This is a genomic window from Lacimonas salitolerans (assembly GCF_042677865.1).
GTDB lineage: Bacteria > Pseudomonadota > Alphaproteobacteria > Rhodobacterales > Rhodobacteraceae > Lutimaribacter > Lutimaribacter salitolerans.
Window position 1 is genome coordinate 217,615 of record NZ_JBHUDD010000027.1, and the last position, 54,964, is coordinate 272,578.

Consider the following 54,964-nt stretch of genomic DNA (forward strand, 5'->3'; position numbering starts at 1 on the left):
AAGTCCGCCGAAATCGAACGCCACCTGCGTGCCCGACGGGTCGGCCACGTCGATCCCTTCATAGCGCACGGCGATGTTGTTCTGGTTCACGCCCCGGATCGTCAACGTAGTCTGCGTGCCCACGGGGCCGTTGCGCGCGACGCTGATGCCTGGCAGGCCGTTCAGTTCGTCGGTAACCGCTGTTTCGCCGTTGCGCTGGAGATCCTCGGCATCCAGCACGGACACGGCGGTGCCCGTGCGGTCGGCCTCGATCCCGCCGATATTCGAGAAAACGGTGATCTCCTCCAGATCAAAGGCCTGTTGCGCCAGCGCAGGGGCGGTTGCAAGGGCGGTAAAGGCCGCAGAGGCCAGCAGGTGTCGTATCATCATTCGTCCTTCGCGGGGCGCTTTTGCGCCCGTCGTTTGCCAGATTTCGTGCGGAAGGACGCATGCCCCCCGTCACGGTGAAAAGTGCCACCACAACGGAAAGGACCGTTATCCACGGCGCGCCCCGCGCCCGGATAGGGTGATCACTCTGGCAGGTCTCCTGACTTGCGGGTCGCAGCTTTGCCGGGCCTTCCCGTCGCGCATCTGGCGCAACAGTGGCATATGCCGGCATCGCTCACCGCTTACAGTTGCGGGGGCAGTCACGGATTTGGGGATCTCCCCGCACCGTGTTCCCTTTTAACCGAACGACGAGTCGCCCGGACCAAAGCCATTTCTGGATACCGAAAGTTTCAGGACGTGGGAAGGGCAAAGGCGACATCGCCATCCTCGGTTGCGTCATTGCAACGATGGCCGCGCCTTTGCCGGGGGATGCGGCGGGGCGTTCGCGCCCCGCCAGAGCAGGATCAGCGCGCGGCCAACTTGCCGAACTCGCTGTCCAGCAGCGCGCGGATCTTCTTGCCGGCCCCGCGCAGGGCGGCGGCAACATCGGCATCCGCATGGGTGACGGTCTGCGGCTGCATGCCCTCGGGCCGCGCCTCGACCTTGCACTGGATATCGTCGGGGCCACCCTTGGCGCCGTTCACGTCCACCAGATGCACCTCGATCCGGGTCAGGCGGCTGGTCAGATGCCCCAGGGCCCCGGTGATCGTGTCCTCCGCGATCTCGGCCAGACGGTCGTCGCCCTCGATATTGGAGTCGGTGTTCAGTTGAAACTGCATCTTTGTGCCTCCTGCAATTGGGTGGGCCGGTCTGGCCCCTGATCCATGTTTACAGGTAGGGACGAGCGGCGCGGATTTACAGGGTGATGCGCGACGATACGCCGGTCCATCTCAGACATCTCAGTCGGGGCGCACCCGCGCGGCGGTCTTGTTGGCAAACGCCTCAAGCCGCCCGCGCGAGTCCGGCTGGGTGTTGACGATGCCCGCCACCACGGATTCGGCATAGGCCGCATCCAGCGCCGACATGTTCTGCATGTGGCTGATGGCCGAGCAGATGGCAAAGTTCGACAGCGGCGGATTGGTCGCGGCGGCGCGCGCGATCTCCAGCGCCTTGGCCTCGGAATCCTCGACCAGATACTGCGCCAGCCCGACGCTGATCGCCTCGTCACCTTTGTACACACGGCCCGTCAGCATCATGTCGATCATCCGCGCCTTGCCCACCAGATCGGCCACCCGGATCGTGGCACCGCCGCCGGTGAACAGGCCGCGCTGCCCCTCGGGCAGGGCGAAATAAGTGCTGTGATCGGCCACGCGGATATGCGCGGAACTGGCCAGTTCCAGCCCGCCGCCCACAACGGCCCCTTTCAGCGCGGCGATGATCGGCACGCCGCCGTATTCCATCTTGTTGAACGCCTCGTGCCAGCGCAGGCACAGGTGCATGAATTCCTCGGGGCGGCGATCTTCGGTGTGGTGCTCGACCAGGTCCAGCCCGGCGCAGAAATGCGTGCCCTCGCCGCGCAGGATCACGGCGCGCGCGCCCATGCGCGGCAGGCGGCTGAACACCTCGACCAGTTCGTCCACCGTGGCGGCGTTCAGCGCGTTGCGCTTGGCGGCACGGTTCAGCGACACGGTCACGATGCCCTCGTCGTCCACTGCCAGGGCGAGGTTTTCAAGCTGGAAACTGTCAAAATTCATGGTCTGTCCTTGTTGGTCTCGTGTCGGTCAGCCCTTGCCAAGCTCGGCAAGGATCGCGTCTGTGTCCTGCCCGCGCGTGGGCGCGGCGCGTGCGCGGGGTGGTGCCTGCCCGTCAAACCGGGGGGCCGGTGCGGCTTGCATCATGCCGCCATCCTGCTGCCAGATCCCGCGCGCGGCGATATGGGCATCCTGCGCGGCACGGTCGGGCGGGTTCACCGGGGCCACGCAGGCATCGCTGCCGTCAAACAGCGCCACCCAATGCGCCTGTGGCTGGCTGGCAAAGATCGCGGCCAGCCGCTCGGTCTGCGCGGGCCATCTGGCCGGCTCGAACTGCGCGGCAAAGTCGGGGTCATCCGACAGGCCCAGCTTTTGCAGGAAGATCGCATAGAACTTGGCCTCAAGGCTTTGGACCGAGATGAACTGCCCGTCGGCGCACGGGTAGCAGCGGCTCCAGTGCGGACCATCCAGCAGGCTTTGGCCCCGCGTCATCGACAGCCCCCCGGCAGCGCCCAGCGACATCAGCAGGTTCATCATATGGGCCGAACCATCGACGATGGCCGCATCCACCACGGTGCCCTGCCCGGTGCGCCCGGCGCGGATGATCCCGGCCAGCATCCCCGCCACCAGATACAGCGCCCCGCCGCCGATATCGCCTGCCATCGTGGGCGGCGTGAACGGCGGCTGCCCGGGCGGTGAGGCATACCAAAGCGCGCCAGACAGCGCGACATAGTTCAGGTCATGCCCCGCCTGCTGGCTGCGCGGCCCGTCCTGCCCCCAGCCGGTCATCCGGCCATAGACCAGCGCGGGGTTCAGCGCATGGGCGGCCTCGGGTCCAAGGCCCAGACGCTCCATCACGCCGGGGCGGAACCCCTCGATCAGGCCATCGGCCCGCGCGATCAGGCGTTTGACCACGTCCAGATCGCCGGGGTCTTTCAGATCCAGCGCGATCGCGCGTTTGCCGCGATCCAGCAGGTTGCGCGCGGGTGCCCCCGGCGCGCTACCGCCGCCCTTGCGGTGCACCACGATCACATCGGCCCCCAGATCGGCCAGCATCATGGCGGCAAAGGGGCCGGGGCCCAGTCCTTCGATCTCGATGATGCGGATACCGTCCAGCATGGCCCCTCCCCCTGCGCAGCTTGCCGCATTAACGGCATCTGCGCGGGGGGTTGCAAGCCGGGCGGCAAAAAATGACGCAAGGTAGGCGCGGCGCACCCGCCCGCTACTTGATCCCTGCGCGCATGAAGCTTTGCACGAACTGGCGCTGGAACAGCAGGAACGCGATCAGCAGCGGCGCCGATGTCATCAGCGTGGCGGCATTGATCACCGCCCATTCGATGCCGGAATCGCTGGTCGAGAAAATGCTCAGTCCCACGGTCACGGGCCGGGTCTCGACCGAGTTGGTGACGATCAGCGGCCACAGGAAATTGTTCCAGTGATGGCTGACCGACACCAACCCGTAGGCCAGGTAGATCGGCTTGGCCAGCGGCACATAGACCCGCCACAGGATCGTCAGAGGCCCTGCGCCCTCGATCCGGGCGGCTTCGTCCAGCTCTTTCGGCACGGTCATGAAGGTCTGTCGGATCAGGAACACGCCAAACCCCGACGCGACATAGGGCAAGGCGATGGCCGCGATGGTATCGACCAGCCCCAGCGCGCCGATGGTGCGGTAATTCTCGACGATCAGGATGTCGGGCATCACCAGCAGTTGCAGCAGCACCAGCGAAAACAGGATGTCGCGCCCCGGAAAGCGATAGCGCGCAAAGCCGTAAGCCGCCAGCGTGCACAGCACGAACTGGCACACCACGATGCCGGTCACAAGGATGAAGGTGTTCAGGAAATACCGCGCAAACGGGGCCGCGTTCCACGCCTTTGCAAAATTCTCGACCGTCAGCGGCGCGGTCAGCACGAACCGCGCCTCGAACTCGGACGGATGCACCGCCGTCCAGATCGCATAGACCAGCGGCAGCACCCAGACGATGGCCAGAACCACCGCGCCGGTGGTCATCAGGATACGGTCGAACCCGGTCATTTGTAATGCACCCTGCGGTCGAACAGGAAAAACTGCCCGATCGCCAGCACCCCCAGCAGTGCCAGCATCGCCACGGTCAGCGTCGCGCCATAGGCGGTGTCCCAGAACCGGAACGAGGTTTCATAGATGTAATACAGCAGCAGCGACGACGCATTGTCCGGCCCGCCCCCCGTCAGGATGAAGATGTGATCGACCAGCCGAAAGGCGTTGATCACCGCGTTGATCGACACGAACAGCGTGGTCGGCATCATCAGCGGAAAGGTGATGCGGCGAAAGATCGTCCAGCCGCCCGCGCCTTCGATCCTTGCGGCCTCGGCCAGTTGCGGCGGGATGGCCTGCAACGCGGCAAGGTAGAAGATCATGAAGAACCCCGCCTCTTTCCAGATCGACACCACGATGATGGCCGCCAATGCGGTATCCGGACTGCCCAGCAGGTTTGTCTGGCCATAGCCAAAGGCCCCCAGCACCTGATCGATCAGGCCGAAACCGGGGGTGTAGAAAAACAGCCAGATGTTCGCCACCGCGATTAGCGGCAGAACCGTCGGCGTGAAATAGGCCATGCGCACCAGCGACCGCCCCGCAAAGGCGCGGTTGACGAACAGCGCCATGGCGATGGACAGCGCGATGGAAACCGGGATGGTGCCCAGTGCGAACCACAGATTGTTGACCAGCACCTGCCAGAACACCGGGTCGCCGATCATCCGCTCGTAATTGTCCAGCCCCACGAACTCGGATGGGCGCCGCCCGCGCGGGGTGGAAAAGAAACTGTTCCAGACCGTCGTGACCGCAGGCACATGGGTGAACAGAAAGATGAACGCCAGCGCCGGGGTCAGCAACAGCCAGCCATGTATCCATTGGCGCGACAGCATCGGGGCGTCCTTTCAAGGTAGGGAAACGGGCGGGCCAGCGCGGCCCGCCCGCAAGGTCATTCAGCGATAGGCGGCCAGGATCGCGTCTGCCTGCGCCTGCGCCTCGGCCAGAGCCTCGGCCGCCGGTTTGGTGCCTGTGATGGCCGCGGCCAGCGCATCGTTGAAGATCTGCGTGATGCGCTGGTTTTCATAGGTCGACAGCTCGGCCACCGCATGCTCCAGCTGATCGCGCGCCACCAGAACGGCGGGGAAGTCGGCGGCATAGTCTTTCATCGTGTCGGTTTCCCACGTTGCAGGGCGCGGCGCGACATAGCCGGTTGCCATGGTCCACTTGGCCGACTGCTCGGGCAGGGTGATCCACTTGATGAAATCAACGGCGGCGGCCAGTTGCTCGTCGCTGGAACCTTCGAACAGGTAGAAGTTGCCGCCACCCGTGGGCGCGCCGCGACGCTTGTTGGCAGGCAGCATGGCCACGCCGAAGTCGAACGGCGCGTTGTCGCGCACGTTGGTCAGGTTGCCCGTGGTGGTCCACATCATCGCGGTCTGGCCCTCAAAGAACGCCTTGGGGGTGGCGCCCCATTCCACGATGCCGGGCTCCATCACGCCATGCTCGGTCGACAGCGACACCAGGTATTCCAGCGCCTCGACCACGGCGGGGTCGTCGAAATTGGTCTCGTTGCCGTCCGAATTGGCCAGGATCACGTCGTTCTGCGTGGTCAGACCCTGAAACAGCCAATAGGGAAAGCCCGAGGTCGGAATGCGCACGCCCCACTGGCTGACATTGCCGTTGTCGTCCTTCCTGGTCAGGGTCTTGCCCATCTCGACCATCTCTTCCCAGGTCGCGGGGGGCGTTTCGGGGTCAAGACCGGCCTCGGCAAACGCTTCCTTGTTCCAGTACAGAACCGGGGTCGAGCGCTGGAACGGGATGCCATAGGTCTTGCCGCCGGTCTGGCTGTTTTCCATGAAGGCGGGGTAAAAGCCGTCCAGCCATGCGCGGTCTTCATCGGTGGTGATGAAATCGTCGAACGGCAGGATCAGCCCTTCGTCCAGCAGGGTGAACATATCCGCCGACAGCGCCACCGAAAGCTGCGGGGCATTGCCGCCGCGCGCCGCGGTGATCACCTTGGTGATCGTGTCCTGATAGCTGCCGGCATAGACCGCATCGATGCTGATGTCGGGGTTGGCGGCCAGGTATTCATCGGTCAGCGACTGGATGACTTCGGCCGCGCCGCCGCCGACGGCGACGGGGAAATAGAATTGCAGGTCGGTGGCACGCGCCGGTGCCGCCGCAGTGATGGCAAGTGCGGCCGCAGCAGCCGCGCCTTTGAGGATATTGGCAAGCATGGTCATGGAGTCCTTTGGTTGAGAACGGGCGCATCCGCGCCGGGAGTGGCCACCGGCAGTCCGGTCCGGGCCAGCAACGACACCGGGTCGGGCACGGTAACGCGCGCCCCCGTCCCGGCATCGAAGAGGTGAAAATCATCCGCCGCGACCGCAATCGCAGCCGTGCCGCCGGGCGCGGGCATGGCATGGCCCGGCACCCGCATCAGCACCGGCGCATCGCCGATGCGCCCCTGCACCAGCGCATCCGCGCCCAGGTATTCCGCGCCGGTCACGGTCATCGTCAGCGCGGCAGGGCCATTGGTCGGACCGGCGGCCGGGTGCATCGCCTCGGGGCGGATGCCCACCAGCACCGAGGCGCCCAGCGCCTGTTCCAGCACCGCACCCGCCTGCCCCAATGCGGCGGCGGGGATCAGGTTCATCGGCGGCGTGCCGATAAAGCGCGCGGCAAAGGTCGTGGCGGGCCGTTCATACAGCGCCTCGGGCGAGGCCGCCTGCTCCACCCGACCGGCATTCATCAGCACCACCTGATCGGCCATGGTGATCGCCTCGACCTGATCATGGGTGACGTAGATCATCGTGAATCCCAATTCGCGCTGCAACGCGCGCAGCTCGGTCCGCATGGTCTGGCGCAGCTTGGCATCCAGGTTCGACAGCGGCTCATCCATCAGGCAGATCGAGCGTTTGGCAATCACCGCCCGCCCCAGCGCCACGCGCTGCTGCTGCCCGCCCGACAGCGCGGCGGGCTTGCGGTCCAGCAGATCGCTCAGCCCCAGCAGGGACGCCACACGCTCCAGCCGGTCCTGCCGTTCGGCGCGTTTCACCCCGCGTGTGCGCAGGCCGAAGATGATGTTCTCCGCCACGCTCAGATGTGGAAACAGCGCGTAGGACTGGAACACCATCGACAGGTCGCGCTTGTCCGCCGGTCTTTTGGTCACATCCGCGCCGCCGATCAGCACCCGGCCCGCGCTGGCCGCCTCCAGCCCCGCAACGATGCGCAGCAAGGTGGATTTGCCACAGCCCGACGGGCCCAGAAGCGCGGTAAAGCTGCCCGGCGCGACATCCACGCTGACACCGTCCAGCGCCGTTGTGTCGCCCCAGCGTTTCACGATCCCGTCCAGCCGCACCGCGCGGCCCGCCGCTCCCTGCGTCATTGCCTGTGTCATGCAACCTCCTGCGCGATGTGCAGGGCGGTGCCCCGCGCCGCCAGCGCCCGCGCCAGCGCGTCGGGCGGGGTCACGTCGCAGATCACCTGATCGACATCGGTGATATGGCCGCCGCGCACATGCGCCGCCCGCCCGAACTTGGTGCCATCCAGCAACAGCACCGACCGGCGGCAGTTGCGCAGGATCGCCAGCCGCGCCGCCACCTCTTCCTCGGTGAAATCCAGCAGCGTGCCATCCTCGGCCACCCCCGCCACGCCGAAGAGGCCGATATCCACCTGATAGCGCGCAAAGAATGCCTGCGTCTGCGGGCCAAGAATGTCGCGATCACCGGGCCGCACCGTGCCGCCGGGCACATGCACGGTCCAGCCTTCACGGTCGCAGGCAAAGATCGCGATGTTCAGGTTGTTGGTCACAACCGTCAGGTCAGTCTGATCCTGCAGGGCCTGCACGGCAAATTCCGGCGTCGTGCCGATCGACACGGCAATCGACGCACCCGACGCAACCTCGCGCGAGAACATCTGCGCGATCCGGGCCTTGGCCCCTTCGTTCAGGCTGCGCCGCGCACCATAGCCCAGATTGCCCGCGCGCGGGGCCTCGACCCCGCCATGCACGCGCCGCAGCATCCCGCCCTCGCACAGCAGATTGACATCGCGCCGGATCGTCTGGGTCGACACGCCATAGATCTGCGCAAAGCGCTCGATGGTCACATGACGCTCGTCATGCACACGGCGCAGCATGTCGCTCTGCCGATCCGAAAACCGCTTGGCCTGCCAGTCCATCCCGCTCCCCCGCAATCACACAGGAAGGAGTTTCATGCTCAGATGAACCTCAAGGCACATTCATATGAAAGGTTTGTGAAGTTTTGACCGGGTGCGACTTGTTCGCCTTCCAGACAGCCAGAGCCACCTTATCGCCTTCAAAACACCCGCTCTCCGCCTTTCTTGAAATTCGAAAATCATGTAACGTTTTAAAGAATTTCGTCTCGATACACCGCCTGAAAGTTCTTCCCTTATTTCTAACGGGAACCTTGCAAATGATGCGTCTACTTTGTCTTCTTGGCCTCATCCTTGCTCTCGCCTTGCCGCCAACACGGGGGGCAGCACAGGACTACGCTCAGCTTTTCCGGAGCTTTGAGGCACGGTTGCTGACACAGCAGGACAAGAGATTCCTGCAAACCGCGCTCGCGTTCGAAGGTCACTATAGCGGTCTACTGGACGGCGATTGGGGCCGCATCAGCCAGCGCGCGCTGCAAGACTACACCTTGCAGACCTTTGGGACTCCGGCCGAAGACTGGCACATGGCGTTTCTGGCTTGGTCCTTTTTTGACAGGTACCAACAGGATGGATGGGATATGCGGTATTTCGCACCCATGGGCATGTCGGTGCTGTTACCGGACAAAACATTGATCAACGATCCGCCCTCGAACAACTTCGTAAATCTACGACATGCGCGGAGCAGCCTGTCCATATCGCTGGGAATTCTGACCGAGCGTACAGCACAAAGCGTGCATGACTTCACCCTGCGCCAGCATCTATCGAGAACCGAGCCTTACAGAGTGCGAAAACGCAATATCGCCGTCACATCAGTGACCGAATCCGACGGTTCCAGCCTGTACACGCGCTCCAATTTTATCAACGGGGCCTGGTCGACCATCATGCTGTCAGCCGATCAGGGTGACCATGCCGTGTTGATGGCCGTAGCCGCCAGCATCTCGATCGGTAGAGCCGCTCCAATCTCGACAACACCGAATGGGCGCCTTGAACAGGCGATCATGCGCACTACCGCCCTTTTGGAGAACGAAGACTTCGACAACACCCCGGCACCACCCGCCCAAGACACAGCCCGCCCCGAAGGCACGCGATCGGGCAGTGGTTTCATCGTGTCGCCCCAAGGCCACGTCCTGACCAATGCGCATGTGGTGGACGGATGCCAGACCATCACAATTGACGGCACTTCGGCCAAACTGATCGAAAGCTCGGACGACTTTGACCTCGCCCTGTTGCAGTCGACTGGACTGCAGGGCAGGACATCGGCGGTATTCTCAGCCAGTCCGGCCGTGCTGAATTCCGATGTAACGGCGGTGGGTTATCCTTATGCAGGGTTGCTGGGCGGGCTCAATGTCACGCGCGGTGCGGTGTCCTCGCTAAAGGGGTTGGGCGGCGACTCGACCACGATGCAGATAACTGCACCGGTGCAGACCGGAAACTCGGGCGGACCATTGCTCGGGGCGCAGGGTCAGGTGGTCGGAGTTGTCGTCTCCAAGCTCGATGTGTTGAAGATGGTGGAAGTTACGGGCGACATACCGCAGAACGTTAACTTCGCAGTCAGAGGTGAGATTGCAAAACTGTTTCTGGCCCAGAACGGCGTAACCCCGAAACTCGACCTGTCAAATGATCCGATGTCCCCCGAGGCTCTGGCAGCAGCAGCGCAGGATTTCACTGCATTCATTGCCTGTGACTGACAGGCAGGATCTTTCGGCCAACGCGTTCAACTGCCCGAACCGCATCAATCAATAGTCAGCTAAGACCTGACAAACGCACCAGTCCACATTTCGGCCTTGCGCCTGCGCACTGATCTCCCCTCGACAGCGCGGCACCCCTGCCCCACGATGCGCGTCATGAGCCGCATCAATCTTGACCAGTTGAAGACCTTTCTGTGCGTGGTCCGTCAGGGCGGGGTGCGCCGTGCCGCGACCGCCATGCACCTGACCCAGCCTGCCGTCACCGCCCGCATCCGCAATCTCGAAGACAGCCTTGGCTGTGCGCTGTTCGACCGCAGCGGCGGCACCATGCGGCTGACCAAGCGGGGCGAACGCCTGCTGCGCTATGCCGAGGAGTTCGAGCATCTGACCGAACTGGTCGCGCGCGACGTGATCGACCCGGCGGGGCTGGATGGTCACCTGCGCCTTGGCGTGTCCGAGACCATCGCCCAATGCTGGCTGCCGGACCTGATCACGCGGCTGCACCGGCACTACCCCAAGCTCGAGATTGAATTCAACGTCGACATCTCGTCCAACCTGCGCGCAGGCTTGATGGATCAGGAGATTGATCTGGCCATCCTTCTGGGTCCGATCTCGGAACACACGGTCGAGAACATCGACCTGCCGGGGTTCGCGCTGGCCTGGTATGTCGCCGCCGATGCGCCCGATCTGCCTGGCGCGGCCTTTCTGGGCGGGCGGCCCGTCCTGACCTATGCGCGCAACACCCGCCCCTACCGCGAGATCCGCGCGCAACTGATCGCGCAACAGGGGCCGGGCGTGGCGATCTTTCCTTCATCATCCCTGTCGGCCTGCTTTCGGCTGGTCGAGGCGAACCTCGGCGTCGCCGCCCTGCCCCGCGCGCTTGGCGCGCCCTTCGTGGCACAGGGCCGCATCCGCGAATTCGACCCCGGCTGGCACCCGAACCCCTTGCGCTTTACCGCGTCCTACATGGGTGAACCGCGCAGCCAGCTGGCCGAAACCGCCGCGCGCATGGCCCGCGACGTGGCGATGGATTACGACAAGGCGCAGGCCAGCGTATAAGGAATATCTATCACATCCTAGAAATTTTTTCGATTTGCATTTATACCCGGACACAGCGACCCTTGCTGCATGAAGGGAGAGCCGATGGTATCCACAGATCACGACACTCTGCGCCACGCCCCGCTGTCACAGGTCCGCGCAGCGATCCGCGATGGCACCTACCGCGCGCATACTGCCGGGTTGGGTGCGGGATACCTTCAGGCCAATCTGGCGATCCTGCCCTCGGCCCATGCGCTGGATTTCATGCGGTTCTGCCAGCGCAATCCCAAACCCTGCCCGCTGGTCGGGGTGTCGGACACCGGCAACCCGATGATGACAACGCTGGGCCATGACATCGACATCCGCACCGACGTGCCCGCCTATACCATCTACCGGGATGGCACGCTGACCGGCACCGCCACCGACATCGCCGATCTGTGGAGCGATGACATGGTGGCCTTTGCGCTGGGGTGTTCCTTTACCTTTGAAAACGCGCTGATGCAGGCCGGCATCCCGATGTGGCATATCGACAATGACACCACCGTGCCGATGTTCCGGTCGTCCATCGACACCGTGCCCGCCGGTCCGTTCTCCGGCAAGATGGTGGTCAGCATGCGTGCCGTTGCCCCCGGCCATCTGGACCAGGTGCGCGCCATATCGCAGCGGTTTCCGCTAGCCCATGGCGGCCCGGTGCACTGGGGCGATCCCGCCGAAATCGGCATCCATGATCCGCAGCGCCCCGACTGGGGCGATCCCGCGCCCATCCCCGACGGCCATGTGCCCGTGTTCTGGGCCTGCGGCGTGACACCCCAGGTGGCGCTGGAATCCGCCAGCCCGCCGATCTGCATCACCCATACGCCGGGCCACATGCTGATCACCGATATTCCCGAGGATGCGGAAACCGCTATCCTTTCCCAAACACCACAATAAACCACTCAACAAGGAGAGACCCATGAAACGTCTGCTAACAACCCTCGCCGCCTCGACCGCGCTGGCCGCGCCCGCCATGGCACAGGACCTGTCCGTCGTCGGCAGCTGGTCAGGCCTGCCCCTGCATATCCAGTACGAGGCCCCGTTCTGGTCCGAGACCCTGCCCGCCGCCTCGGATGGCAGCATCAACGTCTCGCTGACCACGCACAACCAGATGAACCTGGGCGTGGGCGACGTGTTCCGCCTGCTGGGCGACGGCGTCTATGACGTGGCGATGACCGTGGCCGATTACGCCGTGGCCGACGCGCCCGAACTCGAAGGTCTGGATGTGCCGCTGGTCGCGCTGACCGCGGACGAGGCGCGTGCGATGGTCGATGCCGCCCGCCCGATGGTGTCGGACATCTACCGCGACCGCTTCAACAGCCACGTTCTGGCCATCGCGCCCTATCCGCCGCAGATCGTGTTCTGCAACGCCGAAGTCAACGGGCTGGACGACATGCAGGGCCTCAAGGTGCGCGGCTCGGGCCGGATGACCGCCAAGTTCCTCGAGGCGCTGGGGGCCGAAGGCGTCAACGTGGCCTTCTCCGAAGTGCCGGGCGCTTTGCAAAAGGGCGTGGTGGATTGCGCCGTCACCGGGGCCGGGTCGGGCTATTCCGCCGGCTGGTGGGAAGTGTCCACCCACCTGATGGCGATCCCGCTGGGCGGCTGGGACAGCGTCGTGACCGCGATCAACCTGGACAAGTGGAACAGCCTTGATGCCGACACGCAGAACCTGATCGAAACCCAGATCAAGGCCGAGTTCGAAGACCCCGCATGGGCCACCGCGCAGACCGCGCTGGTCGATGACATCGCCTGCCTGACCGGCAACGGCGACTGCCCCGCGGGCGAGGCACGCGACATGACACTGGTCGAGGTCAGCGACGAGGATTTCGCCCGCGCCCGCGAGGTGCTGGTGGAACAGGTTCTGCCCGAATGGGCCGAGCGCGCGGGCGGTGACTGGGCCCAGCGCTGGAATGACAGCGTCGGACAGGTCGTCGGCGTGACCATCGCCACCAACTAAACGCAAGAAAGGGCCCCGGCCATGGCAGACACGACCCTTGCAACCCTGCGCAGCCTGAACCGATGGGTGGCCATCGTCATCGGCATCGGCCTGCTGGCCTGCGTCGGGTTCATCCTTCTGGATATCGTGCTGCGTCAGGTCGGGGCCTCTTTCGGCGGCACGGACGAGGTCAGCGGCTATGTCATGGCGATCGCCACAAGCTGGGGCATGGGCTATGCGCTGCTCGAACTTGGCCATGTCCGCATCGACATCCTGCGCGGTCGCGCCCCTGCGCGCGGCCGTGCGCTGTTTGACCTGCTGTCGCTGCTGGTCCTGTCGGCCACCATCACGCTGATCGCCTTTCGGGCCTGGCCGGTGGTGGAACGCTCTTTGAACAACGGCAGCCGCGCCAACACGCCGCTGGAAACCCCGCTCGCGCTGGTGCAATTGCCGTGGTTCGGGGGCTGGGTCTGGTTCGCCATCGTCGCATGGCTGACCTTCATCTGCGCGCTGGTGCTGGTCGCGCGCGGCCAGTTCGACAAATCCGAGGCCGCCATCGGCTGCTTCTCCGAGGCGGAGACCGTGCAATGATCGGCTCGATCACCATCGGGCTTCTGGCCCTGCTGTCGCTGTCGATCCCGGTGGGCATCGTGCTGTTCCTGCTGGGGTTCGGCGTCGATGCCTTCTTTTCGCCCTTTCCGCTGATCCGGGGCCTTGGCAATCTGGTCTGGTCCACATCCAACAACGCCACGCTGATCGCCATCCCGTTCTTCGTGTTGTTGGGCGAGATCCTTGTGCGCTCGGGCGTGGCCACCCGCACCTATGCCGCGTTGGATCGCTGGGTCAGCTGGCTGCCCGGCGGGCTGATCCATGCCAATATCGCCACCGCCACGCTGTTTTCGGCCACCTCGGGCAGTTCCGTCGCCACTGCCGCCACCGTGGCCACCGTCGCCATGCCGCAGGCCGAGAAGCTGGGCTATGACCCGAAACTGTTTTCCGGGGCCATCGCGGCGGGCGGCACGCTGGGCATCATGATCCCGCCCTCGATCAACCTGATCGTCTATGGCTTCCTGACGCAGACCTCGATCCCGCAACTGTTTCTGGCTGGGCTGATCCCCGGACTAGCCCTGGCACTGGGGTTCATCGTGATCACCATGATCCTGTGCATGATCCGCCCCGCCCTTGGCGGCCAGCGCCGGGTGTTCCCACTGGCGCAGATGCTGCGTGCGCTGCTGGACCTGATCCCGATCATCCTGCTGTTCGCCGTCATCGTCGGCACGATCTACAAGGGCTGGGCCACCCCGACCGAGGCCGCCGCCGTGGGCGTCGCCGGGGCGCTGGCCATCGCCGCCGCCTTTGGCGGGGTCAACATGCGCATGATGTCCGAGGCGATGCTGGGTACGATCAAGATCACCGCGATGATCATGCTGGTGGTCATCGGCGCGTCGTTTCTGAACTTCACCCTCGCCTCCGCCGGGCTGGGCCGCGAGCTGCAGGATTTCCTGACCGGGCTGGGCCTGTCGCCCATGGGGCTGATCTTCGTGGTCGTGCTGATCTACATCGTGCTGGGCTTCTTCATCGAAACCCTGTCGCTGATGGTCGTGACCATCCCGATCATCGTGCCGCTGGTGGTGGCGCAGGGGTTCGATCCGATCTGGTTCGGCATCCTGATGATCGTGCTGATCGAAATGGCGCTAATCACACCGCCCGTGGGCCTGAACCTCTATGTGGTGCAGGGCGCGCGGCAATCGGGCACCATGACCGAGGTGATGCTGGGTGCCATCCCCTATGCGCTGGCGATGCTGGCCATGGCCGCGGCGCTGATCGCCTTTCCACAGATCGCGCTTTATCTGCCCAACGCCCTGCGATGACAGTCTGGCCCCGGATACGTCCGGCGGGCCTTGACGGTCTGCTGATCAGCTTTGCCGACAGCCTGTCAGAGCCCGCCAACCGCGCCGCGCTTGCCCTGCGCGCCGCCATCGACGCGGCAGGCTGGCCCGAGGTGCAGGAGACCTCGACCTCGCTGGTGTCCACCTACCTGCGGTTCGACCCGCTGGCACCGGGCGACGTGCAGGGCAGGCTGCACACCCTGCTGGACACGCAGGACTGGTACGCCGCCCCCCTGCCCGAGGGCCGCCGCCTGTGGCGCATCCCCACTCTGTACGGCACCGGACAGGCCCCGCAACTGGACGAGGCCGCGCGCGAGGCAGGGCTGACCCGCGACCAGGCGATCACCGACCTGTCGGAGACCCGCGTGCGCGTGCAGACCATCGGCTTCGCCCCCGGTCAACCCTATCTGGGCGCGCTGCCCGAGGCATGGGATATCCCGCGCCAGACCGCCCTGACCGACAGCGTCCCCATCGGCGCGCTGACCGTGGCGATCCGGCAGCTTGTGCTGTTTTCCGTCACCACCCCCACCGGCTGGCGGCATGTAGGGCAAACCGCGATCCGCCTGTTCCAACCCGACTCTGAAACCCCGTTCCTGCTGCGCCCCGGCGACGAGGTGCTGTTCCCCCCGACCACCGCCGCCGAGCTGGACAACATGCGTGCCGATCCGCAGGGCGGGGCCACCGCAGAGGCGTTGACATGACCGCCCTGACGATCGTACAGGCCGGGCCGGGCCTGACCCTGCAGGACACCGGCCGTCCCGGCTATCTGGCTTATGGGCTGTCACGCGGCGGGGCGGCGGACACTCTGGCACTGGCCGAGGGTGCCGCGCTGCTGGGCCAGTCGCCCGATCTGGCGGTGATCGAGATGGCAGGCATGGGCGGCAGTTTTACCGCCGATGCCGACATCCGCATCGCCTTGACCGGCGCGCCGATGCAGGCCGCGATTGACGGGCAGGCCGTGGCATGGACCGCCAGCCACCTGTTGCCCGCAGGCAGCACACTCACCATAGGCGCGGTGCGCGCGGGGGCCTATGGCTATCTGCATGTGGGTGGCGGCTTTGCCACGCCGCAGACCCTTGGCGCGCGCTCGGCCCATCTGGCGGCGGGCATCGGCGCACGGCTGGCGGCGGGTGACAGCCTGCCGATCGGCGCGGACAAGGGCGGCCAGACTGGCCTGACCCTGCCCCACGACGGCCGTTTTGACGGCGGCACGGTGCGCGTGGTGCCCAGCCTGCAAACCGCCTTTTTCCCCGAGGACGAGATCACCCGGTTCGAGGACACCCGCTTCACCCGCGACAATCGCGGCAACCGCATGGGCGTGCGCGTCGTCCCAGAGGGCGACGGCTTTGCCCCCGAGGGCGGGCTGTCCGTGCTGTCGGAAATCATCGTACCCGGCGATATCCAGATCACCGGCGACGGCACGCCCTTCGTGCTGCTGGCCGAATGCCAGACCACGGGCGGCTACCCGCGCATCGGCGCGGTGCTGCCCTGCGATCTGCCGCGTGTGGCGCAGGCCCCGGCGGGGGCTGTACTGCGGTTTCGCTTCGTCACCGCCCACGAGGGCCTGCAGGCCCTGCGCCGCGAGGCCGAGCACCGCAAGGGGCTGGCGAAATCCGCCACCCCACTGGTGCGTGACCCGGCCACCATCCGCGATCTGCTGGCGTATCAGCTGATCAGCGGCGTGACCGCCGGCGCGGATTAGGCCCGCTCAGGCCCGTTCGACGATCACCGATCCCACGGAATACCCCGCCCCGAACGAACAGATCACGCCCAGATCGCCCGGTTCCATCCCGTCCGAATGCTTGGCAAAGGCGATGATCGACCCGGCCGAGGAGGTGTTGGCGTAATCCTGCAGGATGTTGGGCTGTTCCTCGGGCGCAGGCTCGCGCCCCAGCACCTTGCGCCCGACATAGTCGTTCATCCCCTTGTTGGCCTGATGCAGCCACATCCGGCGCAGTTGCGCAGGCGTGATGCCCTCGCTTTCCAGATGACTCAGGATGTGGTCCGACACCATCGGCACCACCTCCTTGAACACCTTGCGTCCGTTCTGCATGAACTGCATGTCGCGGCGGTCGGCCATGCCATCGGGCCGGTTGCGGCGCAGGAAACCGTTGTTGTTGCGGATGTTGTTGGAGAACTCGGTGGCGCAGCGCGTGCCGCGCACGATCCAGTGCGCGCTCTTTGCATCCTCGGCCCGCTCGACAATCGTGGCGGTCGCCACATCGCCAAAGATGAAATGACAATCGCGGTCGCGCCATTCCAGATGGCCGCTGGTGATCTCGGGGTTGACCACGATGGCGCGGCGCACACTACCTGACCGGATCATGTCGGCCGCCGCCTGTATCCCGAAGGTGGCCGAGGAACAGGCCACGTTCATGTCGAACGCAAAGCCGCCCGCCCCCAGCGCCTGCTGGATCTCGATGGCGATGGCGGGATAGGCGCGCTCCATGTTCGATGCCGCGCAGATCACCAGATCGATGTCCGCCCCGGTCAGCCCCGCCTGCTCCAGCGCGGGCGCGCAGGCCTGCATCGCGATCTCGGTCATGATACCCGGCTCGTCATCGCTGCGCTGGCGCAGATGCGGGTACATGCGCGCGGGGTCAAGAATGCCCTCCTTCTCCAGCACGTAACGCTGCTCGATGCCACTGGCCTTCAGGATGAACCCGGTCGAGGAATACTCCTTGGCCGTCACCTGCCCCGCCACGATCGCCTCGGCGTTTTCGGCGTTGAACAGGTCCACATGAGCGTTGAAGCTCGCCACCAGCTCGTCATTGGTGATCACGTGCTCGGGCGTGTAAACGCCGGTTCCGGTGATGGCTGGCTGATGCATCGGGTCCCCTCCGTCTGGTCGTGCCACATCATCCAAACGGGGCGGCAAGGTCAAGGGCAGCAGGCGAAACTACAGCTTGTTTGGCGGCTCACGCCCGTCGAAATGTGCCACAAGGTTGTCCAGCACCATCATGCCCATGTCCACCCGCACCTCTTCGGCGGCGGTGCCCAGATGCGGCAGCAGCACCACGTTGTCCAGGGCGCGCAGCGCGTCGGGCACCTGCGGCTCGTGCTCGTAGACATCCAGCCCCGCACCGGCGATCTGCCCGGATGTCAGCGCCGCGATCAGCGCCGCCTCGTCCACCACGTCACCCCGGCTGATGTTGACGAAATGCGCGCCGGGCTTCATCGCCGCGAACACATCCGCCCCGATCAGGTGGCGCGTCTCCGCCCCGCCCGGTGTGGCCGCCACCATGATGTCGCAGCGCGCCGCCAGATCGGTCAGGCTGTCCACCTGCGTTGCCGGAAACGCCACCGTCTTGGCCGAGCGGTTGACATACAGCACCTCCATTCCGAACCCGAAATGACAGCGCCGCGCAATCGCCTGGCCGATCCGGCCCATGCCGACGATGCCCACCGTCTTGCCCGTCACATGCAGGCCCAGCATCTGGGTCGGGTGCCACCCTTCCCACGCGCCCGAGCGTACCAGCCGCTCGCCCTCGCCCGCGCGCCGCGCGCTCATCAGCATCAGGGTCATCGCGATATCGGCGGTGGCATCGGTCACCGCACCGGGCGTGTTGGTCACCGTCACGCCGTGCGCGCGGGCGGCGTCAAGGTCGATATGGTTGATCCCCACCCCGAAATTCGCCAGCACGCGACAGCGCGGGCGGCCGAACTCGTTGAAGATCTCTTCGCTGAACTGATCGCCCAGCGACGGCATCATCCCGTCATAGATCGCCAGCCCCGCCCGCATTTCCGAGGGCGTCATCGGCGTCGTCTTTTCGCGCACCGTCAGGTCGAACAGATCATCGGCCCGCGCCAGCACCGCATCGGGCAACCGCCGCGCCAAAAGCACCTTTTTCTGTGTCATCAATGCATCCTGCCGCCCGGCGGCACCTCTTTGTCAGGAGAAATCAACACGATACCGCCCTGAGGGTCGCTGACACCCAGCACCAGAACCTCGGACATGAACGGGCCGATCTGGCGCGGCGGAAAGTTCACCACCGCCATCACCTGCCGCCCGATCAGCCCCTCGGGCGCGTAATGCGCCGTGATCTGCGCGCTGGTTTTCTTCTCGCCCAGCTCGGGTCCAAAATCGATCCACAGCTTGATCGCGGGCTTGCGCGCCTCGGGGAACGGCTCGGCCCGCGTCACCCGGCCGACGCGGATGTCGACGCGGGAGAAATCGTCGAACGTGATCTCAGCCATCGCGCAACGCCTTGCTGCGCGCGGTGGCCGCCGCGACGGTGCGCGCCATCAGGTCCGGCAGGCCCGCCTGCCGGTCCATCAGCACATCCAGCCCCGCCTGCGTGGTGCCGTTGGGGCTGGTGACGTTGACGCGCAACTGCGCGGGCGTTTCCTCCGCCGCCTCGGCCAGGGCGCCTGCCCCCGCCACGGTCGCCTGCGCCAGTTGCATCGCCAGGTCCGGCGCCAGCCCCTGCGCCTCGCCCGCCTGCGCCATGCATTCGATCATGTGAAACACATAGGCCGGGCCAGACCCCGACAGGCCGGTGACCGCGTCCATCTGGTCCTCGCTGTCCAGCCGCACCACCTGCCCCACGGCACGCAGCAGCGCCTCGGCCAGACCCATGTGGGCCGCACTTGCATGGCTGTTGCCGATGATCGCGGTGATCCCGCGTGCCACGGCGGCCGGCGTGTTGGGCATCGCCCGCACGATGGGGGTGCCGTCGCCCAGCACCTCTTCGAACCGCGCAATCGGCGTGCCCGCCGCCACCGACACGAACTGGGTGCGCCCGCCGCCCATCGCCGCCAGCGTGGGCAGCGCATCGCCCATCATCTGCGGCTTGACCGCCACCAGCACCAGCCCCGGTTCGGGCGGCAGATCCTCGTTCAGATGCACGCCGGTGCCCTGCACCCAATCAGTCGGTTTCGGGTCGATCACCCAGACCGAAGCCGCAGGCAGACCGCCCTTCAGCCAGCCCTCCAGCATGGCCGAGCCCATCTTGCCGCAGCCCAGCAGAACCAGCCCGCGCTTTTCCAGATCGTCCATATCCATCGGATGCACCCCCTGCTTTTTGGCGTTGGCGGAGTGTTACTTGGCACCGCGCCGCAGGGCAATGGCCGAAACGGCGGGCCGGCACAGGCCCGCCCGCACGATGCCGTCAGGCCCGCCCGTAGGCCTGCCCGATGGCCACCTGCAACGCATCCTTGGCGGTGCGGTTGCCATAGACCACCAGCTGGAATGCCGGGTAGAACCGCTCGGCGCTCAGCACGGCGGCGCTGATCATGGTGTCGATCTGCTCGGCGCTGGCCATCTGCCCGCCGGACAGCACCAGCCCATAGCGGTACACCATCAGCTTGTGGTCATCCCAATAGCTGAAGCCACCGGCCCAGCACTGGTCATTGGCCGCGTTCAGACATTCGTACAGGGCAGGCAGGCGATCCTCGGGTGGCTCCATCTCAAAGGTGCAGACCATGCGCAGGGTCTCGTCATAGGCCGACCAGGCCAGCGTGATCGAATAGGTGCGCCACTGGCCTTCGACCGCCATGGCGATCTGATCGTCATGCACGCGGTCGAAATCCCAATCGTTCAGATCGGCCAAGTGCTCGACGATGTCGATCGGGTGCAAGTCTTCCTGAAGAAACTGCTCGGACAGGGCCATGACGCCACCTCCTGTTATGCGTAGCGCCGGGGCTTGTCAGCGCCCCAAGCGCTAGCTGCCTGCTCAAGAAACCGGGGGATTTTTCCCTGCTTCTACCAGATATGGTGTGCGTGAAACGCCCCCCTGTAAAGCGAAAACTTGGGGATAACCGCTATATGTTGTGGATGACATGAAAAATTCATCAATGTCAGAATCCTGACCTTGCCCCTTTTGCCTGCCCCGCTCCCGTGGCAGATTGGGGCCAAACCCGGAGACACCCATGCAGGATTTTCTGATCATCGGCGGCGGCATCGCGGGCGTCAGCGCCGCCGCCCGGCTGGCCGCCCTGGGCACTGTCACGCTGCTCGAGTCCGAGGACAACCTGGCCCATCACGCCTCGGGGCGCTCGGCGGCGATGTTTCTCGAAAGCTACGGCAACCGCGTCGTGCGCGCGCTCAACAGCGCCAGCGTGGAGTACCTGACCGCCAGCGGCGTGCTGTCACCGCGCGCCTTGCTGCTGCTGGGGGCCGCCGACGAGGTCGAGGGCTTCACCGCGCAGGCCACCGACATGGACCTGCGCCAGATCACGCTGGACGAGGCGGCGGCGCTGTGGCCCCTTCTGAACCGCAGCCACGCCACCCATGCCGCGCTGCGCGAGGATACCAGCGATCTGGACACCGATCTGTTCCTGCAGACCTTTCTGCGCACCGCCCGCCAGCATGGCGCAGAGGTGCACACCCGCGCGCCGGTGACCGCCATCACCCGCGATGGCTCAGGTTGGCAGGTCACCGCCGCAGGCCGCACCCACCATGCCCGCCAAATCGTCAATGCCGCCGGCGCATGGGCCGACAGCGTGGCGCGCATGGCAGGCGTCACCCCGCTGGGCATCCAGCCCTATCGGCGCTCGATGGCCCGGATCGCCCTGCCCGACGGGCTGGACCCGGCGCGCTGGCCCTTTGTCGACGGGGTGGGCGACGACTGGTACGCCAAGCCCGATGCCGGTGCCCTGATCGTGTCGCCCGGCGACGAGGACCCGGCAGACCCGCATGATGCCTGGGCCGATGACATGGTGCTGGCCGAGGGTCTGGCGCGCTATCAGGAGTTCTCGACCGCCCCGGTCGAACGGATGCTGGCAAACTGGGCCGGGCTGCGCAGCTTTGCCCCCGACCGCGCGCTGGTGATCGGGCGCGACGCCGCACAGCCCGACTTCCTGTGGCTGGCAGGCCAGGGCGGCTATGGCTTCCAGACGGCGGCGGCGGCCAGCGACCTGCTGGCCCAGATCGCGGGCCACAGTCCGACCACGCTGGATGCCGCCACCGTGGCCGACCTGTCCCCCACCCGGTTCGCTCCATGAAACTGCCGCGCCGCCGCCTGCTGACCGGCGGGGCCGCGCTGACCCTGCTGGCGGGCTGCGGCGCCTCCCCCGCGCCCCTACCTGCGCCCCCGCCGATCACCGGCCGCGGCCCGCGTTTCGACGATGACGACCCCACCGACTGGCCCGGCATCCCGCCCTGGCGCTACCCCGTGCATGGCATCGACGCCGCCCGCTTTCAGGGCCGCATCAACTGGCCCCGCGTCCGGGCGCAGGGCATCCGCTTTGCCTTTCTCAAGGCGACCGAGGGCGGCGACCTGCTCGATCCTGCCTTTGCCGAGAATGTCGACGCCGCGCGGGCAGCAGGCGTGCCGGTGGGGGCCTATCACTTCTACTATTTCTGCACCGATCCCGACCGGCAGGCCGACTGGTTCATCCGCAACGTCCCGCGCGTGCGCGGCGATCTGCCCCCGGTGCTGGATCTCGAATGGAACCCGTTTTCGCCCACCTGCACCACACGGCCCCCGGCGGAAACCGTGCGCGCCGTCGCCGCGCGGTTCATCGCCCGCATCTCCGATCACTACGGCCAGCGCCCGATCATCTACACCACGCCCGATTTCTGGCCCACCAACCAGATCGCCCGGCTGGGTGGCGAGTTCTGGCTGCGCGCCGTGGCCGATCACCCCGGCACGGTCTATCCCGGCGCGCGCTGGACCTTCTGGCAATACACTGGCACCGGCCGCGTGCCGGGGGTCGACACCCGGGTCGACATAAACGCCTTTGCAGGCGACGCGCGGGCATGGCAGGACTGGCAGGCCCGCCGCCGCATCAGATAAGGACGCGCCATGCCCAAACGCCTGACCCTGCCCGACAGCGCCTCTGTCGCCACGCCCGGCCCAGATGGCCGCCTCTTCGCCCCCTCCGCCGCGCGCAACGCGGATGCTATCGCCGATCTGGTCGCCGCCCACGCCCCCGACACGGGCCGCGCGCTGGAACTGGCCGCGGGCACGGGCGAGCATGCCGTCACCCTCGCCCGTCGCCTGCCAAACCTGATCTGGCAGCCCACCGACATCGACCCGGACCGCCGCCGCTCGATCGACGCGCATGCCGCGCTGGCCGCCCTGCCCAACCTGCACGCCGCCGCTGAACTTGACGCCACCGCCCCCGGCTGGGGCGCGACCCATCAGGGGCAGGATCTGATCGTGCTGGTCAACCTGCTGCACCTGATCTCCACCCCCGAGGCCCGCACCCTGATCGCCGAGGCCGCGAGCGCGCTGGCCCCCGGTGGCCGCCTCATCCTCTACGGCCCCTTCCTGCGCGACGGCGAAACCACATCTCCCGGCGATGCGGAGTTTCACGCCTCGCTGACCGCGCAGGATCCCGACATCGGCTACAAGGATGACTGGGACGTGATCGACTGGATCCACCAGACCTTCCTCGAGCTCGCGCAGGTCGTCGAAATGCCCGCCAACAACCTCGGGATCGTGGCGCGCAAACCCTGACCGCTTCATCTTGCCAGGTAAACTCCCGCCGGAGGCTCCCGCAGCCGCAACAGGCACACCGCCCAGGGCCGCGCGTCGCCTCGCAGCCCGCGCCGCAGCCCCGGGCCAACGGCCGGGGGCGAGATGCCCTGCGCGCCGCAGGCGCTCAATCAGATCACGCCACAACCCTGCGCGACCTGATCCAGGTCAAAGACCGCACCGCCCGCCCATGCTCTGCCTGCCGCGACATCAACGACAGGAGGGCCCGATGGCCTGGACCACCACACTCGATTCCACCCGCACCCGTCTGCGCACGCTCTACAAGGCCATTCCCGATGTGACCAAGGGCTTCGGCGCCCTGTCCAAGGCGGTGAAAGAGGGCGGCGTGCTGGATTTCAAGACCAAGGAATTCGTCGCCCTCGGCATCGCCGTCGCCATCCGCTGCGAGTCCTGCATCGTCCTGCATGTCGAGGCGCTGATCAAGGCCGGTGCCACCCGCGAGGAACTGGCCGACGTTCTGGGCATGACCATCCAGATGGGCGGCGGCCCGGCCTCGATGTATGCCGCCAAGGCGCTCGAATGCTGGGACGAGCTGACCGCCTGACGGACCACCACATCGGCACGCGACACCAAGACTCCGGCCCCCGGCTGCGGGGACCGGCCTGCGCATGCGATGTGCATGGCATGTGCATGCTGTGTGACACGCCTTTTTCGGCCTCAGCCGTCCTTGCGGATCGCCTCGTTCTTCGGATCATAGGGGCTGTCGCAGGTCACCACGGCGTCCCACAAATCCCCCAGCATCCGCACCTGCAACCGCTGGCCCTCGACCGCCAGATCGGGCCGGACATAGCCCATGCCGATGGACTTGCCAAAGGCCACGGAATACCCGCCCGAGGTCAGCCGCCCCACCTTCTGCCCGTCCAGATACAGCGCCTCGCGCCCCCATGGATCGGCATCCGCAGGCCCGTCGATCAGAACGGTAATGCATTTGGAACGAATACCTTTTTCCAGCATTGCCGCCTTGCCGTGGAACGCTTTTTCCAGATCCACGAAGCGCGGCAGATCGGCCTCCAGCGGGGTCGCATCCCGGCCCAGCTCATTGCCGAAGGCGCGATAGGATTTCTCCTGCCGCAACCAGTTCTGCGCCCGCGCCCCAACCAGCTTCATGCCATGATCCGCGCCCGCTTTTTCCAGCAGGTCGAACAGGTAATTCTGCATCTCGATCGGGTGATGCAGCTCCCACCCCAACTCGCCGGTATAGGCCACGCGAATGGCGCGCACCGGGCACATGCCAAGTTCGATCTCGCGGCACGACAACCACGGAAAACGCTTGTTTGACAGGGCGTTGGCAGGGTCTGCATCCTTGATTACCAAGTTCAGAACGTCGCGCGATTTCGGCCCCGCGATGGCAAAGACACCCCATTTCGTGGTGACATTCTCGATGCCCATCCAATTCTCAGGCCCCGCATTGACGGCCCACCAATCCTCTTCGGCCTTGCGCAGATAGTCGTCGTCATAAGCCTCCCAGGCGCCCGCGGACACAAGATAGAACTCATCCTCGGCCAACCTGACAATCGTGTATTCTGTCCGCGTGGTCCCCGCAGCCGTCAGCGCATAGGTCAGGTTGATGCGTCCCACCTTGGGCAGCTTGTTGGTGGTGAACCAGTCCAGAAACGCCGCAGCACCAGGGCCAAAGACCCGGTGCTTGGCAAAGGCGGTGGCGTCGATCAGGCCCACGCCCTCGCGGATCGCCCGCGCCTCATCCACCGCGTATTGCCACCAGTCCCCCCGGCGGAACGACCGCGCGTCATGGTCAAAGCTGTCAGGTGCATCCAGCGGGCCATAGTAGTTGGGCCGCTCGAACCCGTTCACGCAGCCAAACTGCGCCCCGCGCGCCTTTTGCCGGTCATAGGCCGGGCCGGTGCGCAGCGGGCGGCAGGCCTCGCGCTCCTCATCGGGGTGATGCAGGATATAGACGTGCTCGTAACATTCCTCGTTCTTGCGCGCGGCATACTCGGTCGTCATCCAGTCCTGACCATACCGCTTGGGGTCGAGGCTGGCCATGTCGATCTCGGCTTCGCCCTCGACCATCAACTGCGCCAGGTAGTACCCGGTGCCACCGGCCGCGGTGATGCCGAAACTGAACCCCTCGGCCAGCCACATGTTGCGCAGCCCCGGCGCGGGACCAACCAGCGGATTGCCATCGGGGGTATAGCAGATCGGTCCGTTGTAATCGTCCTTCAGCCCCACTTCTTCCGAGGATGGCAGCCGGTGGATCATGCTCATGTATTCCTCTTCGATCCGCTCCAGATCCAGCGGGAACAGATCGGCGCGAAAACTGTCCGGCACGCCATACTCGAAACAGGCCGGCGCCCCCCGCTCATACGGGCCCAGAATCCAGCCCCCGCGTTCCTCGCGCACATACCATTTGGCATCGGCATCGCGCAGCACCGGATGCTCCTCTCCGCCCGCCTTGCGATAGGCCACCAACGCCGGATCGGGTTCGGTCACGATGAACTGATGCTCGACCGGGATGGCGGGTATCTTGATGCCCAGCATCCTTGCGGTGCGCTGCGCATGGTTGCCGCTGGCGGTCACCACATGCTCGGCCCGGATCACGACCTGCTCGTCGGACGGCACCAGATTTCCACCCCGCTCCACCATCTTCGTGCAGGTGACCTCCCAGTGATCGCCCTTCCACGCAAATCCATCCGCCTGCCATTTGCGTTCGATCACCACACCACGCTGGCGCGCGCCCTTGGCCATCGCCATGGTCACGTCGGCCGGATTGATATAGCCGTCGGTCGGGTGATAGATCGCGCCCTTCAGATCCTCGGTGCGCACCAGCGGCCAGCGCGCCCTGATCTGCGCCGGGGTCATCCACTCGAACGGCACGCCGCAGCTTTCGGCGGTGGTGGCATAGACCCGGTATTCATCCATCCGCGCATCGGTCTGCGCCATCCGCAGATTGCCGACCACCGAGAACCCGGCGTTCAGCCCGGTCTCCGCCTCCAGCGTCTTGTAGAACTCGACCGAATACTGGTGAATATGGGTCGTGGCATAGGACATGTTGAACAGCGGCAAAAGACCCGCCGCGTGCCATGTGCTGCCGCTGGTCAGCTCGTCACGCTCCAGCAGCATCACGTCGGACCAGCCCGCGCGGGCCAGATGATAGGCGACCGAGGTGCCGACAGCGCCGCCGCCGACGACCAGGGCTTTGACTTGGGTTTTCATGGCGCAGGCTCTCCCTTGGATCATGTGCTGCACGATCAATAGCAGGCGGCGCAAAACACGAATGGCCCAGCCGACGCAATGCCGCCCAAAACCGACCTGCAGGGCGGCAATGCAGGTCCATCCCTTCATCTTGCCAGATAAACTCCCGCCGGAGGCTCCTGCCCTGTCAGCCAGCGCGCCGCCCGCGATCGGGCGCAACGCGGCCACGCGCGGCCCGAGGGCATAGCCGCAAGGCGGTGCCCGAGACATGCCGAGCGCCGCAGGCGCACATTCTGGACAGTCGGATCAGTAGCTGTATTCGTCGTAGATGCGGCCCAGATCGCCGCCCCAGTCGCCGTTGTAGCGCTCCAGCAATTCATCCGCCGGGGCCTGCCCTGTCTCGATGCTGTCTTCCAGAGCGTGCAGGAAATGGCGCTCGTCCTGCACCATCCCGCCCAGACCGGGGCGCGCGCGCGCCTTCAGGCCGGTGCGGCTGATGTCCAGCACTTCGGCGGCCAGGTCGATCATCCGCCGCCCGCCAACGATGGCCTGCAAGCCGCGCACCGAGGATTCGACCCGCCAGGCCTCGCGCGTTTCCGCGTCCCAGTGCTTCACCAGCTCCCAGGCCGCATCCAGGCTGTCCTGATGATACATCAGCCCGACCCAGAACGCCGGCAGCGCGCAGATGCGCCGCCAGGGCCCGCCATCGGCGCCGCGCATCTCCATGTATTTCTTGATCCGCGCCTCGGGGAAACAGGTGGTCAGGTGATCGGCCCAGTCGCTGAGCGTCGGTGTCTCACCGGGCAGCGCGGGCAGCTTGCCGTTCATGAAATCGCGGAACGACTGCCCCAGCGCGTCGATGTACTTGCCGTCGCGATAGACGAAATACATCGGCACATCGAGCGCGTAATCGACATAGCGTTCGAACCCCATGCCATCCTCGAACACGAAGGGCAGCATCCCCGTCCGGCTGGCATCCAGATCGCGCCAGACGCGGGCGCGCCATGACTTGTGGCCGTTGGGCTTGCCCTCGAAGAACGGCGAGTTGGCAAACAGCGCGGTCGCCACGGGTTGCAGCGCCAGCGCCACGCGGAACTTCTGCACCATGTCCGCCTCGGACGAGAAATCGAGGTTGACCTGAACCGTGCAGGTGCGCCGCATCATCACCCGGCCCATGGTGCCGACCTTCTGCATGTAGGCGTCCATCAGCTTGTAGCGCCCCTTGGGCATCAGCGGCATCTGGTCATGCATCCATTCCGGGGCCGCCCCCAACCCGATGAAGCCAACGCCCACCTTGTCGGCGATGTCCTTGACCTCGCGCAGATGCTCGTTCACCTCGTCGCAGGTCTGGTGGATCGTCTCCAGCGGCGCGCCCGACAGTTCCAGCTGCCCGCCCGGTTCCAGACTGACGTTGGCGCCGTCCTTTTCCAGTCCGATCAGGTTGCCCGCCTCTTCCACCGGGGCCCAGCCGTGCACGTCGCGCAGCCCTTCCAGAACGGCACGCACGCTGCGCTTGCCCTCGTAGGGGATGGGCAGGTGGTTGTCCTTGCAATAGCCGAACTTCTCGTGCTCGGTCCCCATGCGCCAGTCTTGCTTGGGCTTGCAGCCGCTGGCCATGTACTCGGCAAGTTGCTCGAAACTCTCGATCGGACCGCCGCCGGACTGAGGGATGGACATGGGTTGGCTCTCCGATCTGGATTTCGAACGCGGATCAAACGCGGGAATGGGTGCAGCGATTTGCACCGGCTGTCAATGTAGCCGGGGCCGGGATTTTTGCCATATCGTCACAGGCGCCTGTGCGCCAGCGCGCAATTGGGCCAGCATCCGTGCAGTATCGAGGCCGGGCAGACGGGCAAAGGCATCAAACAGCGCATCCGCCCCTTCGGCGGTGACCGGGATTTCCAGCATGGGCTGGCCCGGTGCGTGCAGCCGCCAGATCGCAGGGTCACGGGTGGGGTCCAGCTCCAGCCGGTCAAGTTCGGACAGCGCCAGCGCGCCGCCGGTGAACGGCCCCATCCAGGCCACCGCGCCCTCGTTCACGGTCACCACGCCCGGCCCGCCGCCGCCCATGTGAAACCGCGCGCGCCGCACGCCCGTCCAGATCAGCGCCACCGAAGCGGGCAGCAGCAGCCAGCCCAGCCAGTTCAGCAGGCCATGGGCGGTCAGCGCCCACCACAGGCCCAGCCCCAGCAACGCCAGCCCCCCCAGCGCGTCACGCCAGCGCGTCATCAGCTGTATCGCCTCGGGTCGGATCACGCTCATGTCGGGGTATCCAGTGTCACGGGCTGTTTGAGGGTCGCCAGTTGGTAGCTGCCGATGCGTTCAAAGCCGATCCGCGTATAGGCGCGCGCCGCCGCCTCTGATGCGGCGAACAGGATCGCACGGGTGATGCCTTGGGCGCGCAGGACGACAAGATGCGCGGCCACGGCCCGCCCGGCCAGCCCCGTGCCGCGCCGGTCCCGAGGCACGAACACGCCGCCGATCTGCACCGCCGCCCCGGCGCGGGCATTGATCGCCGTCATCGCCACCGGCATGCCCTGGTCATCCAGAAACAGCCGGGTGTTGCCGGCCGCGATGTCGGCACGCGCGCGGTCCGGTGCCGCCGCCAAGGCAGATTCTGCGTCATGCGTGCCGGTATCCGTCATGTAGTCGGCGAACCACCCGGTCAACAGTGGCAGATCATCGGCCTCAGGGGCACGTATCGTCCCGGCCTGCGCGACCAGCCCGGCCAATTCAAGTGCGAAGAGCGGTTCCATTCGATTGACCTGCCAAGCCTCGGGCGGCACCGGCAGCGCGACGAGGATCTGCGCCACCTGATCCGGCACGCCGGTCATCCCGCGCAGGGTGTAGCCCCGCAACAGATGGGCATAGGTCTGCGCCTCGGGTCCGGACAGGCCGGGCAACTGACACATCAGGAAGCCGTCATTGGTGCAGCCGAAAACGCCAGTGATGCCATCTCCGGTCTCGCGCAGGAAATAATGCGTGCCATGGGGGTGTTCCGTGTTGCCGATGCCGTGCTGGTCCAGATTGCCCAGCAGGAACATCGACGTCTCGATGTGGCGCTCCAGAAACGCGGCAATCGCCATCGCGTCCTGTGCCCCGGCCTTGCGGATCATGCCCAATCCCCCAGATGCGCCTGCCACAGGGTCATCGCAGCCACCGCCGCCGTGTCGGCGCGCAGGATGCGTGGCCCCAGGCTGACAGGATGCGCGCAGGGCAGCGCGCGCAGGCGGGTGCGTTCGGGGTCGGAAAAGCCGCCCTCGGGTCCGATGAGGATGGCCCATGGCCCGCGCGGCATCTCCGCCATGGTGGCAGCCGCCCCTACCAGCGCCTCGTCGCAAAACAGGATATGCCGCGCGCTGTCCCAGCCCTCCAGCAGGCGGTCCAGCCGGGTCAGGTCATCGACCTGCGGCACATAGGTGCCGCCGCATTGCTCGGCCGCCTCGACCGCGTGGGCCTGAAGCCTGTCCTGCCGGATACGTTCGGCATTGGTGAACTCGGTCTGCACCGGCAGGATGCGCGCGGCCCCCATCTCGGCGGCCTTTTCCACGATGAAATCGGTGCGCGCCTTCTTGATCGGGGCAAACAGCAGCCACAGGTCGGGCGGCATCTGCAAGGGGCGCGACTGTTGCGCGCAGGTCAGTTCCCCGCCGCGCTTGCCCGCCTGGCTGACATGGGCCAGCCATTCGCCATCGCGCCCGTTGAACAGCAGCACCGGCGCGCCCGGCCCCTGCCGCATGACGCCGAACAGGTAATGCGCCTGATCACGATCCAACACGACGCATTGCCCCGCCCCCAGCGGGTGATCTACATAAAGGCGGATTTTCGCAGCAGCCGTCATGGGGCCGACCATATGACCACACCGGACAAGACGCCAGAGCCCAACGGACAGGTTGCCGATGCCTACAGCGGCAACTGGGTCGATCGCGGCGCACCCGCATGGGCGCGCCCCTATCTGCGCCTCTCGCGCGCCGACCGGCCCATCGGCACATGGCTGTTGCTGCTGCCATGCGTGTGGGGTCTGGCGCTGGCCATCCTGCATGACGGGCAGCCGGGCTGGTTCGATGCGTGGATCTTTGCCGGCTGCGGCATCGGGGCCTGGCTGATGCGCGGGGCGGGCTGCACGTGGAACGACATCACCGACCGCGATTTCGACGGCTCGGTCGCGCGCACCGCGTCGCGGCCCATCCCGTCAGGTCAGGTCAGCGTGACGCAGGCAGGCGCATGGATGATCGTGCAGGCGCTGGTGGCGCTGTGCATCCTGCTGACCTTCAACACCGCCGCGATCGTCATGGGCATCGTCGCGCTGCTGCCGGTGGCGATCTATCCCTTTGCCAAGCGGTTCACCTGGTGGCCGCAGGTGTTTCTGGGGCTGGCCTTCAACTGGGGGGCGATGCTGGCCTGGGTGGCGCATACCGGATACCTGCATCCCGCACCGCTGCTCCTGTATCTGGCGGGCATCGCGTGGACGTTGTTCTACGACACGATCTATGCCCATCAGGACAAGGAGGATGACGCGCTGATCGGGGTCAAATCCACCGCGCGGCTGTTCGGGGCCGATACCGCACCATGGCTGCGCAGGTTCATGGTGGCGACGGTCACGCTGATGACGATGGCGATCCTGTCGGCCATGGTCGGGCGCGGTGGTGATCCGCTGGCCATCGGTCTTGCCATTTTCGGCCCCTGGGCGATGGGCTGGCACATGGTCTGGCAATTGCGCAAGCTGCAGATCGACGACCCGGATGTGTGCCTGTCGCTGTTTCGGTCAAACCGCGATACCGGCCTGATACCCCTGCTGTTTTTCGCCGGTGCGATGTTCCTTTGATTGCGCCCCCCGCCGCGCGGCCCTAAGAAGCCATAACCCTGACTGATCACGGCCCTTTCATGCGTCTTTCCTCGATCGCCCTTGTCGCTGCCACCTTCACCGCCGCGGCCGGTCTGTGCCTGCTGACGGCGGTCTTCGCCGTGAACGTGATTCAGGACAATTCCAAGATTGGCGTGCGTCAGGCTCTGGACCGCGAGGGCCTTCATTGGGCCGAGGTCGAGGCAGACGGGCTGCGCGTGTTTCTGACCGGCGAAGCCCCGACCGAGGCGGTGCGTTTCAAGGCGCTGTCGATCGCCGGCACCGTGGTGGATGCCGCCCGCATCATCGACACGATGGACGTGACCGAAACCAAACGGCTGGCGGCACCCACGTTTTCAATCGAGATTCTGCGCAACGACAACGGCATTTCGCTGATTGGCCTGGTGCCCGCCGAAACCGACCGCGACGCACTGGCGCAGAAACTGGCCTCCATGGCAGGCGGGGCCGAAGTGACAGACCTGCTGGAAAGCGCGGACCATCCGATGCCGGACGGCTGGAAGGCATCGGTCGACTTTGCCGTCCGATCGCTGCAGTCGCTGGACCGGGCCAAGGTGTCTGTGCGGGCCAATCAGGTCGATATCCGGGCGATTTCCGACAGTGGCGATGCAAAACGCAGGCTGGAAACCGACCTGTCCCGCGCGGCACCGCGCGGGTTGCGGCTGTCGCTGGACATCAGCGCCCCGCGCCCGGTGATCACACCCTTTACCTTGCGGTTCCTGATCCAGGACGGCATCGCGCGGTTCGACGCCTGTTCCGCCGATACCGAGGCCGCACGCGACCGCATCCTGCGTGCTGCCACCCGTGCGGGGCTTGAGGGCAAGGCAAGCTGCACCATCGGGCTGGGCGTGCCTTCGCCCAACTGGGCCGTGGCAGCCGAGCAGGCCATCGATGCAGTGGCCACACTGGGCAGCGGGGCCGTCACCTTTGCCGATGCGGATATCACGCTGGTGGCGACCGAAGGCACCGATCAAAGACTGTTCGACCGCACCGTGGGCGAGTTGGAAAACGCCCTGCCGGATGTCTTTTCCCTGAACGCCATGTTGCCCCAACCCGAACAGGTGCCTGCCGGAGGCACGCCGGAGTTCGTGGCCACGCTGTCGCCCGAAGGGCTGCTGCAATTGCGCGGGCGCGTCAGCGATGAGCTCAGCCGGGCCACCGCCGAAAGCTTTGCACGGGCGCGGTTTGGATCGGACAGCATCTATGTGGGCGCGCGGATCGACGAGACTTTGCCGCGTGATTGGCCCGTGCGCGTTCTGACCGCGCTTGAGGCGCTGTCGAAATTGTCGAACGGCGCGGTGATCGTGGAACCCGACATGCTGCGCATCAGCGGCAACACCGGCAACAGCGAGGCATCGGCCGAAATCTCGCGCCTGCTGGTGGACAAGCTGGGCGATGCCGAGCGGTTTGAGATCGACGTGACCTATCAGGAAAAGCTGGACCCGATCGCCGGCATCCCCACCCCCGAGGAATGCGAAGCCGAGATCAATGACATCCTGACCACGCAAAAGATAAATTTCGAGCCTGGCTCGGCCACCCCGGACTCGACCGCGCGCGGGATCATCGACGATATCGCCGAAATCCTGAAAGCCTGCGGTGACATCCGCATGGAGATCGGCGGCCATACCGACAGTCAGGGCCGCGACGAGATGAACCAGCAACTCAGCCAGTCGCGCGCTCAGGCGGTGCTGAACGCCCTGCGCGAACGTCGCGTCCTGACCGCCAACATCACCGCCACCGGATACGGCGAGGCGGAACCCGTCGCCGACAACGCGACGGAAGAAGGGCGCGAGGCCAACCGCCGGATCGAGTTCAAGCTGATCCGCCCGGAGCCCACGCCGGAAACCGAAACCACACTGGAAAGCGTCGAAGACCCGACCGAGGACGTTTCCGATGCCGATGCGGAATCGGAAGAAGGATCAAACGATGAATAGAACCGAAATCATCATCGCCACGGCGGCCATCCTGTTTGTCGCCTTTTGCGTGGGCTGGTTCGCCCATTGGCTGATCCACCGCTTCACCCGCGTGTCACGCTCGGACATGGGCGAGCTTGAGCGTATGGCACAAGAGCTGCACGAGGCCGAAGAAACCCGCGATCAGGCGATCACCTATCTGCAACAGCGCGAGGCAGAGCTGACGAACCAGATCAGTCAGGCCAAGGCTGAACTGGCCGCCACCATGGAAGGTCTGCGCGAGGCCCGTCGCGAGGCCGAAGAGATGCGCATGCAGCTTGATCACGCGCGCGGCTGATGCCGCCGCGCCTGGATCAGATTTTAAGGAACGGCTGCGCGAGGCGCGGCACCAGACCGCGGAATTTCAGCGGCGCATCGGTTGCCGCAAGACAGATGCAATCCGCGCCGATATCGGCCACAGGCGTGTGCTGCATGTCTTCATTGGCAATCTCGATGTCACCGGGACCGAAGCGATCGGTCTCGTCGACAAACGCGCCCTGCAGCACCAGCGTCAGTTCCATGCCGCGATGGCCGTGATCCGGCACCGCACAGCCCGCCGGAATGTAGAGCAGGCGGACGCTGGCATCCGCGCTGGTCGGCAGGATCGCCTGCTTGACGCCCATACCGACCGGCCGCCATTTTACCGCATCCAGATCGCCGCCGACATAGTCCTGCAAGGGCGTGGGAAATAGCCCGCCGGATTTTCGCGCAGCGGCCTGCGGCGCACCCGACATGATCCGCGACATCGTCGCGTCCAGCGCGTCTGCGCTCATCTCGATGCTCTCGCAGCTTTCCAGCATCGCGCCGCCCACCGTGTCGAAACTGACCAGGCGTGCGCGGCATTCGTCACACAATGAGATGTGCGTAGCCACCACAAGGCTGAATGCCTCGGGCAGGTTGCCTGCGGAATAGGCCAACAGCAACTCGTCGGTCAGGTCATGCTTGATATCCTCAGTCGTCATTTCGGCCTTCATTTCATTGTGTGGCGCAGCCGGTCCAAGGCCAGTCTGATGCGCGATTTGATCGTTCCAAGGGGCAACCCGGTTTCCGCCGCGATTTCGCTATGCGACAGGTCTCCGAAATAGGCCCGTTCGATCAGTTCCCTTTGCTTTTCGGGCAGTTCGGCCAGTGCCTGACCAAGTGCCCGGGTTTCCTCTTGCAGGCTCAGGATATCCTCCTGATCCGGTTCTGCTTCGGGGCCCCAGGGCAGATCCTCGGGCTCCGGTCTTTTCTGTTTGCGCAGCGCATCGATCTTGCGGTTGCGCGCGATGGTAAACACCCAGGTGGCCACCGTGGCCCGCGTCGGGTCGAACATATGTGCCTTGTGCCACAGCGTCGCCATGACCTCTTGGGCACATTCCTCGGCCAACGACGGGTCAGCACCTGACCGCATCAGAAATGCCTTGACCCGCGGCGCGAAGTGCCGGAACAACTCGGCAAATGCCACCTGATCCTGCGTATCGCGGATGCGGATTACGTGGTTCACCCAATCATCCGCGCGCGGTTGCCCGTTACTCCTCAATTTTCCTCATCCCGAGCCGCCCTCCAGTTTCACGCACCCCTAGCATGCAAGTGCCGTATGGGCGAGGCGACATTTGGCGTCGGCGTCTCGGTCTGCTCAAACATAATCGGAATACGCAGCTTTCCGGTGTCCGGATCAATTTTGTGTCAGATTTTTTTTACATCCGTTTACACCCCTCTCGCGTATCCCTGACGAAACGAAAAACATCGGAGAACCAAGAACATGCCATTCGAGGCTGGGCGCGTTGCCCCACGCAAGATCGCCGTGATCGGCGCCGGAATCTCGGGGATGGGCGCGGCCCACATGCTGTCCGCGCAACACGACGTCACCCTGAACGAGGCCGAACCGCGCCTTGGGGGTCATGCCCGCACCATAATGGCCGGCAAGCGGGGCGATCAGCCGGTGGATACCGGGTTCATCGTGTTCAACTATGCCAACTATCCGCATATGGCCGCCCTGTTTGCCGAGCTTGACGTGCCGGTGACGCCTTCGAACATGAGTTTTGGTGCCTCGCTGCGCGGTGGCGCGCTGGAATATGGTCTTGCCAGCCTGGGCGCGCTGTTCGCGCAAAAGCGCAATGCCGCCAACCCGCGGTTCCTGCGGATGATCCGCGACATCATGCATTTCAACGCCAACGCGCTGAAGCAAGCACAGGACCGCACCGTTTCCACCGGCGACTTTCTGGCCAACATGGGCACTGGCCCCTGGTTTCGCGACTACTACCTGCTGCCCCTGTCCGGCGCGATCTGGTCCACCCCGGTGGACCGGATCATGGATTTTCCGGCGCACGCGATGGTGCAGTTCTTCGAAAACCACGCGCTGCTGCATCATACCGGCCAGCACCAGTGGTACACCGTGCAGGGCGGATCGGTTTCCTATGTCACCCGGCTTGAGGCCGCGATGCGCGCACGTGGCGTCAAGATCCGTCTGGGAGCACCCGTCGACGCCGTGCGCCGCGATGCCACCGGGGTCAGGATCAAGACGCAGGGCAGCGAGTGGGAAGAGTTCGACGACGTCGTGTTTGCCACCCATTCCGACGACACGCTGCGACTGCTGGCCGATCCATCGCGCGCCGAACGCGACAGCCTGGGAGCCGTGGCGTATCAACCCAACCATATCGTCCTTCATGCGGATTCCAGCGTGATGCCCAAGCGGCGCAAGGTCTGGTCAAGCTGGAACTACACCGAGGTCGCGGACAAGCAAAGCGACCGGATCGACCTGACCTACTGGATGAACCGCCTGCAACCCATCCCGCAGGACGATCCGCATTTCGTCACGCTCAACAGCACGCGGCCGATCCGCGATGACCTGATCTATGACACAGTCACCCTGCGTCATCCGGTCTATGATCTGGCGGCCTTGCAAGCCCAGAAAGAGATCGCGGCGATGAACGGTACGCAAAACACATGGTTCTGCGGCGCATGGATGAAGCACGGCTTTCACGAGGACGGCCTGTCCAGCGCGGTCGATGTGGTCGAGGCGATCGCCAACCGCGCCAAGCTGTCGGTGGCCGCTGAATGAGCGGGATCGACCATATCGCGGGCCATACCTGGCACGGGCGTAAGGGCGCTGTCGAAAACGCCTTTCGCTACAGCATCGACTATATCCTGCTGGAACCCGACGCGCAGCCGCGCTTTCCGGCATTGATGTCGCGCAACCGTGCCAACCTGACCGGATTTCGCGACGCCGACCATGGCGGCCCGCCCAGGCAGGGGCGCGGCACCGCATGGGTGCGCGAGGTGCTGGCGGCCCACGGCATGCCCACCCCCGCCCGGATCGAGCTGCTGGCCCAGCCGCGCGTGTTGGGCCATGTGTTCAACCCGGTGTCGTTCTGGCTGTGCCATGACGCCGATGGGGCCTTGCGCGTGGTCATCGCCGAGGTCAGCAACACCTTCGGCGACCGTCACTCCTATCTGGTGCATCGTGACGATCTGGAACCCATCACCGCAAGCGATCACCTGCAGGCCACCAAGATATTCCATGTCTCGCCGTTTCAGAAGATTGAAGGCCGGTACGAGTTCCGCTTTGACATCCGTGAGGATCGCATCGGCATCTGGATCGACTATACCGGCGGCAACGGCGGCCTGATCGCCACCCTGTGCGGCAAGCGCAAGCCGATCTCGAATGCCGGGCTGATCCGCGCTGCCCTGCGCCGTCCCTTCGGCTCGCGCCGGGTGCTCGCGCTGATCCATTGGCAGGCGCTCAAGCTGTGGTGGAAGGGCGCGCGCTATGCCGACCGGCCCGAACCGCCGGTCGAGGACGTCAGCCGGTGACCAGCCGCACGGCCCCCCTGCCCGCCTATGGGCTGTTCGCGGCGCTTCTGGCCTCGGCGGGCCTGCCTTTGTACATCCATGCGCCGAAATTCTATGTCGATGAATATGGCGTGTCGCTGGCGGCTCTGGGAACGGTGCTGTTCGGGCTGCGCCTGCTGGACGTGGTGCAGGACCCTCTGCTGGGGCGTCTGGCCGGGCGGCTTCGGCAGTGGCGGGGGCTGGCGATTGCGGGGGCGGTGGCGCTGATGGCGGCCACGATGCTGGGCCTGTTCGCCGTCACTCCACCCATGACACCGCTGATCTGGTTCGCTCTGATGCTGATTGGCATCTTTTCCGCCTTCTCGTTCCTGACCATCTGCTTTTATGCCCAAGGCGTCGATCGCGGCGGCCGGATGGGCGCAGGCGGGCATCTGCGGCTGGCACGCTGGCGGGAAACCGGCGCCTTGCTGGGCGTCTGCGCCGCCGCCGTGGCCCCCGTGGCGCTGGGGGGATTCACCGGCTTTGCGCTGGCCTTTGTGGTGCTGGCGGTCGCGGCGGCGCTGGCGATGCGATTTGAATGGCGTGGCATCACCCCGCCCGATGCGGGCTTTGCCCCGGTTCTGCGCGACGCGCAGGCGCGGCGGCTGCTGCTGATCGCGCTTGTCAATGCGGCGCCGGTGGCTGTGAGTTCCACGCTGTTCTTGTTCTTCGTCGAAAGCCGCCTTGACGCCCCCGGCGCCGAGGGGCCGCTGCTGCTGTTGTTTTTCCTGTCTGCGGCCATTGCCGCGCCGTTCTGGTCACGCGCGGCGGAACAGTTCGGCCCGCGCCGGGTTCTGATGGCGGGCATGGTGCTGTCGATCGTCGCCTTCGGCTTTGCCATCACGCTGGGCGCGGGCGACATCGTGGCATTCGGGGTGATCTGCGTGGCCTCGGGCGCGGCGCTGGGGGCAGACATGACCCTGCTGCCCGCGATCTTTGCCGCCCGGATGGAACATATCGCCCCCGGCGCATCGGGGGCCTTTGGCCTGTGGTCCTTCGTGTCGAAATTCACCCTGGCCTTTGCCGCGGTCACCCTGCTGCCCGCGTTGCAGGCGGCGGGGTTCGATCCCGGCGCGGAAAACTCGGCCAGCGCGCTGACCGCGCTCAGCCTGGCCTATGGTGCGGTGCCTTGCGCGCTGAAACTTATCGCCATCGCGCTGGTGGCGACCCTCGATCGAAAGGAGGACTGACGGATGGACATCATGGTTTGGCTGCTTGCGGGAAGCCTTGGGGCGTTCGTGCTCGTCTGGATACGCCAGCGTTTTGCCAGCTTCGCCGCGCAACGCCCCGAGGATTATGCCGACGGCAAGACATTCGATCTGCGCCGCCATCTGAATGGCCCCTTCACATGCGACGGGGTGATCTATGGCCCCACCGGGCGCGTCGCCTCGCGGTTCTCGGCCGAATTCAACGCGCAATGGGACGGCAATCGCGGCACGATGGCCGAGCATTTCCGCTATTGCAGCGGCAACACCCAGGACCGTGAATGGCGGCTGGAACTGGGCAATGACGGGCGGGTCCGCGCACGGGCCGATGATCTGGTCGGCACAGGCTCCGGTCGTCAGCACGGATCGGCCCTGCATCTGAAATACCGCATCCGCCTGACAAAAGAGGCCGGCGGCCATGTTCTATCTGTCACCGATTGGATGTATCTTGCCCCCGACGGGGCGATCGTGAACCGCAGCCAGTTTCGCAAATTCGGCATCAAGGTGGCCGAACTGGTGGCGGTGATGCGTCCTGCGGATACAGATCAAAAGGAGCAGGCGGCATGACAGACTGGGCGGGCAAGAGATACTGGATCGTGGGCGCATCCGAAGGCTTGGGCGCGGCACTGGCGCACAAGATCAGCCGCACCGGCGCGCATGTGATCCTGTCGGCCCGCAACGAGGATCGCCTGAACGAACTGGCCGCCGAGTTGTCGGGCACCGCGGATGTGGTGCCGATGGACGTGCAGGATGATGCCAGCGTTGCGCGCGCCGTCGAGGCGGCGGGCGACATCGATGGTCTGGTCTGGCTGGCCGGTGTCTACTGGCCCATGCCCGCCACCGACTGGGACGTGGACAAGGGCATCGCCATGGCCGATGTGAACTTCACCGGTGCCTACCGCGTCCTTGGCCGTGCCGTGCCGCTCATGGTGGCGCGCGATGCGGGCCACATCGTGCTGGTGGGCAGCCTGTCAGGCTTTCGCGGGTTGCCCGGGGCCATCGGCTATGCGCCCTCCAAGGCCGGGGTCATGGCGCTGGGTGAATCGCTTTATGCCGATCTGCACCGCACCGGAATCAATGTCCAACTGGCCAACCCCGGCTTCATCCGCACCCGGCTGACCGACAAGAACGATTTCAAGATGCCGTTCCTGATGGAGCCGGAGCAGGCCGCGCAAGAGGTGTTCGAACTGATGTGCACGCCGGGCCGGTTCAAGAAGAGCTTTCCCACCGTGTTCAGCTGGGTGTTCCGCCTGTCGCAATTTCTGCCCGACTGGCTGTACTATCGCCTGTTTGCGTAAGATCAAAGACGCCGGGCGTGGTATAGGGTCTGCCTGCGACAGGAAACGCCGGAGGACCCCATGCTAGAGATATCCACACGAAAGATCGCCAATGTCATCCTGATGACGCGCGAGATCGACCGCGCCGAGGGCGAATTGCGCGCCTTCATCGAGGGGCTGAGCGAGGACGAGCAGATCTCGCTTGTGGCGCTGATGTGGATCGGGCGCGGCAGCTTTGAACCTGAGGAACTGGACGAGGCCAAGGCCACCGCCGCGACCGAGGCAACCACCCCCACCGCCGACTACCTGCTGGGCACCCCGCATCTGAGCGATCATCTGGAAAACGGGATGGAGGCCCTGGGCCTGTCCATCGCCGGTGACGAAGACGATCTGATGGGTCACCGCTGATTTCGACCCGGATATGTGCGCTTACGCACTATCAATATTCTTTTACTGAACAACCGGGGCTTTTCGTCCCGGCTTCTTCTCTGCGTACAAGGTCACGAAAGCATATTTTTTCACGCACATTCATTTGATTTGTGAGTGATGAAACTCTTTCTGACACAATTTTTGACGTATAAATTATTGTTTTAAAAAATAAAACAAAAATGCACATAAGTTGGAAATTTTCGCACTTATCCGCTCTCAAGTGCACACGCGCCGGTGAAGACAGGTGTCTTGCGTGAATGCACAGAAAGGCCCAGATTTGGTGTCAGACAGCACGGCAGCCCGCCGCGCTTCCCAAACAACCCGATGGGCAGACCATCGAAAAGGAGACTGACATGAAACGCTTCATCACTGCTCTTACGCTTACCGCAGCCGCAGCAACCGCACCGGCATTCGCCGACACCGCGCTGAACGGTACCGTCATTTCGACCATGGGCGATGCCTCGGTCGTGTCGCTGCACCCCCGTGAGCGTGGCATTGGCGACAACGGCGTCGTCACCGCCAACCACGGCATCACCGTCGACGTTCCCGCATCGCGCATCTTTGACCCACGCGACACCGGCAAGACCTCGGGCAACAGCACAAGCGTCAGCCTGTTCACCGGCAACGCCGATGTGACCAACTACGGCGCACGCTGATCCTTCGGCCCGGCGGGGCTCCCCCGCCGACGCTGACCCAACAAGTTTTTCTCTCTCGAAAGGAGACGTCGATATGAAACGCTTTATAACCGCACTGACCCTGACCGCAGCCGCAGCCACCGCACCGGCCTTTGCGTCACCCGCCCTGGACGGCACCGTGATCTCGACCATGGGCGACGCCTCGGTCGTGACCCTGCACCCCCGCGAACGTGCCATCGGCGACAATGGTGTGGTCACCGCGATCCAGGGCATCCAGATGGACCGTCCTGCATCCTGGATTCTCGACCAGCGCGATATCGGCAAGGTCGAAGGTAGCACCGTTTCGGTGAACACCTTCACCGGCAACGCCGACGCCACGCAATACGGTGCACGCTGAACCAACGATCCGGTGGGGCACGCAGCCCCGCCGGCCTCTACCCTGAAATTCAAACGACATCTTCGAAAGGAGATTTCAACATGACACGCTTTATCACCGCACTGACCCTGACCGCAGCCGCAGCCACCGCACCGGCATTCGCATCGCCCGCGCTGGATGGCACCGTGATCTCGACCATGGGCGACGCCTCGACTGTCGCGCTGCATCCGCGCGAAAGCGCGATTGGCGGCAATGGCGTCGTGCAGGCCAGCACAGGCACCGAATCCGAAAAATCCGTCGAGCGGGTTTTCGCGCCGCGCGACGCGGGCAAGGTCGCAGGGACCACCGTGACCGTTACGACCTTTGGCGGCAACGCCAACGTCACCGACTACGGCGCGCGCTGATTTAACCCCATGCGCCCCTTAACACCCCGCTCGGCTTACACCGGGCGGGGTTTTCTGTGTCAGGTGTGATCGACGATCTGCAGATGCTGCGCCAGCGTGCCGATCTCGTTCATGAACCGGGACACCAGCGCGGCCTCATGCGGCGCGGCGGTCACGCCGGCGGGAATATCCCGCGCCAGCACCGCCTCGACCGCCAGCGAGACCGGCACGGACACCAGCCGCGCCATCGCCGTGCCGTCCGCATCGCCCCAGGCATCCATCACATAGGTCTTGTGCCAGACCGTCGCGCCATCCTTTTCGGCCGTCAGCCCCACGCACAGCACCACGCGATCCGGCTCGCCCGCGTCATAGGCATTCTCGCGCCAGAACTGATCCGACATTTCCTTCAGCCGGGCCTCGCCCGCGTCGCCCTCAAGGGTTTCGATCTCGGCGAACACGTCCTTCCACGCCTCGGCCCAGCCGTTCAGGCGCAGGGTGCCGCGCACGAAATCGCGCACCGGCCAGTCCGGATCGAACTGGTATTGCGCCATGAAAGGGATGGAGTCGCGGTTGGGATAGACCTCGAAATCTTCGGGCACCGGCAGCGGCGCCGTGTAGCTTGAGATCGCATCCCACGGCCGGTCCACCCGCAGCTCCTCGAAGTCGCGCAGTGACCGCGAGGGCGAGCGCAGCGCCTTGAGCACACCCAGCGGTGACCAGCTGAACTTGTACCGGAACGGGTTGGGATGCTTGGGCACCCCCCCGCAATACGAGGTGAAGGACAGCGTGTTGCCCGCATCGAACGCGTCGCTGGCGCGGTAGTCATCCATCAGGTGATGCGCCATCAGGTGATCGATGCCGGGGTCCAGCCCGATTTCATTGACCAGCCGCAGGCCCAGTTCCCGCGCCTTGGCATCCAGCGCGCGCATTTCCGGCGCGATATAGGACGAGCTGACGAAATCCGCGCCCTTTTCAAGGCACAGCTCGGCCAGCGGCACATGCCAGTCGCCCGGCAGCATCGACACGACCACGTCACCGGGCGCCAGCACATCGGCCAGCGTCTCCATGTCGAAGGCGTGGATGTCATCCGTCAGATCGCCCACCGCCTCGCGCGCCTTGTCGACGGTGCGGTTCCACACCGTCACCTTGTGCCCCGCCGCGATCAGCCGCCGCAGGCCCGGTATCGCCGACAGCCCCGTGCCGCACCAATGGATGGTCATTCTACTCTCCCTCATCCGAATTTCAGTTTGGCCAGCACGATGGCACCAACCATCGTCACCGCCACGACATTGGCCAGAATCAGCGGCCAGTCGCCGATCATCACGCCGTAGATCAGCCACAGCGTCACCGTGGCCAGAAACAGCGCCTGCGCAGGCAGCGAGAGCGCCTTGGTCTCGCGCGCGCGCCAGACCTGAACCGCCTGCGGAATCCAGCAGATCGTGCCAAGGATCGCCGCCATGTAACCCACCCACAGCGCCATCATCACAGCCTTTCCAGATGTGTGTCGAACGTGGCCCTTGCCCGGCCCCAGACGCCCGATGCAAGATCCGTCAACTCCAGCAGCGAGGGCAGCAGTTGGCGTGCGTAATCCTGACTGCTTTCCACCGGCAGCATCGACGGCAGGTTATCAATCGCCATCACGTCCAGCGGCGGCGCATCATGCACCCGCAGTGCCGGTTCAGCCCAAGTGGTGGTCCGGTCATACACCTTGACGGGCGAGAAATCCGAGGTCGGATCGCAGGCGATGTCGCCGATCGCGGTCAGCCTGCGCGCCGCCGTCTTGGCATCGGCAGGCACGAACACCGGACAGCCGGGCGCGGCAAGGATGCAGTTCAGGAAGATCTCGTGCTCCAGCACCTGCGGGAACGGCCCGCCATGGGCGGTCTCGGCCATGTCCCAGCGGGTCACCTTGACGCCTGCCGCCTCGCACATGTCGCTGGCCCCGGTGCCCACGCGCCCCAGCGCGCCGATCACGATGGCGCGCGGGCGCTCGGGCTGAGTGGCGTCCAGATCGGCCACCACGGCCGCGACCAATGCATCGCGCCCAAGATACACGCCAACCGGGCCGCAGATGCCGCCACGCGCCTGCGCGGCCCATGTCATCAACGTCACCGCCGCCCCGGCGAACCCCGCCCAATAGCCAAACGCGGCCACGCGCCGACCGTCCTCGTTCACCAGGTATTCCAGATCATACAGCACCCCGCCGCCAGCCTTGAATCGGCGCAGCAACTCCTGCCCGGCGGGCTGCCCCTTGTAGGCATGGCCGAACATGATGTGGCGATGGCGCAGCGGCGTGCCGTCCTCGGGCAGTTCCTTGAGGCCAAAGATGATCACATCCTCAGGCGCCTCGGGCCAGGCATTCTCGGGCGCGATTTCAGCCCCCGCCGCGCGGTAGACGTCGATCGGGATGGCGCGCACGCTGCTATCCTCGACCGTCACGCGCAGCCCCGCCTTGATCAGTGCGGCACAGCCCTCGGGCGTCAGGCCCACGCGCTCTTCGTTCTCGCGCTGCTCGGCGCGCACCCACAGATGTGTCATCGTGTCTTTCCCCGGACGAGTCGCCGCACCCTAGCGCCGCCTGCGCGACGCTTAAAGATGGGTCCGCGCGAATTGCCGCTCGGGGCGGTCCAGATGCGGCACCGCGTTGAACTGCGTCAGCGCCAGATCGCCGCCCACCGGATGCAGCCGGTGCACCGAGGTATTCATGATCGAAATCGCCGTGCGCGCGTAGTGCACAAGGCCCAGCCCCATCACCTGCCGCACCGCCATGCCGATCAACCCGCCCGAGGTGATCACCAAGGCCGGGCCATGTCCCGCCGCAATATCCATCAGCGCGTCCTTGATACGCCCCTCGAACGCGGCAAAGGTTTCGGGCGCACCTTCGATCCGGCCCTCGGACCAGGCCTGCATCAGTTGCGGCATGTAGGCCACGAAATCCTCGCGGCTGGCAGGCATGGGCACGTCGTGCTGCGCCTGCAATGCCTGCGCCAGGGTAAAGAACTCGAACTCGTTCAGCCGCGCATCCTGCACCGCGTCATGCGCATATCCCATCGAGTGGGCGGTCTCGCGGTGGCGCACCAGAACGCCGGTGTAGACGCGGGTGAACTGATCGCGGGTGCCGCGCAAATGCTCGCCCAGCCACTCGGCCTGCCGGTGCCCCAGCGCGCTCAGCTTGTCGTAATCGGCCTCGTCCCGGGCGGCGGTGTTGGCCTGCCCATGACGGATCAGGGTGATGGTGGACATTGCGTGTTCCTTGTCTTGCTTGCCCCCGGGATTAGGCCGGGGGGCGCCGGGGTGCAATGCCCGGCTTGCACGTCGCGGGCGCATGGTGTTGGCTTCGCCACGTCATTTCACGAAAGGTGCCGCCAATGCAGATCAACCCCGACCGCTTTTTGTCCGACCTGCACCGCCTGCGCGGCTTTGGAGCCTCGGGCGTGGGCAAGGGCGTGGTGCGCCCGGCCTTTTCCGACCCCGACATCGCGGCGCGCGACTGGCTGGCCGAACGTATGGCCGAGGCCGGGCTGACCGTGCATCACGACCCGGTCGGCAACCAGTTCGGACTTGCGCCCGGCCCGTCGCTGCTGGTCGGATCGCACAGCGACAGCCAGCCCGAGGGCGGCTGGCTGGATGGCGCGCTGGGGGTGATCTGCGGGCTGGAACTGGCCCGCGCCTCGGCCGAGGCGGGCGGGCCTGCGATTTCGGTGGCAAACTTCCAGGATGAAGAGGGCCGGTTCGGCGTCACCACCGGGTCAACCATCTGGTCCGGCGCCCTGTCGCTGGATCAGGCCGACACCCTGACCGACCGCGATGGCGCAACATTCGCCGAGGCGCGCGGCGCGATGGCCCATCTGGCGGGTGGCTTTGTCGATCCCGCGCAGTTCACCGGTTTCATCGAGGTACATATCGAGCAAGGCCCATGGCTGTTCGAGGCGGGTGAGGCCGCCGGCATCGTCACCGACATCGTCGGCATCCGCGACATGCGCATCACCTTTACCGGCGAACAGAACCACGCAGGGACCACGCCGATGCACCGCCGCCGCGATACGTTTCAGGGGCTGGCCGCCTTTGCCGCCCTGCTGAACGAGCGGTTTCAGAACGTGGTGACGCCGCAGACGGTCTGGACCACCGGCCATGTCGATCTGCACCCCGGCGCCCATTCCATCGTGCCGGGGCGCTGCACCTTTTCGATGCAATGGCGCGATGGCAATGGCGACCGGTTGGCGCGGATGGAGGCGATCATCCGCGACACCGCACAAGAGGTGGCGGATGCGCGCGGGCTGGGGCTGGAGTACGGCACCCTGCTGGGGCTGGAGCCTGTGGACATGGCAGCACCGTTGCGCGAGGCACTGGCAGGGGCGGCGGAGCAGGTCTGCCCCGGACGCTGGCGGCGGATGCAATCGGGCGCTTTGCACGATGCGGCCAATGTGGCGAAGCTGATGCCTGCCGCGATGCTGTTCGTGCCGTCGATCAACGGGATCAGCCACGATTTTGCCGAAGATACCGACGAGGCCGACCTGATAATCGGCATGCAGGTTCTGGCGCAGGCCGTGGCCGACCTGCGCTGACCCGTCAGACTGGCCTCAGGCCGCCTGCCCGTCGGTGAACTGCAACCGTGCCAGCCGGGCATAAAGCCCGCCCTGCGCCACCAGCTCGTCATGGGTGCCTTGCGCGGCGATCCGTCCGCCTTCCAGCACCACGATGCGGTCTGCCTTTTTCACCGTGGCCAGACGGTGCGCCACGATGATCGTGGTGCGCCCCTGCGCCAGGGTGTCGACCGCCTGCTGCACCGCGCGTTCGCTTTCGGCGTCCAGCGCGCTGGTCGCCTCGTCCAGCAACAGCACCGGCGCGTCGCGCAGGATCGCACGGGCAATGGCGATACGCTGTTTCTGACCACCTGACAGCATCACGCCGCGCTCGCCCACCTGCGCGTCATAGCCTTCGGGCAGTGCTGTGATGAACTCATGCGCGGCAGCCGCGCGCGCCGCCGCCTCGACCTCGGCGTCGGTGGCACCGGGACGGCCAAAACGGATGTTCTCGCGCGCCGTGGTGGCAAAGATCACCGGGTCCTGCGGCACCAGCGCGATGTGCTGGCGGAAGGCGTCGCGCGCCATGTCGGGCAGCGCCACACCATCCAGCAGAACGCGCCCCGCCTGCGGATCATAGAATCGCTGGATCAACTGGATCACCGTCGTCTTGCCCGCCCCCGATGGGCCCACCAGCGCCACGGTCTCGCCGGGGCGGATGTCCAGATCGACGCCATCCAGCGCCGGAATGTCCGGCCGCGCGGGATACTGGAACGACACGTTGTCAAAGGTGATCTGCCCGCGCACAGGGCTGGGCACCGGCATCGGCGCGGTCGGGTCCTGAACCGGGTCTTCGGTCTGGAGCAGCTCGACCAGACGCTCGGTCGCGCCCGCCGCGCGCTGCAACTCGCCCCAGATTTCCGACATCGCGGCCACGCCGCCCGCCACCATCACCGAATAGATCACGAACTGCACCAGCGCGCCCGGCGTCATCAGCCCCGCGCGCACATCGTTGGCCCCGATCCACAGCACGCCCACGATTCCCGAGAACACAAGGAAGATCACGATCACCGTCATCACGGCCCGCGTGGTGATCCGCCGCCGCGCAGCATCGAAGCTTTTCTCGGTCACGTCGGAAAACGCGGCCTTGGTCACCCGCTCATGCGTGAATGCCTGAACCGTCTGCACGCTGCTCAGCGCCTCGGACGCGCTGCCCGAGCTGTTGGCGATCCAGTCCTGATTCTCGCGGCTCAGCTTGCGCAGGCGACGGCCCAGCGTCAGGATCGGCACGATCACGATGGGCACCAGCAGCAGCACCAGCCCGGTCAGCTTGGCCGAGGTCAGCAGCATCAGCGCCAGCCCGCCCACCAGAATCAGCGCATTGCGCAGCGCGATGGATATGGACGAGCCCAGAACCGACAGGATCAGCGTGGTGTCGGTGGTGATCCGACTCAGGACCTCGCCGGTCATGATCCGCTCGTAGAACACCGGGCTCATCGACAGCACGCGGTCGAACACCGCCTTGCGGATATCGGCCACCACGCGCTCGCCCAGCCGCGTGACCAGCGCATAGCGCAGCCCGGTGCCGACAGCCAGCAGGGCCGCCACCGCCAGCGCAGCGGCGAAATAGCGGTCCAGCAAAGCGGCATTCTCGTTGCCTAAATTGTCCACCACGCGACGCACCGCCAAAGGCAGGGCCAGCGATACGCAAGCGGTCAGCACCAGCGCCAGAATGGCCAGCCCCATCAGCTGCCGATAGGGCCGCATAAAGGGCCACAATTCGCGCAAGGCGCCCACGCGCCTTGATTTCGCACGCTCCTCTTCGCCGTTCGGGGCCACATCTGCCATCGATTGTCCTTCCTGTCTTCGCGCCAGCGGTTTACGGCTTTCCGCGCCCTGCGGCAAGCGTCGGGCTGTCGCGGGTTGATTTCCGGTTCCATCCGGGCAAATCTCGCCCCGCAACATCGAGGGGGAGGAACCGATGACCACTTTCACACGCCGCCACACGCTGGGCCTGATGGCCGGGGCCACTACCATGCCGATGCTGGGCACGCCTGCCCTTGCGAACACCAAGCTGACCGTGGGGGCCCTGCGCTTTACCAGCCACGCCGCCAGCTTTGTCGCGTTCGAGCGCGGATATTTTGCCGAGGCCGGTCTTGATGTCGATTTCCGTTTCTTCGAGGCTGCGCAGCCGATGGCCGTCGCCATTGCCAGCGGCGACGCCGATTACGCCGTGACGGCGATTTCCGGCGGGCTGATCTCGTTGGCGGAAAAGGGTGCCGCCAAGGTCATCGGCGGGGCCGTGTCCGAGGAACCGGGCATCGACGGGCAGAAGATCCTCGTCTCGGATGCGGCCTTTCAGGCGGGCGTCACCAGCCCCGCCGAACTGGACGGTAAGAAATTCGCCGTCACGCAGGCGGGATCGTCGTTTCATTACATGGGGTCCAAGATCGCGCAGGCCGAAGGGGTCGAGGTTGCCTTTACCCCGTTGCAAAAGGTCGGGGCCATCATCGGCGCATTGAAGTCGGGGCAGGTCGACGCCTGGTCCATCGTGCCGCATATCGCCAAGCCTCTGGCCGGGTCGGGCGCCGTGCACATCATCGGCGATGTGGCCGACTACCTACCCGACTATCAGGTCACGACCGTCTTCACCTCGGCCGCAAACGCCGCGAACGAGCGCGCGCAGACCGAGGCGTTCCTGGCCGCCTTTGCCCGCGGGGCCGACGATTTCAATGCCGCGCTGGTGGACCGCACAGCCGGCGAGGATGCCGCCGAGGACATGGTGAAACTGATCCACAAATATGTCTACACCGACCGTGATTACGACAGCGCCAAGCCCGGCATCGTCAACGGGGCCATGCGCATCAACGCCGGTGCCGCGCTGAACACCACATCGGTGCAGGATCAGCTTGACTGGTTCCAGTCCGAAGGTCTGGTCAAGGACAGCATCACCATGGACACCCTGGTCGATCCGTCCTACGTCGCGACGATGTAATTCACCCCGGCGCGGGCTGCGCACGACCGCAGCGGCCCGCGCCAAAGGACGCCTCATGGATCTGACCATCGACGGCCTCACCCACCGCTATGACGCGGTCGAGGTGCTGGCCGATATTTCGCTGACCATCCCCTCGGGCCGGATCGTGTGCATCGTCGGCCCCTCGGGCTGTGGCAAATCCACCCTGCTGCGGATGATCGGCGGACTGGAAAAACCCAGCGCAGGCCGGGTGCTGCAACTGGGCGATCCGCCCGCCGGGTGCCTGAACCCGCTGACCTTCATCTTTCAGGATTTCGCCCTGCTGCCCTGGCGCACGGTGGCGGGCAACATCTCTCTGGTGCTCGAAGACCACGCGCTGTCGCGCAGCGATCGCGCCGCGCGCATCGCGGATGTGCTGGCGCGCACCAACCTGACCGATTTCGCCAGCGCCCTGCCCCGGCAGCTGTCGGGCGGCATGAAGCAGCGTGTGGCGATTGCCCGCGCGCTGGCGGTCAACCCGGCGGTGATGCTGATGGATGAACCGCTGTCGGCGCTGGATGCGCAGACCCGCGAACTGCTGATGGACGATCTTGTGGGCCTTTGGACGCGCGCGCCCTTTACCGCGGTCTACGTCACCCACAACCTGTCCGAGGCGGTGCGCCTTGGCCACAAGATCGTCGTGCTGTCGCGCCGTCCCGGTCGCATCCGCGAGGTGGTCGAGATCGATACCGACCTCGAGGCGCGTGACGCCACCGATCCCGATCTTGTCCGTGCACAGGACCACCTGTGGCACCTCATGCGCGACGAGGCCCGCGCCGCGGATGCGGAACTTGCCCATGGCTGAGCCGCGCCAGATCCCGTTTCGCGGCGGCGGCTTTCGCCCGCAGCGCATTCCCGGCGTCGGGCTGGTGGTGTTCGTCGCCCTGATCGCGCTGACCGAATGGGGTACGCGGGCGGGGTGGATTTCCAACCTGACCCTGCCGCGCCCGTCGGATGTGGCGCAGACCCTGATCGACCTGTGGCAGTCGGGCATGCTGATGCAGCATATGGCCCCGTCGCTGTCGCGGCTGGCCGTGGGCAGTGCGCTGGGTGTGACCGCGGGCATCGGCATCGGCGTGCTGATCGGGCTGTTCAGCATGGTGCGCGCGGGGCTTATCCCGCTGGTCTCGGCGCTGTTTCCGATCCCAAAGATCGCGCTTTTGCCGCTGTTCGTGATCTGGTTCGGCATCGACGAGGGGTCGAAATACGCGCTGATCGCGCTTGGCACCTTCACGCCAACGGTGGTCGCCACCTTCGGCGCGGTGGACAATGTCGACCGCACGCTGATCCGCATGGGGCAAAGCTTTGGCCTGTCGTGGTGGTCGATCGTGGCCAAGATCGTGCTGCCGGGCGCGCTGCCGGGCATCCTGTCGGGGCTGCGCATCTCGCTGTCGATCGGAATCATCCTGCTGGTCGCCGCCGAGATGCTGGGCGCGCAATACGGCATCGGGGCCTATATCCTGCAGGCCGGATCGCTGTATGATCTTGAGCGGCTGTTCGCGGGCGTGGTGATCCTGTCCGCGCTTGGCGTCACGCTCAGTTGGGTCATCAGCCGGATCGAGACCCGGATGCTGCGCTGGCGCACATGACACCCGCCGGTCCTTCATCTTGCCAGATAAACTCTGGGGGGTGAATTGGGCCTTCGGCCCAAGAGGGGGGCAACGCCCCCCTTGCACCGCGCCTCCTACCGCACGATCCGGTTCTTCAGAACGCCGATCCCCTCGACCTCCAGCTCGAACGCATCGCCCGGCGCCAGCCGCTTGCCCAGTTCCAGCCCGCAGCCCGTGCCGACAGTGCCCGAGCCGATCACCTCGCCGGGATACAGCGTTTCGGATTTCGAGATATGCGCGATGATATCGGCAAAGCTGTGGTGCATGGCGCCCGAATTGCCGCCGCCCCATCGGTCGCCGTTCACCCGCACCTCCATGTTCAGTTCGACGGGATGCGTGAACTCGTCCGCCGTCACGATCCAGGGGCCAAGGATGTTGCCGGTGTCGAAATCCTTGCCCTTGGCCGGGCCAAGCTGCCCCGCCATTTCTACCATCTGCGCGTCGCGCGCAGTCATGTCGTTCAGGATCGTGTAGCCCCAGATGTGCCCCGGCGCGTCCGCCGCCGGAATATCCGCCCCGCCCTTGCCGATGATGATGGCCAGTTCCAGTTCCAGATCCAGATGCTCGGCATAGCCGGGCCAGCGCACGTCCTGCCCGTGGCCGATGAAGCTCATCCGGTTGCCCTTGTAATAGATCGGCTGGTCATACCACACCGGCGTCACCTGATGCGGGCGGCCCGTGGCCTGCTCCATCACGGTAAAGCAGTTCTTCAAATGCTCCTCGAACACCAGGCAGTCGCGGTATTGCACCGGCCGGATGGGGCAGCGCATCTGCACATCCTCCATCCCGATGGTGGCGCTGAACTGCGGGTCGGCCAGCGCATCGCGCACGGCCTCAAGCCCGGCCTCGCCCAGCTTCACCAGATCGACCATGTCGCGGATGTTCAGCCCCACCGCGCGCAGATCCAGCAGGGTGTCGGCGTCGATCACAGCCACGGGTTTTTCCACGCCCTCATGGGCGACGGTGCCAAGTTTCATCTGCTCACTCCTCGAATATCGCGACGGCGCGGGTGAACCCGGCCGAGCCGCCTTTCAGCTTCATCGGAAAGCAACTGATGGTAAAGCCGGTGGCAGGCAGGCTGTCCAGATGGGCCAGCTTTTCCATGTGGCAATAGCCGATGTCGATGCTGGCGCGGTGGCCTTCCCAGATGATGGCGGGATCGTGGGTTTCCGCCCATTTCTTCGCGGTGTGCGAGAACGGCGCATCCCAGCTCCAGGCATCCGTGCCGGTCACGCGCACGCCGCGCTCCAGCAGGTACAGCGTCGCCTCGCGGCCCATGCCGCAGCCGGTATCGACGTATTCGGGCTGGCCGTATTTCGCCCCCGCCGCCGTGTTGACCACGACGATGTCCAGCGGTTGCAGATCGTGCCCTATGCGTTTCAGTTCCGCCTCGACCTCGTCGGCGCTGACCAGATAGCCGTCGGGCAGATGCCGGAAATCCAGCTTGACGCCGGGGTTGAAACACCATTCCAGCGGCACCTCGTCGATGGTGATCGCCCGTTCGCCGTTGTTCATGGTCGAATGGTGGTGATAGGGCGCGTCCAGATGCGTGCCGTTGTGCGAGGATACCCGCAGCATCTCGACCGCCCAGCCGTCGCCGCCGGGCAGATCGGACTCCTTGAGCCCCGGAAAGAACGACGCGATCTGCCCCGCCGTCATCTTGTGGTCCAGATAGTCAATCTCGGGCAGCATGATCGGCGGATCGCTGGCGATCCCGGCCTCCAGCGGCACGGAAATATCGACGAAACGGCGTGGCATGATCTCTCCTTTGTTGCGTTAGCGCCCCGGCAGCAGGCCGGTGGCAACGGATGGCACGGCGATGACGATCAGCAGCACCACCAGCATCATGGCGGCAAAGGGCGCGGCCCCGCGAAAGATGTCGCCCAGCGATATGCTGTCATCGTCCAGTGTCGCCTTGATGACATAGACGGATATCCCAAAGGGCGGCGTCAACAGCCCGATCTCGACCGCCAGAACGGTGACGATGCCGAACCACACCAGATCCAGCCCCATCGGCACCACCACCGGCAGCATCAGCGGCACAAGGATCAGCATGATGGATGAACTGTCCAGGATCATCCCCAGCGCGATCACGATGGCCACATAAAGCAGCATAAGACCCCAGAACCCCAGATCGGCCCCCGCCGCCCAGGCACCCAGCCCCGCCGGCACCCCCGACAGGGCCAGCATGCGCGAATACATCTGCGCCGCGATGATCAGGAAACAGATCGTGGCCGTCACCATGCCGGTATCCACCAGAACCGTCCACAGCTTGCCCCATGTCAGCCGCCCCAGGGCGAACCCCAGCGCCAGCGCGCCGATGGCCCCCATCGCCCCCGCCTCGACCGGGGTGAACGCGCCGGTGTAGATGCCCCCCAGCACCAGCATGATCAGCCCGGCGATGGGCAGGCCCTTCTTGATCATCTGGGCGGGGGTCAGTGCACCCTCTGGCACAGCCGCCGTGTTGCCCACAAAGCGTGGGGTGAACACCGCCATCGCCACGATGCCGACCGCAAAGAACACCGCCAGCAGGATGCCCGGCCCGATGCCTGCGATGAACAGATCGCCGATGCTTTGCTCGGTCAGGATGCCGTACAGGATCAGCAGCAGAGAGGGCGGGATCATCATGCCCAGCACGCTGGACCCGGCGACGACCCCCACGGCAAAACGTGGCGCGTATCCGTGGCGGATCATCTGCGGAACGGCGATCTTGGTGAACACCGCAGCCGAGGCGATGGACACCCCGGTGATCGCGGCAAAGATCGCATTGGCCCCCACCGTGCCCACGCCAAGCCCGCCCTTGAGCCGTCGGAACATCGCGTTGGCCACGTCGAACGCATCGCGGCCGAACCCGGCCTCGGACACGACAAACCCCATCAGGACGAACAGCGGGATCACGCCAAAAAAATAACTGGAAATCGCATCATTCGCTGCCAGCGCCAGCAGTTTCGACGCCAACAGGGGCGAGCCCTTGATGGCCCAGACGCCCAGAAACGAGCACAGCATCAGCGCGATCGGCACGAACAGCCCCAGCAGGACGGTTGCAAACATCGCCGCAAGGGCGATCAGACCGATATCGAAGGGAGTCACGCCGTGCCTCCGGTCCATCTGCGCCAGATGCGCGCGGCAAACTGCGCGATCAGCAGCGTACACCCGATCAGGATCGTCAGTTTCACCGGCCAGACCGGTGCGGTGAAATCCCCAAGCGCGCCGATGAACTCGCCCCGCTGCCATGCGCGGGTGAACATCGGCCATGTCTGGCGCAGGATCACCCAGATCACCGCGATGGCGGCCAGATCGAACAGGGTTTCCAGCATCCGGCCCAGTATGGGCACGCGTCGCTGCAACACACCCAGCAGGGCATCCGAGCGCGTCATGCGGCCTGCACGCAATGCCTGCGGAATTTGCAGGAACACGATCGCCACGATGGACAGGGTCACCATTTCGGGCACGCCGGGCAGCGGCGCGCCGAACAGGTTGCGCCCTGCCACGTCGATGCCCACCAGCACCATCAGCACGAGGATAAGCAGCGACCCGACCACGTTCGTGGCCTGGGTCGCCCCGTCAAGGGCGCGCAGGATGCGCCGCATGGCTTATTCCTTGTCCCAGTCCCGCAGCGGCGTCGCCCCGGCATCGCGCATGGCGTCCATGTAGGCCGACAGGATGTTCGAGGCCGGCCGGCCCTGCGCATCCAGCGCCTCGGCCCATGTCTTGGCCGCGTTGTCCATGTTGGCCGCCCATGCCTGCCGCATCTCGGGGGTGGCATCGGTGATGGTCGCCCCTTCCTCGGCCATGCTGGACAGGGCAATCTCGACAAAATTCTCAAGATCGTCGTGATACCACGTCATCGCCGCATCCGATCCCTTTTCCAGCGCCGCCTTCACCTCGTCGGGCAGCCCTTCGTACCACGCCTCGTTCGCGCACAGCGATCCGGCGTATTGCGCACCAAGGCCGAACTTGGTGACATAGGGGGCGACCTCGTACAGCTTGCCGGGCAGGGCCGCGCTGGCGAATACCAGAACGCCGTCATACACGCCTGTGTTGATCTCGTTGTAATAGGTGGTCAGGTTGCCCGCCACGCCCACAGCGCCGGTGCCCGACAGCCAGTTGATCGCCGCGCCTGGGGCCGCGATCTTGCGCCCGTTCAGATCGTCGAGGCTTTCGACCAGGAAATTCGTCATCAGCAGATAGTCATCAATCCCGATGGGCGCACCGATATAGACGACGCCGTTGTCGGCATAGGCGCGCAGCATGTCGGGGTTGTCGTCATGCAGGGCATGCACCGTGGTGGCCACCCGACGCACATCCGCCGACACGAAGGGGGTGTAATAGGTGACGTTCTGCACCGCCAGCTTGGCGGGATCGAACAATGACTGGCAGGTGCCAATCTCGGCCAGCCCGGCCTCGACCGCCTCAAGCTCTTCACCGACACCGGCGATGGCACCGCCATACTGTTCGGAAAAGTTGA

59 protein-coding genes and 1 riboswitch (2 of these 60 running past the window's edge) are annotated in these 54,964 nt (G+C 65.5%); of the genes, 28 read left to right on the plus strand and 31 right to left on the minus strand.

All coding sequences use genetic code 11. The features are described 5' to 3' along the window. The 9 genes from ACFTOW_RS03530 to ACFTOW_RS03570 form a co-directional block, all read right to left on the minus strand. Positions 1-366, minus strand: the 5' end (the start) of a protein-coding gene (locus ACFTOW_RS03530; protein WP_379913115.1) for a TonB-dependent receptor plug domain-containing protein. Its footprint begins 1,485 nt before the window's first position; only the first 366 of its 1,851 coding nucleotides appear in the window; it begins with the start codon at positions 364-366; its stop codon lies off the left edge, out of view. Positions 367-499: 133 nt separating this feature from the next. Then, positions 500-708, minus strand: a riboswitch (cobalamin riboswitch). 122 nt (positions 709-830) lie between these two features. After that, positions 831-1,145 (minus strand): HPF/RaiA family ribosome-associated protein, encoded by a 315-nt coding sequence (locus ACFTOW_RS03535; RefSeq protein ID WP_379913117.1) that lies wholly within the window; start codon positions 1,143-1,145, stop codon positions 831-833. Positions 1,146-1,265: 120 nt separating this feature from the next. After that, positions 1,266-2,060, minus strand: coding sequence for a crotonase/enoyl-CoA hydratase family protein (locus tag ACFTOW_RS03540; RefSeq protein WP_379913119.1), 795 nt, complete (start codon positions 2,058-2,060; stop codon positions 1,266-1,268). A 27-nt stretch (positions 2,061-2,087) separates the two neighbouring features. Beyond that, positions 2,088-3,176, minus strand: coding sequence for a CaiB/BaiF CoA transferase family protein (locus tag ACFTOW_RS03545; RefSeq protein WP_379913121.1), 1,089 nt, complete (start codon positions 3,174-3,176; stop codon positions 2,088-2,090). Between the two features lie 103 nt (positions 3,177-3,279). After that, positions 3,280-4,089 carry a carbohydrate ABC transporter permease gene (locus tag ACFTOW_RS03550; RefSeq protein ID WP_379913123.1) on the minus strand — a complete coding sequence of 270 codons (810 nt, stop codon included), beginning with the start codon at positions 4,087-4,089 and terminating at the stop codon, positions 3,280-3,282. Then, positions 4,086-4,958, minus strand: coding sequence for a carbohydrate ABC transporter permease (locus ACFTOW_RS03555; protein ID WP_379913125.1), 873 nt, complete (start codon positions 4,956-4,958; stop codon positions 4,086-4,088). The genes ACFTOW_RS03550 and ACFTOW_RS03555 overlap by 4 nt, the downstream gene beginning before the upstream one ends. Before the next feature lie 60 nt (positions 4,959-5,018). Beyond that, positions 5,019-6,302, minus strand: a complete 1,284-nt coding sequence (locus ACFTOW_RS03560) for an ABC transporter substrate-binding protein (RefSeq protein ID WP_379913270.1) — start codon at positions 6,300-6,302, stop codon at positions 5,019-5,021. Positions 6,303-6,304: 2 nt separating this feature from the next. Further along, positions 6,305-7,465, minus strand: coding sequence for an ABC transporter ATP-binding protein (locus ACFTOW_RS03565; protein WP_379913127.1), 1,161 nt, complete (start codon positions 7,463-7,465; stop codon positions 6,305-6,307). Next, positions 7,462-8,244 carry a DeoR/GlpR family DNA-binding transcription regulator gene (locus ACFTOW_RS03570; RefSeq protein WP_379913129.1) on the minus strand — a complete coding sequence of 261 codons (783 nt, stop codon included), beginning with the start codon at positions 8,242-8,244 and terminating at the stop codon, positions 7,462-7,464. The genes ACFTOW_RS03565 and ACFTOW_RS03570 overlap by 4 nt, the downstream gene beginning before the upstream one ends. Before the next feature lie 98 nt (positions 8,245-8,342). Between ACFTOW_RS03570 and ACFTOW_RS03575 the strand changes: the two genes are divergently transcribed. The 8 genes from ACFTOW_RS03575 to ACFTOW_RS03610 all read left to right on the plus strand — a co-directional run bounded on the left by ACFTOW_RS03575 (position 8,343) and on the right by ACFTOW_RS03610 (position 16,524). Next, on the plus strand, positions 8,343-9,926 hold the full coding sequence (locus ACFTOW_RS03575; RefSeq protein ID WP_379913131.1) for a S1C family serine protease: 1,584 nt from the start codon (positions 8,343-8,345) through the stop codon (positions 9,924-9,926). A gap of 156 nt (positions 9,927-10,082) precedes the next feature. Continuing rightward, positions 10,083-10,985 carry a LysR family transcriptional regulator gene (locus ACFTOW_RS03580; RefSeq protein ID WP_379913133.1) on the plus strand — a complete coding sequence of 301 codons (903 nt, stop codon included), beginning with the start codon at positions 10,083-10,085 and terminating at the stop codon, positions 10,983-10,985. A gap of 84 nt (positions 10,986-11,069) precedes the next feature. Then, positions 11,070-11,894, plus strand: a complete 825-nt coding sequence (locus ACFTOW_RS03585) for a putative hydro-lyase (protein WP_379913135.1) — start codon at positions 11,070-11,072, stop codon at positions 11,892-11,894. A 22-nt stretch (positions 11,895-11,916) separates the two neighbouring features. Next, complete coding sequence (locus ACFTOW_RS03590) at positions 11,917-12,954, plus strand: TRAP transporter substrate-binding protein (protein ID WP_379913137.1); 1,038 nt, start codon at positions 11,917-11,919, stop codon at positions 12,952-12,954. A 21-nt stretch (positions 12,955-12,975) separates the two neighbouring features. Continuing rightward, positions 12,976-13,524 (plus strand): TRAP transporter small permease subunit, encoded by a 549-nt coding sequence (locus ACFTOW_RS03595; RefSeq protein ID WP_379913139.1) that lies wholly within the window; start codon positions 12,976-12,978, stop codon positions 13,522-13,524. Beyond that, complete coding sequence (locus tag ACFTOW_RS03600; RefSeq protein ID WP_379913141.1) at positions 13,521-14,804, plus strand: TRAP transporter large permease; 1,284 nt, start codon at positions 13,521-13,523, stop codon at positions 14,802-14,804. Before ACFTOW_RS03595 ends, ACFTOW_RS03600 begins: the two co-directional genes overlap by 4 nt. Beyond that, positions 14,801-15,523, plus strand: a complete 723-nt coding sequence (locus ACFTOW_RS03605; RefSeq protein ID WP_379913143.1) for a 5-oxoprolinase subunit B family protein — start codon at positions 14,801-14,803, stop codon at positions 15,521-15,523. Before ACFTOW_RS03600 ends, ACFTOW_RS03605 begins: the two co-directional genes overlap by 4 nt. Further along, complete coding sequence (locus ACFTOW_RS03610; protein WP_379913145.1) at positions 15,520-16,524, plus strand: 5-oxoprolinase subunit C family protein; 1,005 nt, start codon at positions 15,520-15,522, stop codon at positions 16,522-16,524. The genes ACFTOW_RS03605 and ACFTOW_RS03610 overlap by 4 nt, the downstream gene beginning before the upstream one ends. Before the next feature lie 6 nt (positions 16,525-16,530). On the opposite strand, the gene ACFTOW_RS03615 is transcribed toward ACFTOW_RS03610, so the two are convergent. The 5 genes from ACFTOW_RS03615 to ACFTOW_RS03635 all read right to left on the minus strand — a co-directional run bounded on the left by ACFTOW_RS03615 (position 16,531) and on the right by ACFTOW_RS03635 (position 20,434). Further along, the gene (locus ACFTOW_RS03615) at positions 16,531-17,652 is read right to left on the minus strand and encodes a beta-ketoacyl-ACP synthase III (protein ID WP_379913147.1); all 1,122 of its coding nucleotides are present in this window, start codon (positions 17,650-17,652) and stop codon (positions 16,531-16,533) included. A gap of 69 nt (positions 17,653-17,721) precedes the next feature. Beyond that, the gene (locus ACFTOW_RS03620) at positions 17,722-18,681 is read right to left on the minus strand and encodes a 2-hydroxyacid dehydrogenase (RefSeq protein WP_379913149.1); all 960 of its coding nucleotides are present in this window, start codon (positions 18,679-18,681) and stop codon (positions 17,722-17,724) included. Next, positions 18,681-19,019, minus strand: coding sequence for a tRNA-binding protein (locus ACFTOW_RS03625; protein WP_379913151.1), 339 nt, complete (start codon positions 19,017-19,019; stop codon positions 18,681-18,683). Before ACFTOW_RS03625 ends, ACFTOW_RS03620 begins: the two co-directional genes overlap by 1 nt. After that, positions 19,012-19,827 carry a pyrroline-5-carboxylate reductase gene (proC, locus tag ACFTOW_RS03630; protein ID WP_379913153.1) on the minus strand — a complete coding sequence of 272 codons (816 nt, stop codon included), beginning with the start codon at positions 19,825-19,827 and terminating at the stop codon, positions 19,012-19,014. Before proC ends, ACFTOW_RS03625 begins: the two co-directional genes overlap by 8 nt. Before the next feature lie 106 nt (positions 19,828-19,933). Then, positions 19,934-20,434, minus strand: a complete 501-nt coding sequence (locus ACFTOW_RS03635) for a type III secretion system chaperone family protein (RefSeq protein ID WP_379913155.1) — start codon at positions 20,432-20,434, stop codon at positions 19,934-19,936. Positions 20,435-20,693: 259 nt separating this feature from the next. Here ACFTOW_RS03635 and ACFTOW_RS03640 point away from each other — a divergent pair, with 259 nt between their 5' ends. From ACFTOW_RS03640 to ACFTOW_RS03655, 4 genes are all read left to right on the plus strand, one after another. Next, entirely contained in the window at positions 20,694-21,767 is a 1,074-nt protein-coding gene (locus ACFTOW_RS03640; RefSeq protein ID WP_379913157.1) for an NAD(P)/FAD-dependent oxidoreductase, read from the plus strand. Beyond that, entirely contained in the window at positions 21,764-22,561 is a 798-nt protein-coding gene (locus ACFTOW_RS03645) for a GH25 family lysozyme (protein WP_379913159.1), read from the plus strand. The genes ACFTOW_RS03640 and ACFTOW_RS03645 overlap by 4 nt, the downstream gene beginning before the upstream one ends. A gap of 9 nt (positions 22,562-22,570) precedes the next feature. Continuing rightward, positions 22,571-23,227, plus strand: coding sequence for a DUF938 domain-containing protein (locus tag ACFTOW_RS03650; protein ID WP_379913161.1), 657 nt, complete (start codon positions 22,571-22,573; stop codon positions 23,225-23,227). 247 nt (positions 23,228-23,474) lie between these two features. Further along, positions 23,475-23,810, plus strand: a complete 336-nt coding sequence (locus ACFTOW_RS03655) for a carboxymuconolactone decarboxylase family protein (RefSeq protein ID WP_379913163.1) — start codon at positions 23,475-23,477, stop codon at positions 23,808-23,810. 113 nt (positions 23,811-23,923) lie between these two features. Here the strand turns inward: ACFTOW_RS03655 and ACFTOW_RS03660 are convergent, their stop codons facing one another. The 5 genes from ACFTOW_RS03660 to ACFTOW_RS03680 form a co-directional block, all read right to left on the minus strand. After that, positions 23,924-26,440, minus strand: a complete 2,517-nt coding sequence (locus ACFTOW_RS03660) for a GcvT family protein (protein WP_379913165.1) — start codon at positions 26,438-26,440, stop codon at positions 23,924-23,926. 285 nt (positions 26,441-26,725) lie between these two features. Further along, positions 26,726-28,096: a glutamate--cysteine ligase gene (locus tag ACFTOW_RS03665; RefSeq protein ID WP_379913167.1), complete on the minus strand. Its 1,371-nt coding sequence runs from the start codon at positions 28,094-28,096 to the stop codon at positions 26,726-26,728. 72 nt (positions 28,097-28,168) lie between these two features. Then, positions 28,169-28,681, minus strand: coding sequence for a hypothetical protein (locus ACFTOW_RS03670; RefSeq protein WP_379913169.1), 513 nt, complete (start codon positions 28,679-28,681; stop codon positions 28,169-28,171). Then, a complete protein-coding gene (locus ACFTOW_RS03675) occupies positions 28,678-29,535 on the minus strand; it encodes a GNAT family N-acetyltransferase (RefSeq protein ID WP_379913171.1) in 858 nt (285 codons plus the stop codon). Before ACFTOW_RS03675 ends, ACFTOW_RS03670 begins: the two co-directional genes overlap by 4 nt. Next, entirely contained in the window at positions 29,532-30,260 is a 729-nt protein-coding gene (locus tag ACFTOW_RS03680) for a 16S rRNA (uracil(1498)-N(3))-methyltransferase (protein ID WP_379913172.1), read from the minus strand. The genes ACFTOW_RS03675 and ACFTOW_RS03680 overlap by 4 nt, the downstream gene beginning before the upstream one ends. A gap of 12 nt (positions 30,261-30,272) precedes the next feature. On the opposite strand from ACFTOW_RS03680, the gene ubiA reads away from it, so the two are divergent. From ubiA to ACFTOW_RS03695, 3 genes are read left to right on the plus strand one after another with little or no spacing between them, the layout of a single operon-like run. Continuing rightward, a complete protein-coding gene (gene ubiA, locus ACFTOW_RS03685) occupies positions 30,273-31,244 on the plus strand; it encodes a 4-hydroxybenzoate octaprenyltransferase (protein WP_379913174.1) in 972 nt (323 codons plus the stop codon). A 59-nt stretch (positions 31,245-31,303) separates the two neighbouring features. Beyond that, positions 31,304-33,214: an OmpA family protein gene (locus ACFTOW_RS03690; protein ID WP_379913176.1), complete on the plus strand. Its 1,911-nt coding sequence runs from the start codon at positions 31,304-31,306 to the stop codon at positions 33,212-33,214. Continuing rightward, the gene (locus ACFTOW_RS03695; RefSeq protein ID WP_379913178.1) at positions 33,207-33,530 is read left to right on the plus strand and encodes a hypothetical protein; all 324 of its coding nucleotides are present in this window, start codon (positions 33,207-33,209) and stop codon (positions 33,528-33,530) included. Before ACFTOW_RS03690 ends, ACFTOW_RS03695 begins: the two co-directional genes overlap by 8 nt. 16 nt (positions 33,531-33,546) lie before the next feature. Here the strand turns inward: ACFTOW_RS03695 and ACFTOW_RS03700 are convergent, their stop codons facing one another. Together ACFTOW_RS03700 and ACFTOW_RS03705 are read right to left on the minus strand one after the other, a co-directional pair. Further along, complete coding sequence (locus tag ACFTOW_RS03700) at positions 33,547-34,194, minus strand: ChrR family anti-sigma-E factor (RefSeq protein WP_379913180.1); 648 nt, start codon at positions 34,192-34,194, stop codon at positions 33,547-33,549. A gap of 8 nt (positions 34,195-34,202) precedes the next feature. Next, a complete protein-coding gene (locus ACFTOW_RS03705; RefSeq protein WP_379913182.1) occupies positions 34,203-34,754 on the minus strand; it encodes a sigma-70 family RNA polymerase sigma factor in 552 nt (183 codons plus the stop codon). A 222-nt stretch (positions 34,755-34,976) separates the two neighbouring features. On the opposite strand from ACFTOW_RS03705, the gene ACFTOW_RS03710 reads away from it, so the two are divergent. The 9 genes from ACFTOW_RS03710 (at position 34,977) to ACFTOW_RS03750 (ending at position 41,371) form a co-directional block, all read left to right on the plus strand. Further along, positions 34,977-36,275, plus strand: coding sequence for an NAD(P)/FAD-dependent oxidoreductase (locus ACFTOW_RS03710; protein WP_379913184.1), 1,299 nt, complete (start codon positions 34,977-34,979; stop codon positions 36,273-36,275). Next, on the plus strand, positions 36,272-37,027 hold the full coding sequence (locus ACFTOW_RS03715; protein ID WP_379913186.1) for a DUF1365 domain-containing protein: 756 nt from the start codon (positions 36,272-36,274) through the stop codon (positions 37,025-37,027). Before ACFTOW_RS03710 ends, ACFTOW_RS03715 begins: the two co-directional genes overlap by 4 nt. After that, positions 37,024-38,235: an MFS transporter gene (locus tag ACFTOW_RS03720; protein WP_379913188.1), complete on the plus strand. Its 1,212-nt coding sequence runs from the start codon at positions 37,024-37,026 to the stop codon at positions 38,233-38,235. The genes ACFTOW_RS03715 and ACFTOW_RS03720 overlap by 4 nt, the downstream gene beginning before the upstream one ends. Before the next feature lie 12 nt (positions 38,236-38,247). Then, positions 38,248-38,817 carry a DUF3833 family protein gene (locus ACFTOW_RS03725; RefSeq protein ID WP_379913272.1) on the plus strand — a complete coding sequence of 190 codons (570 nt, stop codon included), beginning with the start codon at positions 38,248-38,250 and terminating at the stop codon, positions 38,815-38,817. Beyond that, complete coding sequence (locus ACFTOW_RS03730; protein ID WP_379913190.1) at positions 38,814-39,548, plus strand: SDR family NAD(P)-dependent oxidoreductase; 735 nt, start codon at positions 38,814-38,816, stop codon at positions 39,546-39,548. Before ACFTOW_RS03725 ends, ACFTOW_RS03730 begins: the two co-directional genes overlap by 4 nt. 60 nt (positions 39,549-39,608) lie before the next feature. Further along, complete coding sequence (locus ACFTOW_RS03735) at positions 39,609-39,935, plus strand: DUF3775 domain-containing protein (RefSeq protein WP_379913192.1); 327 nt, start codon at positions 39,609-39,611, stop codon at positions 39,933-39,935. A gap of 374 nt (positions 39,936-40,309) precedes the next feature. Next, positions 40,310-40,612: a hypothetical protein gene (locus ACFTOW_RS03740; protein WP_379913194.1), complete on the plus strand. Its 303-nt coding sequence runs from the start codon at positions 40,310-40,312 to the stop codon at positions 40,610-40,612. A 73-nt stretch (positions 40,613-40,685) separates the two neighbouring features. Next, a complete protein-coding gene (locus tag ACFTOW_RS03745; protein ID WP_379913196.1) occupies positions 40,686-40,988 on the plus strand; it encodes a hypothetical protein in 303 nt (100 codons plus the stop codon). Positions 40,989-41,068: 80 nt separating this feature from the next. Beyond that, entirely contained in the window at positions 41,069-41,371 is a 303-nt protein-coding gene (locus ACFTOW_RS03750) for a hypothetical protein (RefSeq protein ID WP_379913198.1), read from the plus strand. 59 nt (positions 41,372-41,430) lie between these two features. Here the strand turns inward: ACFTOW_RS03750 and ACFTOW_RS03755 are convergent, their stop codons facing one another. Genes ACFTOW_RS03755 through ACFTOW_RS03770 form a run of 4 tightly spaced genes read right to left on the minus strand, consistent with a single transcriptional unit; the run spans position 41,431 to position 44,593 of the window. Then, complete coding sequence (locus ACFTOW_RS03755) at positions 41,431-42,570, minus strand: saccharopine dehydrogenase family protein (protein WP_379913200.1); 1,140 nt, start codon at positions 42,568-42,570, stop codon at positions 41,431-41,433. An 11-nt stretch (positions 42,571-42,581) separates the two neighbouring features. Next, positions 42,582-42,830, minus strand: a complete 249-nt coding sequence (locus ACFTOW_RS03760; RefSeq protein WP_379913202.1) for a SemiSWEET family sugar transporter — start codon at positions 42,828-42,830, stop codon at positions 42,582-42,584. A 2-nt stretch (positions 42,831-42,832) separates the two neighbouring features. Then, a complete protein-coding gene (locus ACFTOW_RS03765) occupies positions 42,833-43,888 on the minus strand; it encodes a saccharopine dehydrogenase (protein WP_379913204.1) in 1,056 nt (351 codons plus the stop codon). A gap of 51 nt (positions 43,889-43,939) precedes the next feature. Continuing rightward, the gene (locus ACFTOW_RS03770) at positions 43,940-44,593 is read right to left on the minus strand and encodes a histidine phosphatase family protein (RefSeq protein ID WP_379913206.1); all 654 of its coding nucleotides are present in this window, start codon (positions 44,591-44,593) and stop codon (positions 43,940-43,942) included. Between the two features lie 125 nt (positions 44,594-44,718). Between ACFTOW_RS03770 and ACFTOW_RS03775 the strand changes: the two genes are divergently transcribed. Beyond that, the gene (locus ACFTOW_RS03775; RefSeq protein WP_379913208.1) at positions 44,719-45,915 is read left to right on the plus strand and encodes a hydantoinase/carbamoylase family amidase; all 1,197 of its coding nucleotides are present in this window, start codon (positions 44,719-44,721) and stop codon (positions 45,913-45,915) included. A 15-nt stretch (positions 45,916-45,930) separates the two neighbouring features. Here ACFTOW_RS03775 and ACFTOW_RS03780 read toward each other — a convergent pair whose 3' ends face one another. Beyond that, a complete protein-coding gene (locus tag ACFTOW_RS03780; RefSeq protein WP_379913210.1) occupies positions 45,931-47,721 on the minus strand; it encodes an ABC transporter transmembrane domain-containing protein in 1,791 nt (596 codons plus the stop codon). Between the two features lie 133 nt (positions 47,722-47,854). On the opposite strand from ACFTOW_RS03780, the gene ACFTOW_RS03785 reads away from it, so the two are divergent. Genes ACFTOW_RS03785 through ACFTOW_RS03795 form a run of 3 tightly spaced genes read left to right on the plus strand, consistent with a single transcriptional unit; the run spans position 47,855 to position 50,475 of the window. Continuing rightward, positions 47,855-48,868 carry an ABC transporter substrate-binding protein gene (locus ACFTOW_RS03785; RefSeq protein ID WP_379913212.1) on the plus strand — a complete coding sequence of 338 codons (1,014 nt, stop codon included), beginning with the start codon at positions 47,855-47,857 and terminating at the stop codon, positions 48,866-48,868. 55 nt (positions 48,869-48,923) lie between these two features. After that, entirely contained in the window at positions 48,924-49,691 is a 768-nt protein-coding gene (locus ACFTOW_RS03790) for an ABC transporter ATP-binding protein (RefSeq protein WP_379913214.1), read from the plus strand. After that, positions 49,684-50,475 carry an ABC transporter permease gene (locus ACFTOW_RS03795; protein ID WP_379913216.1) on the plus strand — a complete coding sequence of 264 codons (792 nt, stop codon included), beginning with the start codon at positions 49,684-49,686 and terminating at the stop codon, positions 50,473-50,475. Before ACFTOW_RS03790 ends, ACFTOW_RS03795 begins: the two co-directional genes overlap by 8 nt. Positions 50,476-50,570: 95 nt before the next feature. On the opposite strand, the gene ACFTOW_RS03800 is transcribed toward ACFTOW_RS03795, so the two are convergent. The 5 genes in view from ACFTOW_RS03800 to ACFTOW_RS03820 are tightly spaced (at most 18 nt apart) and all read right to left on the minus strand, a layout consistent with a single transcriptional unit that may run on beyond the window. Next, complete coding sequence (locus tag ACFTOW_RS03800; protein ID WP_379913218.1) at positions 50,571-51,473, minus strand: fumarylacetoacetate hydrolase family protein; 903 nt, start codon at positions 51,471-51,473, stop codon at positions 50,571-50,573. Positions 51,474-51,477: 4 nt separating this feature from the next. Further along, positions 51,478-52,254, minus strand: a complete 777-nt coding sequence (locus ACFTOW_RS03805; RefSeq protein WP_379913220.1) for a cyclase family protein — start codon at positions 52,252-52,254, stop codon at positions 51,478-51,480. 18 nt (positions 52,255-52,272) lie between these two features. Then, positions 52,273-53,586: a TRAP transporter large permease gene (locus tag ACFTOW_RS03810; RefSeq protein ID WP_379913222.1), complete on the minus strand. Its 1,314-nt coding sequence runs from the start codon at positions 53,584-53,586 to the stop codon at positions 52,273-52,275. Next, complete coding sequence (locus ACFTOW_RS03815; protein ID WP_379913224.1) at positions 53,583-54,086, minus strand: TRAP transporter small permease subunit; 504 nt, start codon at positions 54,084-54,086, stop codon at positions 53,583-53,585. Before ACFTOW_RS03815 ends, ACFTOW_RS03810 begins: the two co-directional genes overlap by 4 nt. A 3-nt stretch (positions 54,087-54,089) precedes the next feature. Then, positions 54,090-54,964, minus strand: the 3' portion of a protein-coding gene (locus ACFTOW_RS03820; RefSeq protein WP_379913226.1) for a C4-dicarboxylate TRAP transporter substrate-binding protein. The gene runs 193 nt beyond the window's last position; the window shows 875 of its 1,068 coding nt (coding positions 194-1,068); its start codon lies off the right edge, out of view; its stop codon occupies positions 54,090-54,092.

Coding starts and splice junctions, on each gene's coding strand:
- ACFTOW_RS03535 (WP_379913117.1), bottom strand. CDS start 1,145: ATGCAGTTTCAACTGAACACCGACTCCAATATCGAGGGCGACGACCGT.
- ACFTOW_RS03540 (WP_379913119.1), bottom strand. CDS start 2,060: ATGAATTTTGACAGTTTCCAGCTTGAAAACCTCGCCCTGGCAGTGGAC.
- ACFTOW_RS03545 (WP_379913121.1), bottom strand. CDS start 3,176: ATGCTGGACGGTATCCGCATCATCGAGATCGAAGGACTGGGCCCCGGC.
- ACFTOW_RS03550 (WP_379913123.1), bottom strand. CDS start 4,089: ATGACCGGGTTCGACCGTATCCTGATGACCACCGGCGCGGTGGTTCTG.
- ACFTOW_RS03555 (WP_379913125.1), bottom strand. CDS start 4,958: ATGCTGTCGCGCCAATGGATACATGGCTGGCTGTTGCTGACCCCGGCG.
- ACFTOW_RS03560 (WP_379913270.1), bottom strand. CDS start 6,302: ATGCTTGCCAATATCCTCAAAGGCGCGGCTGCTGCGGCCGCACTTGCC.
- ACFTOW_RS03565 (WP_379913127.1), bottom strand. CDS start 7,465: ATGACACAGGCAATGACGCAGGGAGCGGCGGGCCGCGCGGTGCGGCTG.
- ACFTOW_RS03570 (WP_379913129.1), bottom strand. CDS start 8,244: ATGGACTGGCAGGCCAAGCGGTTTTCGGATCGGCAGAGCGACATGCTG.
- ACFTOW_RS03580 (WP_379913133.1), top strand. CDS start 10,083: ATGAGCCGCATCAATCTTGACCAGTTGAAGACCTTTCTGTGCGTGGTC.
- ACFTOW_RS03585 (WP_379913135.1), top strand. CDS start 11,070: ATGGTATCCACAGATCACGACACTCTGCGCCACGCCCCGCTGTCACAG.
- ACFTOW_RS03590 (WP_379913137.1), top strand. CDS start 11,917: ATGAAACGTCTGCTAACAACCCTCGCCGCCTCGACCGCGCTGGCCGCG.
- ACFTOW_RS03595 (WP_379913139.1), top strand. CDS start 12,976: ATGGCAGACACGACCCTTGCAACCCTGCGCAGCCTGAACCGATGGGTG.
- ACFTOW_RS03600 (WP_379913141.1), top strand. CDS start 13,521: ATGATCGGCTCGATCACCATCGGGCTTCTGGCCCTGCTGTCGCTGTCG.
- ACFTOW_RS03605 (WP_379913143.1), top strand. CDS start 14,801: ATGACAGTCTGGCCCCGGATACGTCCGGCGGGCCTTGACGGTCTGCTG.
- ACFTOW_RS03610 (WP_379913145.1), top strand. CDS start 15,520: ATGACCGCCCTGACGATCGTACAGGCCGGGCCGGGCCTGACCCTGCAG.
- ACFTOW_RS03615 (WP_379913147.1), bottom strand. CDS start 17,652: ATGCATCAGCCAGCCATCACCGGAACCGGCGTTTACACGCCCGAGCAC.
- ACFTOW_RS03620 (WP_379913149.1), bottom strand. CDS start 18,681: ATGACACAGAAAAAGGTGCTTTTGGCGCGGCGGTTGCCCGATGCGGTG.
- ACFTOW_RS03625 (WP_379913151.1), bottom strand. CDS start 19,019: ATGGCTGAGATCACGTTCGACGATTTCTCCCGCGTCGACATCCGCGTC.
- proC (WP_379913153.1), bottom strand. CDS start 19,827: ATGGATATGGACGATCTGGAAAAGCGCGGGCTGGTTCTGCTGGGCTGC.
- ACFTOW_RS03635 (WP_379913155.1), bottom strand. CDS start 20,434: ATGGCCCTGTCCGAGCAGTTTCTTCAGGAAGACTTGCACCCGATCGAC.
- ACFTOW_RS03640 (WP_379913157.1), top strand. CDS start 20,694: ATGCAGGATTTTCTGATCATCGGCGGCGGCATCGCGGGCGTCAGCGCC.
- ACFTOW_RS03645 (WP_379913159.1), top strand. CDS start 21,764: ATGAAACTGCCGCGCCGCCGCCTGCTGACCGGCGGGGCCGCGCTGACC.
- ACFTOW_RS03650 (WP_379913161.1), top strand. CDS start 22,571: ATGCCCAAACGCCTGACCCTGCCCGACAGCGCCTCTGTCGCCACGCCC.
- ACFTOW_RS03655 (WP_379913163.1), top strand. CDS start 23,475: ATGGCCTGGACCACCACACTCGATTCCACCCGCACCCGTCTGCGCACG.
- ACFTOW_RS03660 (WP_379913165.1), bottom strand. CDS start 26,440: ATGAAAACCCAAGTCAAAGCCCTGGTCGTCGGCGGCGGCGCTGTCGGC.
- ACFTOW_RS03665 (WP_379913167.1), bottom strand. CDS start 28,096: ATGTCCATCCCTCAGTCCGGCGGCGGTCCGATCGAGAGTTTCGAGCAA.
- ACFTOW_RS03670 (WP_379913169.1), bottom strand. CDS start 28,681: ATGAGCGTGATCCGACCCGAGGCGATACAGCTGATGACGCGCTGGCGT.
- ACFTOW_RS03675 (WP_379913171.1), bottom strand. CDS start 29,535: ATGATCCGCAAGGCCGGGGCACAGGACGCGATGGCGATTGCCGCGTTT.
- ACFTOW_RS03680 (WP_379913172.1), bottom strand. CDS start 30,260: ATGACGGCTGCTGCGAAAATCCGCCTTTATGTAGATCACCCGCTGGGG.
- ubiA (WP_379913174.1), top strand. CDS start 30,273: ATGACCACACCGGACAAGACGCCAGAGCCCAACGGACAGGTTGCCGAT.
- ACFTOW_RS03690 (WP_379913176.1), top strand. CDS start 31,304: ATGCGTCTTTCCTCGATCGCCCTTGTCGCTGCCACCTTCACCGCCGCG.
- ACFTOW_RS03695 (WP_379913178.1), top strand. CDS start 33,207: ATGAATAGAACCGAAATCATCATCGCCACGGCGGCCATCCTGTTTGTC.
- ACFTOW_RS03700 (WP_379913180.1), bottom strand. CDS start 34,194: ATGACGACTGAGGATATCAAGCATGACCTGACCGACGAGTTGCTGTTG.
- ACFTOW_RS03710 (WP_379913184.1), top strand. CDS start 34,977: ATGCCATTCGAGGCTGGGCGCGTTGCCCCACGCAAGATCGCCGTGATC.
- ACFTOW_RS03715 (WP_379913186.1), top strand. CDS start 36,272: ATGAGCGGGATCGACCATATCGCGGGCCATACCTGGCACGGGCGTAAG.
- ACFTOW_RS03725 (WP_379913272.1), top strand. CDS start 38,248: ATGGTTTGGCTGCTTGCGGGAAGCCTTGGGGCGTTCGTGCTCGTCTGG.
- ACFTOW_RS03730 (WP_379913190.1), top strand. CDS start 38,814: ATGACAGACTGGGCGGGCAAGAGATACTGGATCGTGGGCGCATCCGAA.
- ACFTOW_RS03735 (WP_379913192.1), top strand. CDS start 39,609: ATGCTAGAGATATCCACACGAAAGATCGCCAATGTCATCCTGATGACG.
- ACFTOW_RS03740 (WP_379913194.1), top strand. CDS start 40,310: ATGAAACGCTTCATCACTGCTCTTACGCTTACCGCAGCCGCAGCAACC.
- ACFTOW_RS03745 (WP_379913196.1), top strand. CDS start 40,686: ATGAAACGCTTTATAACCGCACTGACCCTGACCGCAGCCGCAGCCACC.
- ACFTOW_RS03750 (WP_379913198.1), top strand. CDS start 41,069: ATGACACGCTTTATCACCGCACTGACCCTGACCGCAGCCGCAGCCACC.
- ACFTOW_RS03755 (WP_379913200.1), bottom strand. CDS start 42,570: ATGACCATCCATTGGTGCGGCACGGGGCTGTCGGCGATACCGGGCCTG.
- ACFTOW_RS03760 (WP_379913202.1), bottom strand. CDS start 42,830: ATGGCGCTGTGGGTGGGTTACATGGCGGCGATCCTTGGCACGATCTGC.
- ACFTOW_RS03765 (WP_379913204.1), bottom strand. CDS start 43,888: ATGACACATCTGTGGGTGCGCGCCGAGCAGCGCGAGAACGAAGAGCGC.
- ACFTOW_RS03770 (WP_379913206.1), bottom strand. CDS start 44,593: ATGTCCACCATCACCCTGATCCGTCATGGGCAGGCCAACACCGCCGCC.
- ACFTOW_RS03775 (WP_379913208.1), top strand. CDS start 44,719: ATGCAGATCAACCCCGACCGCTTTTTGTCCGACCTGCACCGCCTGCGC.
- ACFTOW_RS03780 (WP_379913210.1), bottom strand. CDS start 47,721: ATGGCAGATGTGGCCCCGAACGGCGAAGAGGAGCGTGCGAAATCAAGG.
- ACFTOW_RS03785 (WP_379913212.1), top strand. CDS start 47,855: ATGACCACTTTCACACGCCGCCACACGCTGGGCCTGATGGCCGGGGCC.
- ACFTOW_RS03790 (WP_379913214.1), top strand. CDS start 48,924: ATGGATCTGACCATCGACGGCCTCACCCACCGCTATGACGCGGTCGAG.
- ACFTOW_RS03795 (WP_379913216.1), top strand. CDS start 49,684: ATGGCTGAGCCGCGCCAGATCCCGTTTCGCGGCGGCGGCTTTCGCCCG.
- ACFTOW_RS03800 (WP_379913218.1), bottom strand. CDS start 51,473: ATGAAACTTGGCACCGTCGCCCATGAGGGCGTGGAAAAACCCGTGGCT.
- ACFTOW_RS03805 (WP_379913220.1), bottom strand. CDS start 52,254: ATGCCACGCCGTTTCGTCGATATTTCCGTGCCGCTGGAGGCCGGGATC.
- ACFTOW_RS03815 (WP_379913224.1), bottom strand. CDS start 54,086: ATGCGGCGCATCCTGCGCGCCCTTGACGGGGCGACCCAGGCCACGAAC.